Annotated in this window: 64 protein-coding genes (1 of these 64 running past the window's edge); 38 read left to right on the top strand and 26 right to left on the bottom strand. The window is 62.8% G+C overall.

All coding sequences use genetic code 11. The annotated features are described in order from the left end of the window. Positions 1-389 carry the 3' end of an AAA family ATPase gene (locus NKI39_RS27015; protein ID WP_352835662.1) on the top strand. It extends 898 nt beyond the left edge of the window, so the window shows 389 of its 1,287 coding nt (coding positions 899-1,287); the start codon falls outside the window, past its left edge; the stop codon is at positions 387-389. Between the two features lie 10 nt (positions 390-399). Then, positions 400-1,227 (top strand): DUF4435 domain-containing protein, encoded by an 828-nt coding sequence (locus NKI39_RS27010; RefSeq protein ID WP_352835659.1) that lies wholly within the window; start codon positions 400-402, stop codon positions 1,225-1,227. 252 nt (positions 1,228-1,479) lie between these two features. Here the strand turns inward: NKI39_RS27010 and NKI39_RS27005 are convergent, their stop codons facing one another. The 4 genes from NKI39_RS27005 to NKI39_RS26990 all read right to left on the bottom strand — a co-directional run bounded on the left by NKI39_RS27005 (position 1,480) and on the right by NKI39_RS26990 (position 3,878). Beyond that, positions 1,480-1,944, bottom strand: a complete 465-nt coding sequence (locus tag NKI39_RS27005; protein WP_352835656.1) for a DUF6644 family protein — start codon at positions 1,942-1,944, stop codon at positions 1,480-1,482. Further along, the gene (locus NKI39_RS27000; RefSeq protein ID WP_352835654.1) at positions 1,945-2,328 is read right to left on the bottom strand and encodes a DUF6152 family protein; all 384 of its coding nucleotides are present in this window, start codon (positions 2,326-2,328) and stop codon (positions 1,945-1,947) included. It abuts the gene before it with no gap. A gap of 292 nt (positions 2,329-2,620) precedes the next feature. Next, entirely contained in the window at positions 2,621-3,109 is a 489-nt protein-coding gene (locus NKI39_RS26995; RefSeq protein WP_352835652.1) for a GNAT family N-acetyltransferase, read from the bottom strand. Further along, on the bottom strand, positions 3,102-3,878 hold the full coding sequence (locus tag NKI39_RS26990) for a transglycosylase SLT domain-containing protein (RefSeq protein WP_352835649.1): 777 nt from the start codon (positions 3,876-3,878) through the stop codon (positions 3,102-3,104). Before NKI39_RS26990 ends, NKI39_RS26995 begins: the two co-directional genes overlap by 8 nt. Positions 3,879-4,085: 207 nt before the next feature. Here NKI39_RS26990 and NKI39_RS26985 point away from each other — a divergent pair, with 207 nt between their 5' ends. Beyond that, a complete protein-coding gene (locus NKI39_RS26985) occupies positions 4,086-4,655 on the top strand; it encodes a methylated-DNA--[protein]-cysteine S-methyltransferase (RefSeq protein WP_352835646.1) in 570 nt (189 codons plus the stop codon). 52 nt (positions 4,656-4,707) lie between these two features. Here the strand turns inward: NKI39_RS26985 and NKI39_RS26980 are convergent, their stop codons facing one another. Beyond that, positions 4,708-5,034, bottom strand: a complete 327-nt coding sequence (locus NKI39_RS26980) for a hypothetical protein (protein ID WP_023719370.1) — start codon at positions 5,032-5,034, stop codon at positions 4,708-4,710. 295 nt (positions 5,035-5,329) lie between these two features. On the opposite strand from NKI39_RS26980, the gene NKI39_RS26975 reads away from it, so the two are divergent. From NKI39_RS26975 to NKI39_RS26965, 3 genes are all read left to right on the top strand, one after another. After that, positions 5,330-5,542, top strand: coding sequence for a cold-shock protein (locus NKI39_RS26975; RefSeq protein WP_023678332.1), 213 nt, complete (start codon positions 5,330-5,332; stop codon positions 5,540-5,542). Between the two features lie 276 nt (positions 5,543-5,818). Then, positions 5,819-6,019 (top strand): hypothetical protein, encoded by a 201-nt coding sequence (locus NKI39_RS26970; RefSeq protein WP_352475039.1) that lies wholly within the window; start codon positions 5,819-5,821, stop codon positions 6,017-6,019. Continuing rightward, positions 6,016-6,270, top strand: a complete 255-nt coding sequence (locus NKI39_RS26965; protein WP_352616729.1) for a type II toxin-antitoxin system RelE family toxin — start codon at positions 6,016-6,018, stop codon at positions 6,268-6,270. Before NKI39_RS26970 ends, NKI39_RS26965 begins: the two co-directional genes overlap by 4 nt. A gap of 79 nt (positions 6,271-6,349) precedes the next feature. On the opposite strand, the gene NKI39_RS26960 is transcribed toward NKI39_RS26965, so the two are convergent. The 3 genes from NKI39_RS26960 to NKI39_RS26950 form a co-directional block, all read right to left on the bottom strand. Further along, positions 6,350-6,958, bottom strand: a complete 609-nt coding sequence (locus NKI39_RS26960; RefSeq protein WP_352646486.1) for a glutathione S-transferase family protein — start codon at positions 6,956-6,958, stop codon at positions 6,350-6,352. A gap of 262 nt (positions 6,959-7,220) precedes the next feature. Continuing rightward, on the bottom strand, positions 7,221-8,075 hold the full coding sequence (locus NKI39_RS26955) for an EAL domain-containing protein (protein WP_023678335.1): 855 nt from the start codon (positions 8,073-8,075) through the stop codon (positions 7,221-7,223). After that, complete coding sequence (locus tag NKI39_RS26950) at positions 8,072-8,965, bottom strand: EAL domain-containing protein (protein WP_352541073.1); 894 nt, start codon at positions 8,963-8,965, stop codon at positions 8,072-8,074. Before NKI39_RS26950 ends, NKI39_RS26955 begins: the two co-directional genes overlap by 4 nt. 201 nt (positions 8,966-9,166) lie before the next feature. Between NKI39_RS26950 and NKI39_RS26945 the strand changes: the two genes are divergently transcribed. After that, entirely contained in the window at positions 9,167-10,369 is a 1,203-nt protein-coding gene (locus NKI39_RS26945; protein ID WP_352772949.1) for a pyridoxal phosphate-dependent aminotransferase, read from the top strand. Positions 10,370-10,375: 6 nt separating this feature from the next. On the opposite strand, the gene NKI39_RS26940 is transcribed toward NKI39_RS26945, so the two are convergent. Both NKI39_RS26940 and NKI39_RS26935 read right to left on the bottom strand, forming a co-directional pair. Then, positions 10,376-10,771 carry a (R)-mandelonitrile lyase gene (locus NKI39_RS26940; RefSeq protein ID WP_352772946.1) on the bottom strand — a complete coding sequence of 132 codons (396 nt, stop codon included), beginning with the start codon at positions 10,769-10,771 and terminating at the stop codon, positions 10,376-10,378. A 30-nt stretch (positions 10,772-10,801) separates the two neighbouring features. Further along, complete coding sequence (locus NKI39_RS26935) at positions 10,802-11,401, bottom strand: methyltransferase family protein (protein WP_352683827.1); 600 nt, start codon at positions 11,399-11,401, stop codon at positions 10,802-10,804. A gap of 144 nt (positions 11,402-11,545) precedes the next feature. On the opposite strand from NKI39_RS26935, the gene NKI39_RS26930 reads away from it, so the two are divergent. The 3 genes from NKI39_RS26930 (at position 11,546) to NKI39_RS26920 (ending at position 15,940) form a co-directional block, all read left to right on the top strand. After that, positions 11,546-12,412, top strand: coding sequence for an alpha/beta fold hydrolase (locus NKI39_RS26930; protein WP_352835642.1), 867 nt, complete (start codon positions 11,546-11,548; stop codon positions 12,410-12,412). A gap of 162 nt (positions 12,413-12,574) precedes the next feature. Next, positions 12,575-14,626 (top strand): elongation factor G, encoded by a 2,052-nt coding sequence (locus NKI39_RS26925; protein WP_352683561.1) that lies wholly within the window; start codon positions 12,575-12,577, stop codon positions 14,624-14,626. An 816-nt stretch (positions 14,627-15,442) separates the two neighbouring features. Beyond that, positions 15,443-15,940 (top strand): methyltransferase family protein, encoded by a 498-nt coding sequence (locus NKI39_RS26920; protein ID WP_352541068.1) that lies wholly within the window; start codon positions 15,443-15,445, stop codon positions 15,938-15,940. A 19-nt stretch (positions 15,941-15,959) separates the two neighbouring features. On the opposite strand, the gene NKI39_RS26915 is transcribed toward NKI39_RS26920, so the two are convergent. Continuing rightward, positions 15,960-16,712: an SDR family oxidoreductase gene (locus NKI39_RS26915; protein ID WP_352469808.1), complete on the bottom strand. Its 753-nt coding sequence runs from the start codon at positions 16,710-16,712 to the stop codon at positions 15,960-15,962. A 121-nt stretch (positions 16,713-16,833) separates the two neighbouring features. Between NKI39_RS26915 and NKI39_RS26910 the strand changes: the two genes are divergently transcribed. Next, entirely contained in the window at positions 16,834-17,478 is a 645-nt protein-coding gene (locus NKI39_RS26910) for a TetR/AcrR family transcriptional regulator (RefSeq protein WP_352458407.1), read from the top strand. Between the two features lie 104 nt (positions 17,479-17,582). Here NKI39_RS26910 and NKI39_RS26905 read toward each other — a convergent pair whose 3' ends face one another. Both NKI39_RS26905 and trxB read right to left on the bottom strand, forming a co-directional pair. Continuing rightward, entirely contained in the window at positions 17,583-18,479 is an 897-nt protein-coding gene (locus NKI39_RS26905) for a LysR family transcriptional regulator (protein WP_023678345.1), read from the bottom strand. Positions 18,480-18,577: 98 nt separating this feature from the next. Then, positions 18,578-19,552, bottom strand: coding sequence for a thioredoxin-disulfide reductase (gene trxB / locus NKI39_RS26900; RefSeq protein WP_352469805.1), 975 nt, complete (start codon positions 19,550-19,552; stop codon positions 18,578-18,580). A 254-nt stretch (positions 19,553-19,806) separates the two neighbouring features. On the opposite strand from trxB, the gene NKI39_RS26895 reads away from it, so the two are divergent. Further along, entirely contained in the window at positions 19,807-20,283 is a 477-nt protein-coding gene (locus NKI39_RS26895) for an Lrp/AsnC family transcriptional regulator (protein ID WP_352469300.1), read from the top strand. Between the two features lie 325 nt (positions 20,284-20,608). Here the strand turns inward: NKI39_RS26895 and NKI39_RS26890 are convergent, their stop codons facing one another. The 3 genes from NKI39_RS26890 to NKI39_RS26880 form a co-directional block, all read right to left on the bottom strand. Next, on the bottom strand, positions 20,609-21,184 hold the full coding sequence (locus NKI39_RS26890) for a D-sedoheptulose-7-phosphate isomerase (protein WP_352835639.1): 576 nt from the start codon (positions 21,182-21,184) through the stop codon (positions 20,609-20,611). A gap of 7 nt (positions 21,185-21,191) precedes the next feature. Further along, a complete protein-coding gene (gene rfaE1, locus NKI39_RS26885; RefSeq protein ID WP_352835636.1) occupies positions 21,192-22,670 on the bottom strand; it encodes a D-glycero-beta-D-manno-heptose-7-phosphate kinase in 1,479 nt (492 codons plus the stop codon). A gap of 139 nt (positions 22,671-22,809) precedes the next feature. Next, entirely contained in the window at positions 22,810-23,442 is a 633-nt protein-coding gene (locus tag NKI39_RS26880) for a LysE family translocator (protein ID WP_352835633.1), read from the bottom strand. 176 nt (positions 23,443-23,618) lie between these two features. Here NKI39_RS26880 and rfaD point away from each other — a divergent pair, with 176 nt between their 5' ends. Genes rfaD through waaC form a run of 3 tightly spaced genes read left to right on the top strand, consistent with a single transcriptional unit; the run spans position 23,619 to position 26,523 of the window. Then, positions 23,619-24,569 carry an ADP-glyceromanno-heptose 6-epimerase gene (gene rfaD / locus NKI39_RS26875; protein WP_352819955.1) on the top strand — a complete coding sequence of 317 codons (951 nt, stop codon included), beginning with the start codon at positions 23,619-23,621 and terminating at the stop codon, positions 24,567-24,569. Then, on the top strand, positions 24,542-25,543 hold the full coding sequence (gene waaF, locus NKI39_RS26870) for a lipopolysaccharide heptosyltransferase II (RefSeq protein WP_352541062.1): 1,002 nt from the start codon (positions 24,542-24,544) through the stop codon (positions 25,541-25,543). Before rfaD ends, waaF begins: the two co-directional genes overlap by 28 nt. After that, entirely contained in the window at positions 25,540-26,523 is a 984-nt protein-coding gene (gene waaC / locus NKI39_RS26865) for a lipopolysaccharide heptosyltransferase I (protein WP_352835630.1), read from the top strand. The genes waaF and waaC overlap by 4 nt, the downstream gene beginning before the upstream one ends. A gap of 207 nt (positions 26,524-26,730) precedes the next feature. On the opposite strand, the gene greA is transcribed toward waaC, so the two are convergent. Both greA and NKI39_RS26855 read right to left on the bottom strand, forming a co-directional pair. Next, on the bottom strand, positions 26,731-27,204 hold the full coding sequence (gene greA, locus NKI39_RS26860) for a transcription elongation factor GreA (protein ID WP_023719113.1): 474 nt from the start codon (positions 27,202-27,204) through the stop codon (positions 26,731-26,733). Between the two features lie 318 nt (positions 27,205-27,522). Beyond that, entirely contained in the window at positions 27,523-28,080 is a 558-nt protein-coding gene (locus NKI39_RS26855) for a tetratricopeptide repeat protein (RefSeq protein WP_352816115.1), read from the bottom strand. 236 nt (positions 28,081-28,316) lie between these two features. Between NKI39_RS26855 and NKI39_RS26850 the strand changes: the two genes are divergently transcribed. From NKI39_RS26850 to NKI39_RS26835, 4 genes are all read left to right on the top strand, one after another. Beyond that, the gene (locus NKI39_RS26850) at positions 28,317-28,742 is read left to right on the top strand and encodes a DUF3775 domain-containing protein (RefSeq protein WP_023678354.1); all 426 of its coding nucleotides are present in this window, start codon (positions 28,317-28,319) and stop codon (positions 28,740-28,742) included. 112 nt (positions 28,743-28,854) lie between these two features. After that, positions 28,855-29,787 carry an extensin-like domain-containing protein gene (locus NKI39_RS26845; protein ID WP_352835626.1) on the top strand — a complete coding sequence of 311 codons (933 nt, stop codon included), beginning with the start codon at positions 28,855-28,857 and terminating at the stop codon, positions 29,785-29,787. A gap of 116 nt (positions 29,788-29,903) precedes the next feature. Further along, positions 29,904-30,758 (top strand): extensin-like domain-containing protein, encoded by an 855-nt coding sequence (locus NKI39_RS26840; protein ID WP_352835623.1) that lies wholly within the window; start codon positions 29,904-29,906, stop codon positions 30,756-30,758. A gap of 66 nt (positions 30,759-30,824) precedes the next feature. Then, positions 30,825-31,532, top strand: a complete 708-nt coding sequence (locus tag NKI39_RS26835) for an LssY C-terminal domain-containing protein (RefSeq protein ID WP_352835620.1) — start codon at positions 30,825-30,827, stop codon at positions 31,530-31,532. Between the two features lie 47 nt (positions 31,533-31,579). On the opposite strand, the gene NKI39_RS26830 is transcribed toward NKI39_RS26835, so the two are convergent. After that, positions 31,580-32,599, bottom strand: a complete 1,020-nt coding sequence (locus NKI39_RS26830; protein ID WP_352835617.1) for a zinc-dependent alcohol dehydrogenase family protein — start codon at positions 32,597-32,599, stop codon at positions 31,580-31,582. Between the two features lie 127 nt (positions 32,600-32,726). Between NKI39_RS26830 and NKI39_RS26825 the strand changes: the two genes are divergently transcribed. From NKI39_RS26825 to NKI39_RS26810, 4 genes are all read left to right on the top strand, one after another. Further along, positions 32,727-33,668, top strand: coding sequence for a LysR family transcriptional regulator (locus NKI39_RS26825; protein ID WP_352835615.1), 942 nt, complete (start codon positions 32,727-32,729; stop codon positions 33,666-33,668). A 59-nt stretch (positions 33,669-33,727) separates the two neighbouring features. Further along, on the top strand, positions 33,728-35,038 hold the full coding sequence (locus NKI39_RS26820) for a hemolysin family protein (RefSeq protein WP_352835613.1): 1,311 nt from the start codon (positions 33,728-33,730) through the stop codon (positions 35,036-35,038). Between the two features lie 168 nt (positions 35,039-35,206). Next, on the top strand, positions 35,207-35,563 hold the full coding sequence (locus NKI39_RS26815; protein WP_352835610.1) for a VOC family protein: 357 nt from the start codon (positions 35,207-35,209) through the stop codon (positions 35,561-35,563). 219 nt (positions 35,564-35,782) lie between these two features. Further along, positions 35,783-36,076, top strand: coding sequence for a hypothetical protein (locus NKI39_RS26810; protein WP_352835607.1), 294 nt, complete (start codon positions 35,783-35,785; stop codon positions 36,074-36,076). A 52-nt stretch (positions 36,077-36,128) separates the two neighbouring features. On the opposite strand, the gene NKI39_RS26805 is transcribed toward NKI39_RS26810, so the two are convergent. Further along, entirely contained in the window at positions 36,129-36,419 is a 291-nt protein-coding gene (locus NKI39_RS26805; protein ID WP_352450454.1) for a hypothetical protein, read from the bottom strand. Between the two features lie 195 nt (positions 36,420-36,614). Here NKI39_RS26805 and NKI39_RS26800 point away from each other — a divergent pair, with 195 nt between their 5' ends. From NKI39_RS26800 to NKI39_RS26775, 6 genes are all read left to right on the top strand, one after another. Continuing rightward, entirely contained in the window at positions 36,615-36,932 is a 318-nt protein-coding gene (locus NKI39_RS26800) for an ArsR/SmtB family transcription factor (RefSeq protein WP_023678365.1), read from the top strand. Further along, positions 36,929-37,417 carry an SRPBCC family protein gene (locus tag NKI39_RS26795; protein ID WP_352835605.1) on the top strand — a complete coding sequence of 163 codons (489 nt, stop codon included), beginning with the start codon at positions 36,929-36,931 and terminating at the stop codon, positions 37,415-37,417. Before NKI39_RS26800 ends, NKI39_RS26795 begins: the two co-directional genes overlap by 4 nt. 21 nt (positions 37,418-37,438) lie before the next feature. After that, positions 37,439-37,903 (top strand): MAPEG family protein, encoded by a 465-nt coding sequence (locus NKI39_RS26790; RefSeq protein WP_352835602.1) that lies wholly within the window; start codon positions 37,439-37,441, stop codon positions 37,901-37,903. An 87-nt stretch (positions 37,904-37,990) separates the two neighbouring features. Next, the gene (locus tag NKI39_RS26785) at positions 37,991-39,988 is read left to right on the top strand and encodes an ABC transporter ATP-binding protein/permease (protein WP_352835600.1); all 1,998 of its coding nucleotides are present in this window, start codon (positions 37,991-37,993) and stop codon (positions 39,986-39,988) included. A 247-nt stretch (positions 39,989-40,235) separates the two neighbouring features. Then, the gene (locus NKI39_RS26780) at positions 40,236-40,709 is read left to right on the top strand and encodes a VOC family protein (protein WP_352541103.1); all 474 of its coding nucleotides are present in this window, start codon (positions 40,236-40,238) and stop codon (positions 40,707-40,709) included. Positions 40,710-40,794: 85 nt separating this feature from the next. Next, complete coding sequence (locus tag NKI39_RS26775) at positions 40,795-41,574, top strand: class I SAM-dependent methyltransferase (RefSeq protein ID WP_352835597.1); 780 nt, start codon at positions 40,795-40,797, stop codon at positions 41,572-41,574. Between the two features lie 42 nt (positions 41,575-41,616). Here the strand turns inward: NKI39_RS26775 and gcvA are convergent, their stop codons facing one another. Then, the gene (gene gcvA / locus NKI39_RS26770; protein WP_352835666.1) at positions 41,617-42,510 is read right to left on the bottom strand and encodes a transcriptional regulator GcvA; all 894 of its coding nucleotides are present in this window, start codon (positions 42,508-42,510) and stop codon (positions 41,617-41,619) included. A gap of 204 nt (positions 42,511-42,714) precedes the next feature. On the opposite strand from gcvA, the gene NKI39_RS26765 reads away from it, so the two are divergent. From NKI39_RS26765 to NKI39_RS26745, 5 genes are all read left to right on the top strand, one after another. Beyond that, positions 42,715-42,900, top strand: a complete 186-nt coding sequence (locus NKI39_RS26765) for a DUF1127 domain-containing protein (protein WP_352835594.1) — start codon at positions 42,715-42,717, stop codon at positions 42,898-42,900. Positions 42,901-42,972: 72 nt separating this feature from the next. Further along, positions 42,973-43,458: a VOC family protein gene (locus NKI39_RS26760; RefSeq protein ID WP_352683522.1), complete on the top strand. Its 486-nt coding sequence runs from the start codon at positions 42,973-42,975 to the stop codon at positions 43,456-43,458. 34 nt (positions 43,459-43,492) lie between these two features. Beyond that, positions 43,493-44,218: an SDR family oxidoreductase gene (locus NKI39_RS26755; protein WP_352541043.1), complete on the top strand. Its 726-nt coding sequence runs from the start codon at positions 43,493-43,495 to the stop codon at positions 44,216-44,218. Between the two features lie 234 nt (positions 44,219-44,452). Then, positions 44,453-44,887, top strand: coding sequence for an FKBP-type peptidyl-prolyl cis-trans isomerase (locus NKI39_RS26750; RefSeq protein WP_352450461.1), 435 nt, complete (start codon positions 44,453-44,455; stop codon positions 44,885-44,887). A 751-nt stretch (positions 44,888-45,638) separates the two neighbouring features. Then, a complete protein-coding gene (locus NKI39_RS26745; protein ID WP_352835592.1) occupies positions 45,639-46,316 on the top strand; it encodes an HAD family acid phosphatase in 678 nt (225 codons plus the stop codon). 49 nt (positions 46,317-46,365) lie between these two features. Here NKI39_RS26745 and NKI39_RS26740 read toward each other — a convergent pair whose 3' ends face one another. Then, positions 46,366-47,346: a quinone oxidoreductase family protein gene (locus NKI39_RS26740; RefSeq protein ID WP_352835589.1), complete on the bottom strand. Its 981-nt coding sequence runs from the start codon at positions 47,344-47,346 to the stop codon at positions 46,366-46,368. Positions 47,347-47,444: 98 nt separating this feature from the next. On the opposite strand from NKI39_RS26740, the gene NKI39_RS26735 reads away from it, so the two are divergent. Beyond that, positions 47,445-47,837, top strand: a complete 393-nt coding sequence (locus NKI39_RS26735) for a winged helix-turn-helix transcriptional regulator (protein ID WP_352835586.1) — start codon at positions 47,445-47,447, stop codon at positions 47,835-47,837. Positions 47,838-47,911: 74 nt separating this feature from the next. On the opposite strand, the gene NKI39_RS26730 is transcribed toward NKI39_RS26735, so the two are convergent. Next, a complete protein-coding gene (locus NKI39_RS26730; RefSeq protein WP_352835583.1) occupies positions 47,912-48,517 on the bottom strand; it encodes an NADPH-dependent FMN reductase in 606 nt (201 codons plus the stop codon). 91 nt (positions 48,518-48,608) lie between these two features. Between NKI39_RS26730 and NKI39_RS26725 the strand changes: the two genes are divergently transcribed. Beyond that, a complete protein-coding gene (locus NKI39_RS26725; RefSeq protein ID WP_023678378.1) occupies positions 48,609-48,977 on the top strand; it encodes a winged helix-turn-helix transcriptional regulator in 369 nt (122 codons plus the stop codon). Positions 48,978-49,027: 50 nt separating this feature from the next. Here NKI39_RS26725 and NKI39_RS26720 read toward each other — a convergent pair whose 3' ends face one another. The 3 genes from NKI39_RS26720 to NKI39_RS26710 all read right to left on the bottom strand — a co-directional run bounded on the left by NKI39_RS26720 (position 49,028) and on the right by NKI39_RS26710 (position 51,209). Next, the gene (locus NKI39_RS26720; protein WP_352541039.1) at positions 49,028-49,348 is read right to left on the bottom strand and encodes a hypothetical protein; all 321 of its coding nucleotides are present in this window, start codon (positions 49,346-49,348) and stop codon (positions 49,028-49,030) included. A gap of 143 nt (positions 49,349-49,491) precedes the next feature. After that, positions 49,492-49,887 carry an acyl-CoA thioesterase gene (locus NKI39_RS26715; protein ID WP_023678380.1) on the bottom strand — a complete coding sequence of 132 codons (396 nt, stop codon included), beginning with the start codon at positions 49,885-49,887 and terminating at the stop codon, positions 49,492-49,494. A gap of 395 nt (positions 49,888-50,282) precedes the next feature. Next, a complete protein-coding gene (locus tag NKI39_RS26710) occupies positions 50,283-51,209 on the bottom strand; it encodes a LysR family transcriptional regulator (protein ID WP_352835581.1) in 927 nt (308 codons plus the stop codon). Positions 51,210-51,316: 107 nt separating this feature from the next. On the opposite strand from NKI39_RS26710, the gene NKI39_RS26705 reads away from it, so the two are divergent. Together NKI39_RS26705 and NKI39_RS26700 are read left to right on the top strand one after the other, a co-directional pair. Then, the gene (locus NKI39_RS26705) at positions 51,317-52,108 is read left to right on the top strand and encodes an alpha/beta fold hydrolase (protein WP_352835579.1); all 792 of its coding nucleotides are present in this window, start codon (positions 51,317-51,319) and stop codon (positions 52,106-52,108) included. A 47-nt stretch (positions 52,109-52,155) separates the two neighbouring features. Further along, positions 52,156-52,632: a GNAT family N-acetyltransferase gene (locus NKI39_RS26700; protein WP_352835576.1), complete on the top strand. Its 477-nt coding sequence runs from the start codon at positions 52,156-52,158 to the stop codon at positions 52,630-52,632. Positions 52,633-53,495 lie beyond the last annotated feature (863 nt).

Genomic DNA, 53,495 nt, shown 5'->3' with positions numbered 1-53,495 from the left:
CGCGGGCGCAAGAAAGGAAGCTTGTCGCAGACCGGCTCCTCACCTTTGAAAAACTTCTCTCTGAATTCTTTGTTGGAAAAGAGGTCCGAATCGACAGCGTTGAGGGAATGAGAATTTCCACCGCAGGAAAGAAACCACTTAAGGAAAGTGACTTGAGCTCTGGTGAATATCATCTTCTTTATTTGATGGTTTCTGCTCTTGTTACAAAACAAAAGGGCACGATTTTGGCGATCGACGAACCCGAGATGTCAATGCACATAGCATGGCAGAGAAAATTGGTTTCTGCGTTAATCAGGTGTGCGTCTGGCGCCGAGCCGCTCTTCATCTTTGCCACTCACTCCCCCGACTTAGTATCTTCGTATCGTGAAGCCATGATTGACCTGGGGTGAGAATTCCGTGTTGAGACGTCAGATTGACGCATATCTAACTGCGGTGCAGATGGATCCTGAGCGCCGACATCTTTTTGTCGAGGGATACCGGAACCGGAACTTCCTAACGTGGCTTTGTGGAAATGAAATCCACTCTAATGTTAGCGTACTCCCAATAGACGCGATCGATTTCTCGGAGGCTGTGGATGGCGGGAACCGTGGGCGATTGGTCGAAATTGCACGGACGATCGAAGGTCAAACGGATGCGATAATGTTTTTCGCCGATGCGGATTACGATATCCTCCTCAAACGGAAACTCTTGTCTAACGTATTTTATACCGACAGAAGAGACATAGAGGGCTATATTTTTAGTGAGCGCTCTCTTGAGAAAATATTTGTTCTTTCGCTGAACACTGAAAAAAGTTCGACTAATTTTTTCAAACTCATTGTGAGTATATGCAAAAGGATAGCGTCGATCCGAATTTATTCCGAGGAAACCTCTTCCAGAATTGCATTTAAGAGCACCAGTCTAAAGAGATACATTACCAAAGACTCTATGTTTTTATTTAATCTGGAAGGATACACTAGGGCACTCCTTCAGAATTCAAATATCTCTCTGTCAAGGCTAGAATCAGTATTGTTAGGAGCAAAGAGTATTGAGGAAAGACTCGATGACCTCGACCACTACGAATACATTCACGGAAAAGATGTCATTTCTGTATTCGAGAGACTCCTTCATATCTTTGGTGTCAAGGACGGAGAGGCCGAAAGATTGCTTTGGGCTACAGTTGATCGTCCCGAATGCTGCCTTCATCCCCGACTCAAAGAGACTTTGAAATACATGAAGAAGATAATCTGAACGTCTATTGGTACGTCACGGGAACGACAGCTGCACGCCGGCGGGTCGATGCTGAAGTACTTTGCGTTGACCCGGTTGACCGAGTTTTAGAAGCCGGAATCGCGGGGCAGATTCGCTCCATCACCACGTCCTCCAGCGAGATGCCCGCCGCCGCCAGGGAATGCTTCAGCGCCTTCAGCGATTCCTCCGTCCGCGGCTCGACGTCGCAACGCACCATTTTGCACCTTGCCAACGCCAGTGCCGACACTCGGCTTAGCCGAGAAACCCAATAAACCGTCCGGCGAAAAGCACCGAAGTCCACAGCACCAGCGAAAGCACAGCCAGCACGGTCGCGGCCCCACCAGCCGGCTCATCACTGCCTTTTACGCGGCGCATGAAGACGAGGAAGTTGACCCCGGCAAGCAGGATGAGCGTCATCTTGGCGAGGAAGACCGGCATTGCCGCATATTCGCTCGCCCTTACTGAAAAGAGCAGCGACCCAGTGACTAGCGCACCAGCGAACGCGGCAAACGCGGTGCGGCGCAGCAGCGCGACGAACGCCGCTTGCGGCAGCGAGCGGAAGGCGCCCAGGATCCTGAGGTCCATGAGCCAGACGCTGGTCAGCAGCGCGCCGATCGACATGATGTGCAGCGCGTTGACGATGGGGTAGGCGACGAAGGAGGCCTTCAGTCCCCGCGCGAAGGCGAGTTGCTCGATGTCGGCAAAAAACCCGTCCATTCAGGCCGGCGGCACGCGGTCGGGATAGACGTCGTAGGTCTTGCCGCCGACGATGATGCGGGCCGCCTTCATGCGCTTTTCGCTCTCGTCGCGCGAGCGGTTGCCGATCGCGGTCACCTCGTCGCCGATCTTGGCGACCTCCTCGGTGAAGCCGGCGGCGATCGTGCGCGACGGCGTCGCCATCTCCACCCGCCAGGCCTCTCCCTCGGCGTCGACATCCAGCGTGGCATGCGGGTTGCCGATATAGATCGCCGTGATCCTGCCTTTGAGTTCGAAAAACCCGTCCTGCGTCCACGACCAGCCGTGATGGGCATAGGCCGCACTGACGGCGGCAAGGATCACCGCCGCTGCCAGCGTGACGCTCCGGTTGAAAGGTGACAGCATCGCTCGTCTCCTCGGTTCCGGCATTAGAGGGTAGGTCAGCGCGCCGCAGCGTCAAATCACATGAGGTGTGCGCTGCCCCTCATTGCCCTGCCGGGCATTTCTCCCCGTATAGTGACGGGGAGAAAGGTGCCTTCGCCGACGGTTTCGCCAATCTCCGGCGTGGCAGAGGGCGTGCCGGCGTTGCGGCAGCCCCTTCTACCCGTCCTATACGGGGAGAAGGTGGCGGCAGCCGGATGAGGGGCGGCGCCGACTTCGCCAATTGGCGATCAGCCTCGCTGAAGGGAACTTATGCTCACGCCGCCCAATCGACCTCGACCATCCCCAGCCGCTGATAGAGCCTGACCGCAGCCGCGTTCTCGACGGTATTGGTCTTGAGATCGACATGCGCAGCACCCCTTGCCTGAAACACGGCAAACGCGTGCCGCATCAGCGCCTCGGCGATGCCGTTGCCGCGCGCCTCCGGGTGGACGGCAAGATCCTTGACGAAAGCCCGCGTCCAGCAGAGCGCCGCGCCCGCCAGCCGGCCCTTGCCGTCAATGACCAGGAAACACAAAGCTGGGTCGAATTCCGCGTCGGCCGAAATGCGTGGCCACCATTCGTCGAACGGCCCGTCGGCGCCGTCGTCGAACACCGCGGTCAACAGCGTATGCAAAGCGAGTGCATCGGCGGCTTCGAAGCCGCGCATGAAAAAACCTTCGGGCCAGCGCGGCGCCAGAAGTGTGTCGTCGAGGATCTTGCGCAGGCGGATGTCGTTTGGCGCCGGCGGGCGCGGCTCAGGCATCGGGCTGCATGCGGCGGCGCAGGCTGTCGCTGCCGAGCCCGGTTTCGCCGAGCATCCCCTTGCGCTTGGCGTCGTAATAATAGCCGCTCTGGTAGAGCCGGTCGGCGCGCTTGGGGTTGCCGCCTGAGACCAGCCAGGCGCCGCGCAGATATTTCACCGCATATTTCAGATTGGTCTCGGCGTCGAACAGGCCGCTTGCCGGCCCGTCATAGCCCATGCCGCGCGCCGTCGCGTGCTTGATCTGCATCAGCCCCCAATGGCCGTGATTGTAGGCTTTCGGGTTGAAGGTGCTCTCGCGGTTGACGACATGGCGCACCAGATCGACCGGCACCTGGTAAAGCGCGGAATATTTCTCGATCAGCCGCTCGATCTCGCTGCGGCCGCCGGCGTTGGACTGACCCTCGGCGGGGTCGGTCGCGGCCAGAGCGGCCGGGTCCTGCGGCAGCGTGTAGGAAACCGGCTGAACGCCGGGCATGGCCTCGGTCTGTTGGCTGACCGGCATGGCGACGGCCGGCGTCGCGGTAACAGGCTGGGCATTGGCGGTCATGACGGCGGGGGTAGTTGCCGCCAGCGGCGTCGGCCCGGCAAAGGCGGCGGCCGGCTCGATCGGCAGCGCAGCCGTCTGGGCGACGCCGGACGGCTCCGGCAAGACCGAAACCGTGTCGGGCAGCGCGAGCGTAAAGCCGGCATCGGTATTGACCGTATTTTCGGTGAAGGCCGGCGTCGGGGTCGCCGGCGAAGTCGAGGTGCAACCGCTGAGAGCGGCCACGGCCAACACCGCCGCAAGGACGGGAAAGAGGAATTTTGCTGGCAAGCGGCGCTCGGGTCCGGTTCGTCGGGTGTTAAGAAGTCCTTACACCAGCATCTTTCCTCGGGCAATCCGCGGTAGCCGGCGGTTTCCGGGTGGCGAGCCGGGCCGCGAAATGCGATATTGTTCTGGATTTGTACTTCGAAGGATTCCGGAAAGGAGCACGCCATGGACGCCTCTCATGCCACCGCCGGCCACGCGGTCTTCGAAACCGTGCTCGGCTTCATGGGTATCGCCTGGAGCGAAGCCGGGCTGACCCGGCTCTGCCTGCCGCAGCGCAATCGCGACGCGGTCGACCGCCGGCTGCTGCGCCATGCCGCCGCCGACCAAGCAGCGAAGCCCGAGCCGCAATGGGTTGCCGAGCTGATCGCGTCGATCAAGGCCTATGCCGCCGGCGAGGATATCGATTTCTCCGGCGTGCCGGTCGATCTCAGCGGCGTCGACGAGTTCCGCCAGGCGATCTATGACGCGGCGCGAAAACTCGCCTTCGGCGAAACCACCACCTATGGCGAACTGGCCAAGCGCGCCGGCCATGCCGGGCTGGCGCGCGAAACCGGTGCCGCACTCGGCGCCAACCCGGTGCCGCTGGTCATCCCTTGCCATCGCATCCTTGCCGCCGGCGGCAAGATCGGCGGATTTTCCGCGCCCGGCGGCTCGGCCACCAAGGAAAAGATGCTGGCCATGGAAGGCGTGCGCGTCGGCCCGCCGCCGCCGGCGCAGGTGTCGTTCGGGTTTTAGTGGTGCTGATATTCAGGCGAGGCCGGCACCCGGCGCACCATTTCGTCCCACTCTAATCCGGAAGCAGGCGCCGGCGAAAACGCCGGTCGATCTCCACCCGCTTGCATTTGTAGACGGTGCAGGAATTCGTGTCGGCGCTCGGCACCGAGGCCCGCGCCCTGACCTCGCCGATGTCGCAGAATTGCTGGCTGCGCACGTAGCGGTCATAGAGCGCCAGCCCCGGCACGCGCGCCGATCTGTAGCGCAGGATGACCGCGCCCTCGCGCGCGATCGTCGCCTGCACCTTGCCGCAGCTCATGCGGGTCGGGTCGTAGCGCGAGACCGCCTGCGCCTCGGCGGCCACCAGCGTCAGGCAAGCGGCAAGCAGAACGATTTTCATGTCCCTCTCCCCAAAACCCGTGCCCGAAGCTGTCGCGATCCTCCCGCGTCAGGCGCGCAGCGACGACGCTCTCACGCGATTGGGGCGGCCGTTGGGCAGCGTTGCCGCCGCGCCATTTTCCGCCCCGTCTTGTTTTTTGCGCGAAGGCATATTATATGCGGTCCATTGATATTTCGGCCGATCGATCCGGGCCTCGCGATATTCGCGTTTGCTGACGTTCTATCTCCAAAATCTCGATACAAACCGGCTGGGTTTCGGCCCAGTCAAACTAAAGCAAACGTAAAGGACTATCGAAATGGCAACAGGTACGGTCAAGTGGTTTAATTCCACCAAGGGTTTCGGCTTCATTCAGCCTGACAGCGGCGGCGCGGACGTTTTCGTTCACATCTCCGCAGTCGAGCGTGCTGGACTGTCGACCTTGGTCGAAGGCCAGAAGATCAACTTCGAGATCGAGCAGGACCGCCGCACTGGCAAGTCGTCCGCTGGATCTCTGAGCAAGGCAGCCTGATTTTGCGAATGGCGCGCGCCGGGCGACAGCCCGGGGCCCGCGGCAAGTCACGGATGTACTGGCGGTCGCGCGAGAAGCGCGCCGGAGCGAAAGACCCCGACAAGCCGAAGCAGCAGATTGCTGCCGGCCCGGCCAAAACGCTCCCGATCAGGCTACCAAGCATGGGAAGGCGGGATTTTGTCCCGCCTTTTTGCTGTCTGGATTCCAGTGAACCGCTGCCTTGGGCCTATAGTCCCACTTTGTGGTGTTTTTGGCCCAATGTGGTACTATTAATTCATGAGCAAGCTTGAACAGATTGAGAAATCCGTTGCCGAACTAAGCCCCGAAGAGCTGAGAGCGTTTGCCGCATGGTTCGAGGCGCTGCAGGCCGACATGTGGGACCGGCAGATCGAAGCCGACGCCAAGGGCGGCAGGCTGGACAAGCTTGCCGAGCAGGCCTTGGCTGATCATCGCGCCGGCCGGACCCGGCCTCTGTGAATCATTTTGCTACTCCCTCGTTTTGGGAGGCCTACGCAAAACTGCCCTCGTTAATCAGAGCAAAGGCGAACAGACGTTTCGCCAAACTGAATTCTGACCCGTTCCACCCGTCGTTGCATTTCAAACAGGTCGGGCGCTACTGGTCGGCGCGGGTTGATATCAACTACCGCGCCGTGGCTGTTCGCGACCACGATGACGTGGTCTGGTTCTGGATAGGCACCCATTCCGAATATGATCGCCTGCTGAAATAGCCGCGCGACCATTCACGTCATCGGCCGAGGGCCGCAAGCCCGACCTCCGGAGCGAGCCGCGAAGCGCCGAGAAGCGTGACTAAGGCAGCCACTCCAGCGGCACGTGCCCCGGATCGGCCTCGACCCTTTTCAGCCAGGCGGCAACCGCCGGATAGGCGTCGAGCTGAAACCCGCCCGTCTCGGCCGTATGCGTATAGGCATAGAGCGCGATGTCGGCGACGCTGAGCGCATTGCCGGCGAAGAAGCTGCTCCCGGCCAGGTGCTTGTCCATGACGCCGAGCGCCTTGTTGCCGCGCTCCAGCGTCAGGGCCAGCCGCTCCGGCGTCGCATCCTTGGCTCTTTCAGGGAAGGTCAGCAGCGCCCTGCGCACGGCGATATAGGGCTCATGGCTGTATTGCTCGAAGAACAGCCACTGATAGGCCAGCGCGCGTTCGTATCTGTCCGCCGGCAGAAACCGCGTGCCTTCGGCGAGATAGAGCAGGATGGCATTGGATTCGGCCAGCCGGCGGCCGTCGTCGAGTTCGAGCAGCGGCACCATGGCGTTCGGGTTTTTCGCGACATAGTCGGGCTTGCGCGTGTCGCCGGTGTGCGAGCTGACCTCGACATTGGTGAAAGCGATGCCGAGCTTGGCCATCAACAGGCGCGGCTTGTAGCAATTGCCGCTGTCGATCATTCCATAGAGTATCATCGGTGCTCCCCCTTGCTCGCAACCACCCGTCTCAGGGCTTGATCCAGCCTCTATCGCGGCAGCGGCGGCTTCATCCAGTGATTTGTTTTGGCGTAACCATCAGCGCCGCTGATGCATTTCAGGATATATCGAGATTCAAGTCAGGCCGAGCCGAGAAGGGTGGGTTCCGAGAACCGGAGCGGAGCGTACTTTGGGTACGTGAGCACCGGAAGCGCAGGAAACCGCCGTTCGCAGGCCGGCATCACTTGAATCTCGACATATCCTAGCCGAATAGGGGGATGACGTTGTTGTCCCTGCCAAGCAGCCTGTCGATCGACAGCGGCTCCTCGTCGAACAGCGTACCGGCCAGCGCCGGCCGGGCAAGGTAAAAGCCCTGCAGCAGGTCGACGCCGCCATCCAGCGCGACGCGCAGATGCGTGGCGTTCTCGACGCCTTCGACCAGCACCTTGGCGCCACGGTCGTGCAGCGTCGAAACCAGCGGCCGGAAAAACCGCTCGGCGGCGGCATGGCGGCAGAATTCTGCGAACCAGGTGCCGTCGATCTTGACGATGTCGGGCTGCACCAGCGCTACCCTTTCTTCGGTCGAATGCCCGGTGCCGAAATCGTCGATGGCGATGCGGACGCCGTCGCGCCGCATCTCGCGCGCCAGGCTGACAAGCACCTTGTCGCCGGCCGCCTGCTCGGTGATCTCGCAGACCAGCATGCCGGGATGCAGGCCGAAATCCGCCAGATGCCTGGTCATCAGCCTGATTTCGGCCAGCGCCCGTGCGGGGTCATCGTTGATCAGCGGATTGTAATTGAAGAACAGGTCGAGCCCGTCGACGCCGATGTTGCGGAAGTTGCGCAAATGCAGCACCCGGCACATGGTTTCGACAAACAGCCGATCCGCTGCCGGCACACCTTCGAAGAAGATTTGCGGCGCCACCGGCCTGCCTGCGCGGTGCGGCTCGATCAGTCCCTCGACCGCGACGGCGGCGAGAAACCTGCCGCGCGGCGCGAAGACCGGCTGGTAGGCGCTCCTCAGCCGGAATGCGCCGTAGACGCCATATTCGATGCCGACCTCGTCGGCAAAGATCGCTTCGCCGACCTTGCGCCGCATGTCGGCCCGCCCGGTCACGATGCCACCCTGCGCCCGAAAGCCCGCATCGGCCGCCGCGAGGTCGAAACGGCCGTGGGCACTTTGTCCTTATCGGGCGACACCGCTGATGCCTGCCCGGCTTTGTCGAAGACGTGAAAGCTGGTCGGTGCAAGCTCCGGGCGTGCCAGCACGAAGCCTTGCACCATCGAGGCGCCCGACTTTTCGGCAAGCTCGAGCTGCCAGCCCGTCTCGATGCCCTCGAATACCGTACGGATGCCTTGCTCTTCGAAGCTGGTCACCATAGCGGTCAGCAAGGCGAAGCCGGCACCGGATTCCATCAGCGTCATGATCCAGTCGGCGTCGAACTTGACGATGTCTGGCCTGAGTTCCTTGATGCGATTGATGTCGGATTCGTCGGCGCCGTAATCGTCGACGGCAATGCGCAAACCATTGCCCCTGAGCGCCTCGACGAAATTGTAGAGCGTTTCCTGCGACGCCGATTTCTGTTCGGTGACCTCGCAGACGACGCGGTGCGGATCGATGTCGGCCTCGTGCAGCACCAGCCGCATTTCGCGCAGCGCCTTGTCGGCGATGCTGCGGTCGGTGAACACCGATGGATCGAAATTGATGAAGATGGAGGCGTCTCGCGGCAGGCAGGCGCCGGCGTTCAGAAGGTGCAGCGTCCGTGTCAGCGCCTCGATATGCAGGCGGTCGACCGCCGGACAGCTGTTGAAGAAACTCATTGGCGGCTGCGGCTCGCCTTCGCGGAACGGCCGGATCAGCCCCTCGAACGCGACGACGGAAAGCTTGCCCTTGTTGAAGGCGAAGATCGGCTGGAACGCGCTTTGCAGCGTATAGACCCCCCAGACACCGCTGGCGGTGCCGTCATCATGGCGGATGATATGGGCAAGCCCGATGCTGCGTGTCACGGTTCCTCGCTATGCGAGACTGGCGGACCGGCCCGGTCCTGCCGTTCAAGCTTTTACCGATCGTTGATGAATTTATTGTTGCCAGCATTGCGCGCTGGCTCATTCGACAATGCCTGCGCTGGGCTTGCGCTTGACCAGATGATGCGACATGAGAGGCGCCGCGGCGCCTTCGCCCGCCGGTCCTTTCTGGAGATATCTGTCATGGCCTTTCTTGCCGACGTCCTTTCCCGCGTAAAGCCTTCCGCGACCATCGCGGTGACGCAGAAGGCGCGCGAGCTGAAAAACGCCGGCCGCGACGTGATCGGGCTGGGCGCCGGCGAACCGGACTTCGACACCCCCGACAACATCAAGAACGCCGCGATCGAGGCCATCCGCCGAGGCGAGACGAAATATCCGCCGGTATCCGGCATCGTGCCGCTGCGCGATGCGATCGCGAAAAAATTCAAGCGCGAGAACAATCTCGACTACCGGCCGGAGCAGACCATCGTCGGCACCGGCGGCAAGCAGATCCTGTTCAACGCTTTCATGGCGACGCTGAACCCCGGCGACGAGGTGATCATCCCGCGGCCCTACTGGGTGAGCTATCCCGAAATGGTGGCGATCTGCGGCGGCACCTCGGCCTTTGCCGACACCTCCATCGACAACGGCTTCAAGCTGACGGCGACCGTGCTGGAAAAGGCGATCACGCCGCGCACCAAATGGCTGTTGATGAACTCGCCGTCTAACCCCTCGGGCGCCGCCTATACCGAGGCGGAGCTCAAGGGCCTGGCCGACGTGCTGTTGAAGCACCCGCATGTCTGGGTGCTGACCGACGACATGTACGAGCACCTGACTTATGGCGACTTCGTCTTCAAGACCATCGCCGAGGTCGAGCCGAAGCTCTATGAGCGCACGCTGACGATGAACGGCGTGTCAAAGGCCTATGCCATGACCGGCTGGCGCATCGGCTACGCGGCAGGCCCGGTGCCGCTGATCAAGGCGATGGACATGATCCAGGGCCAGCAGACCTCCGGCGCCTGCACCATCGCCCAATGGGCGGCGGTCGAAGCGCTGAACGGCCCGCAGGATTTCATCCCGAAGAACAAGGCGATCTTCCAGGGCCGGCGCGATCTCGTCGTCTCGATGCTCAACCAGGCGCGCGGCATCACCTGCCCGTCGCCGGAGGGTGCGTTCTACGTCTATCCCTCCTGTGCCCAGCTGATCGGCAGGAGGACCAAGAACGGCAAGGTGATCGACAGCGACGAAACCTTCTGCTCCGAACTGCTCGAGGCCGAGGGCGTGGCGGTTGTTTTCGGCTCGGCCTTTGGCCTCGGCCCGAACTTCCGCATCTCCTACGCCACGTCGGAGGCTCTGCTCGAAGAGGCCTGCACGCGCATCCAGCGCTTTACCGCCGCGCTGGTCTGAGACGTTTCAGCCGCCATACTGCTCGTCGTTCACCTTCTCCAGCCAATCGACATGCGCATCCTCGAGCGCCTCCTGCATGGCGATGTGGGTCATCGCCGATTTGGGCGCGGCGCCGTGCCAGTGCTTTTCACCGGCCGCAAAGGAGATGACGTCGCCGGCCCTGATCTCCTGCAGCGGCCCGCCCCAGCTTTGCACGAGACCGGCACCGGATGTGACATATAGCGTCTGGCCGAGCGGATGCGTGTGCCAGTGGGTGCGGGCGCCGGGCTCGAAGCTGACCAGCGTGGCTCTGAGCCGCGCCGGCGCCTCTTTCTCGATGATCGGCGTCTGCAAAACCCGGCCAGTGAAGTATTTTTCCGGCGCAACAATCGTCGGCACGCTGCCGCAGGCAATGATCTTCATCGTCGCAAATCCTCGATTCAATCCAGTGGCTTAGACCCTACCACTTTCGTCCGATGCCGGCTGCATCTCCTGCCGGCTGCGGGCAAAACGCGGCCAGAACAGACCGGTCCGCGTGCGGTAAGCGTCGTAGGCATCGGCCAACCTTGTCCGCGAAAATTTTCGCTCTTCGTCCAAGGCCGCGATCACGTAGATCGTAACGATGCCGGCGACCGGCACCACCGCCCAGACCGACCAGGTCGCGATACCCCATCCGACCCAGAAGATGATGTAGGACGTGTAGAACGGATGCCGGACATGGAGATAAGGGCCTTCGGTCACCAGGCTGTCGGGATTGTCGGGATCGAATGCGAACCGCAGCCCCGCCTTGCGGGAGACCGAGATCGCCCACCAGAACAGCGCCGAGCTTGCCAGTTCGATGGCGAGCCCGCCGATCTTCGCCGCCACCGGCTGCCGCTCGATCCACAGCAGCGCAAGAAAGAACAGCGCCGTGCCGACCACGACGGCCGAAATGATCATCGCGCCTTGAGACATGGTCGGCGACTGGAAATGCGCGCGCATCGACCAGGCATATTGGCCGAGCGTCGCGATGCTGCTGATCGAGACGAGAAGGTCGAGTGTGGATTCCATCATCAGGCTCCGGGGGTTAGCTGTGGTGGATTCGTTCATCATACCCGGCAGAAACCCAGAAATCATTTCTTAACCACCGTTCTAAACAACATGGTGACCTCGGCATGCGATGTTGACCTGGAGACAATCCCAAGGTCCAAATCAGATATGGCCGTTTCCCACCGCACGATCCGCACGCCGCAAGCGGATTTGCGCCTCAGCCAGTCGTCGGGACCCGGCATCCCGCTTGTCCTGATCCACGGCTCGGGCAGTTCGCGCGCCGTATTCGCCCGCCAGTTCGACAGCCCGTTGGCCGCTGCCCATCGGTTGATTGCTTTCGACCTGCCCGGCCATGGCGAATCGTCGGACGCCCGCGATCCGGCGACGGACTACACCATCGCCGGCCTTGCCCAATCGGCGGCCCAGCTCCTCGATGCCTTGGGCATCGGCCGCGCCGTCGTCTTCGGCTGGTCGCTTGGCGGGCACGTGGCAATCGAACTCGCGAGTTTTCACCGCGCCGTCGGCGGGCTGATGCTGACCGGCGCGCCGCCGGTATCGAAGGGTCCTTTCGGCATGCTGCGCGGCTTCCACGCGCATTGGGACATGCTGCTGGCATCCAAAAAGACGTATTCCGAACGCGATGCCGAGCGCTTCGAGACGCTGTGTTTCGGCGACACCGCCGATCCGTCCTTTCGCCAAGCCATCCTGCGCACCGACGGCCGGCTGCGCGCCGCGGTGACGCGCGGCATGCTCACCGGCAAGGGTGCCGACCAGAGACAGGTGGTCGAGCAAGCCGCGTTTCCGGTCGCCGTCGTCAATGGCGAGAACGATCCGTTCGTCCGGCTCGGCTATTTTGAGACGCTCGCCTACGGCTCGCTGTGGGAGCATTGCCACATCGTCTCCGGCGCCGGGCATGCGCCTTTCTGGGAGCGTGCGGACCTGTTCAATCCGTTGCTCGCGCGCTTTGCCGAGACGGTGGCGGTGCAGCGCGTGGACGCACCCCCGCTGGCGTCGCGCCTGACCGGCACCGGCTGAACCGGCCCAACTTCAAATCCCTTCAACTTCAAATCCCTTGCCCTCCCGGCCTGCCCGTGGGACGATGCCCTTTGGGTAGGTGGCAAATTGAAAAAAGCCTCGCCCGCGACGGCCGACAGGCCGGCCGCCGCTCACAGGGAAACGCCTGAGTGGAGGTCAGCCATGGGTACTCGCGCCGGAGGACGACGCACGGGACCGAAATGCATTGCCATAGTCGGTCCCTTCGCAAGCGGTAAGACGACACTTCTCGAAGCCATACTCGCCCGTACAGGCGCCATTCCCCGCCAGAATCCCGTTTCGTCCGGAAATACCGTTTCCGATCATTCGCCCGAGGCGCGCGCTCACGGCATGAGCGTCGAGGCGACCTTCGCCACCACCGATTTCATGGGCGAGCCGTTCACCTTCGTCGATTGTCCCGGCTCGATCGAATTCTCCTTCGAAGCCGAGCCGGTGCTGGCCGCCTGCGACGTCGCCGTGGTCGTTGCCGAGGCCGACGAGAAGAAGATCCCTGCCCTGCAGCTGATCATGCGCAAGCTCGACGAGCTCGGCGTGCCGCGCATGCTGTTCCTGAACAAGGTCGACAAGGCGATAGCAGGTGTGCGCGACACGCTGAAGATGCTGCAGCCGGCAAGCTCGGTGCCATTGCTGCTGCGCCAGATCCCGCTGCGCAAGGACGGCGTCGTCATCGGCTCGATCGACCTCGCTCTGGAGCGTGCCTACATCTACCGCGAATATGCCGAGAGCGAGGTCGCCCAGATCCCGAGCGACGACAAGGCGCGCGAGCTCGAGGCGCGCTTTTCCATGCTGGAGACGCTCGCCGACCATGACGACCGGCTGATGGAGCAATTGCTTGACGAGATCGAACCGCCGAAGGACGCGATCTTCGACGACCTCGCCGCAGATCTGCGCGACGGCACGGTGACGCCGGTGCTGATCGGCACCGCCGAGAAGGGCAACGGCGTGCTGCGCCTGTTGAAGGCGATCCGTCACGACGCACCCGACATCGCGGCGACGCGCCAGCGTCTCGGCGCGCCCGATGGCAATGCCACCGTGGTCCAAGTGATGAAGACCATCCACACCGCGCATGGCGGCAAGCTGTCGGTCTCGCGCATCCTGTCCGGCCAGGTCGCCGACGCCGCCGAGCTGTTCCTTCCCAGCGGCGAGACGGCAAAGGTCTCCGGCATCTACAAGATGCTCGGCAAGGACCAGGTCAAGCTGACTTCGGCCAAGGCCGGCGACACTGTGGCGCTCGGCAAGCTGGACGCCGTCAGGACCGGCCAGACGCTGAGCTCGACCAAGGGCGGCATCAAGCCGCTGGTCACGCTGGCGCCGCCGCAACCGGTCTTCGCCTTCGCGCTGCGGCCGAAAGAGCGCAAGGACGAGGTCAAGATGTCGGCGGCCATCCAGCGCCTGGCCGAGGAAGATCCCTCGCTCAACCTGCATCACAACCAGGATTCCGCCGAAACCGTGCTGTCCGGTCATGGCGAGATGCATCTGCGCGTCGTGCGCGAGCGGCTGGAAGGCAAGAACCAGATCCCGGTCGAAGGCCATGTGCCGGCCGTGCCCTATCGCGAGACGATCCGCAAAGCGACGCAGCAGCGCGGCCGCCACAAGAAACAGTCGGGCGGCCACGGCCAGTTCGGCGATGTGGTGCTGGAGATCAAACCGCTGCCGCGCGGTTCAGGCTTCCAGTTCACCGATACGATCACCGGCGGCGTCGTGCCGAAGACCTACATCCAGTCGGTCGAGACCGGCGTGCGCGATTACCTGAAATCGGGCCCGCTCGGCTTCCCGGTCGTCGATGTTGCCGTCAACCTTTCCGACGGCTCCTACCATGCGGTCGATTCCTCCGACATGGCCTTCCAGATGGCGGCGAAGCTGGCGATGAAGGAAGGCATGGCCGCGTGCTCGCCGGTGCTGCTGGAGCCAGTGATGAAGGTCGAGATCGTCACGCCGTCGGATGCGACGTCGAAGATCATCGCTCTGATCCCGCAGCGGCGCGGCCAGATCCTCGGCTACGACGCGCGGCCCGACTGGCCGGGATGGGACGTGGTCGAGGCGACCATGCCGCAGGCTGAGATCGGCGACCTCATCATCGAGCTGCGCTCGGCCACTGCGGGTGTCGCCAGCTACCGGGCCGTCTTCGACCACATGGCCGAACTCACCGGCCGGTTGGCCGACGAAGCGCTGAACGCCAACGGCAAGGCCGCCTGAGCTGCCCTTGCGGCCCAACAGGAAACGGCGCCCGGATGGCCCGGGCGCCGGTTGTTTCGGCCCGGCGTCGTGGGGGGCCGAACCGCAGGTACGCCGCATGCGTTCCCCCCGGGTTTTTGCGGAGGAAAGTTAGGACGCGGTAGCTGCCTGAGCCCGGGTCGTCCGAGTGATGCCCCCATCCCCCGGACGAGCCACACCGCGTCCTATGCTCTGCTTAATCGATTTGGCGCGCCCGCGGCATGTTACCCGAGGTTACATGTCACTGTTACGCGACCGTTCCGGCCGATTTTCTGGCGATGTGTTGGTTTCGGGCAACAAAAAAGCCGGATCAATGAAGACCCGGCTGAGTTTGATTGGAAGTGCCTGTTAAGGCTAACCTCCAGAGGGGAACACTCGAGAGCGCTAATGGGAGGAGAACGCGCTCAGGAGATGATCTATATATGTGCTCTTCATGCCCAAGAAACAAGCATCTATTTTGCAACACTCACATGCAAAAAGGCGCCGGCTGTGGTCTAATCCGTCCCGAAGCGCAATAGGACCAGTTGAATCGCTGAAATACAGCCTGCGGCAAGGCAAAAATCGATCCGCGGCCGCGAATCAGCAGCGATTCCTGCTCGGAAAGTCGAAAAACGCAGGATGACGTGGAATCGTGCAGCACGCGTTTGTTTTTTCGGCAGCCAGACCTTGCTGGTGCATGCCGCCCAAAAGCCCGCCATCGAGCTTGACCTGAGGTGCGGCGGCTTGGGTTACGTGCCGGACAAGACCTGAAGCGCGTTGCAGGAGACCGTTCAAGGCCGCGCCCGTAAGGAGAGCTATATGCGAGCCACTTCGGCGATCGCCGGCAGCGTCATCTTTCTTGCTGTAGCGCCCGGCGTGGTCGCCGGACTGTTGCCTTGGCTGCTGACCGATCGCTATCGCCTGCCCTGGTCGAGACTGCCCGGTTTCGTTCCTGTGGGCTGGCTGCTGGTTGTCGCCGGCACAGCCATACTGCTGCACGCCTTTGCCCGGTTTGCCCTGGAGGGTCGGGGTACGCCCGCCCCGGTCGCGCCGACCGAGAGGCTGGTCGTCGGCGGCATCTACCGCCATGTCCGCAATCCGATGTACGTCGCCGTGCTGTCGATCGTCCTCGGCCAGGCACTGCTGTTTTCGAGCTGGACGGTCGCCGCCTATCTAGTCATCGCCGCGGCCGCCATGATCTCCTTTGTGAGACTATACGAGGAACCGACGCTTGCCCGCCGCTACGGTGACGAATACGAGGCCTACCGCCGTGCCGTACCAGGCTGGCTGCCCCGCCTGACACCTTGGCGCGGCTGACGCAGGCTCCAACGCTGCGTCACCACGGCAGCGGGCCGTCCTCGTTCGAGAACGTGCCCGTCGGACCGTTCGCGTCGAGAAGCGCGAGGCGCACGGGCTCCCGCGCGGCCTGTTCGACTGTGCGCGGACCTTCGAAGTTGTTGAGCTCCGTCGCGGTGTAGCCCGGGCACGCAGCGTTGACCTTGATGCCGGTCTCCTCGAGCTCGATGGCGAAGGCGAGCGTCATCGCGTTGACGGCCGTCTTCGACGGGTTGTAGACGGCGCCAAACGACGTGCGGTACGGAAAGGCCGGATCCGCGTTCAATGTCAGCGAGCCGGCGCCGCTCGATACGTTGACGATACGCGCCGCCGGCGCCTCACGAAGGAGCCGCAGCATCGCTTGCGTGACGGCGACGATGCCAAACACGTTCGTCTCGAATACGGCGCGTACGTCGTCGAGGGAGGCAATGCTCGGGCGGCCCGAATTGATGATCTCCTCGAGCGGCCTGCCCGGCTTTCCCGCATGGGAGATGCCGGCATTGTTCACCAGCACGTCGAGGCGGCCGAGTTCGATGCGGATGCGCTCTGCCGCGGCGGCGATCGACGCCTGATCGGTGACGTCGAGCTGCAGGGCGTGGGCATCCTCTCCGATGCTATTTGCGGCTGCCTCGGCATGCTCGAGCCTGCGCGATCCTACGAGCACGGTAAGGCCGTTCGCCGCGAGGTCCTTGGCGATCTGAAGACCGATGCCCTTGTTGGCCCCGGTGACCAGGGCGACGGGTTTGTCCTGCATGGTAATCTCCTTTTGTGCACCGATGTGTGGCCAACACCGCTTTGCCGTGCTAGATACAAGTCAAACGGAACCACGTTCCACATATATCCGGAACAAGGTTCCGTTTGCAAGAGGTAATTTGATGGGCGAAAAAACGCCGAACGGCAAAACGGATCAAGGCGATGGTCTGGAACCCCGCGACCGCGCGGATCGCCACGTGCGCGCCGACGCACGGCGCAACATCGACGCGTTGCTCCGGGCGGCCATGGCGGTGTTCGCGACCTCCGGCGTGGAGGCTCCGGTGCGAGAGATCGCGGAAAAGGCTGGCGTCGGCGTCGGCACCGTCTACCGCCATTTTCCACAGCGCTCGGACCTGATCGTGGCCGTCTTCCGCAACGAGGTTGACGCCTGTGCGGACGCCGCGCCGATCCTGGCCGGAAAGCATGAGCCCGGTGAAGCGCTGGCCCTGTGGATGCAGCGCTATGTGGATTTCATCACGGCAAAACGCGGCCTCGCGGCAGCCTTGTACTCAGGCAATCCGGCATTCGACACTTTGCCTGCCTATTTCAACCAACGGCTCCGGCCCGCGCTTCAAACATTGCTGGAGGCGGCGGCCGCGGCCGGCGAGGTGCGCGCCGATATCGAGCCGGGCGACCTGTTGGGCGCGGCCGCCAGCCTTGCCATGCCGGCACATGGCGGCGGCCCTGCCCAGGCGCGGCGCATGGTTGCCCTGCTGGTCGACGGTTTGCGCTACGGCGCCAGCACGCTGGCGGATACGCGTTCCTAAAGCGCGTTGCGTTCGACCGACCTGATGCGACGCGCTTTAGGTTCTTGTTTGATGCATGTCCTTATCGCAAAACCGCTGCACGCTTTTGCGCGACATGCATTAAATCAGAACGACCAGCTGCGCGCCTTGGCGATGATGAAATCGCGGAAGACATGCAGCTTCGCCTGGTTCTTCATCGCATCGGGATAGGCGAAATAGGTATCGAAGGACGGCACTTCGGTCTCGGGCAGCAACTGCACCAGTCCGGAATCCTTGCTGACCACGTAATCCGGCAGCATGGCGATGCCGGCGCCGCCCTGCACCGCCCGCTTGATCGACAATATGTCGTTGATCTGCAGCGTCGGCACCCTTTGCCCGCCTTCGAAATCGCCGACCGTCTCCAGCCAGTTCAGTTCCGACAGATGCGCCGGCACCGGCACGCCGAAGGTGACGATGCGATGGGTTTTCAGCTCGGCGATCGAATTCGGCTTGCCATATTTGTTTACATAGGATGGCGCCGCGTAGAGATGGAAATGCACGGTGAACAGGCGGCGCTGGATGAGGTCCGGCTGCTGCGGCTGGCGCAGCCGGATGGCGCAGTCGGCCTGGCGCATCGTGAGATCGAGCTCCTCATTGGCCAGGATGAGCTGCAGGCTGACCTCGGGATAGAGCTCGATGAATTCCTGCACGCGCTCTGTCAGCCAGCCAGCGCCGAGGCCGACCGTGGTCGTCACCCTGAGCACGCCGGAGGGCCGGTCCTTGGTTTCGGTCAGTCGCGACTTGATGGTTTCGAGCTTCATCAGCACGTCGTGCGCCGTGCGGAACAGCATCTCGCCCTGCTCGGTCAGCACCAGGCCGCGGGCATGGCGATTGAACAGCGGCACGCCGACGTCATGCTCGAGCGCGCTGACCTGCCGCGAGATCGCCGATTGCGACAAATGCAGTGTTTCCGCGGCATGGGTGAACGACCCCGCTTCCGCCGCGGCGTGAAACACGCGTAGCTTGTCCCAATCCAACGCCATGATTTCCCCTCGTCCTGTTTTCTGGCGTCCGCCTGTTTTCGGCGTCTGAATGAAAAATCAGGCTTTTGCGCGGCTTTTCTCAGCCGCTTATCGAACAATCACTCCGCCGCTTCGCGGTGAACCTCGATCCCCGCCAGATATTTTTCCGCCTCGAGCGCGGCCATGCAGCCGAGACCGGCCGCCGTCACCGCCTGGCGGTAGATGTCGTCGGTCACGTCGCCGGCGGCGAACACACCCGGCATATCGGTGCGGGTCGAATCCGGCGCCGTCCACAGATAGCCGTTCGGCTTCTGCTTCAGCTTGCCGGCAAACAGCTCGACCGCCGGCGCGTGGCCGATCGCCACGAACACGCCGTCGACCACCAGATGCATCTCCTGCCCGGTCACCACGTTGCGCAGCTTCAGCCCTTCGACCGACGGCGGCAGCGGCGCCTTGCCGGGCCTGCCGGTGATCTCGTCGACCACCGTGTCCCAGATGATGCGGACATTGTCTTTCCGCAGCAGCCGCTCGCGCAGGATGCGCTCGGCGCGGAAATCGCTGCGCCTGTGGATGACGGTGACGCTCTTGGCCAGGTTGGAGAGATAGAGCGCTTCCTCCACCGCCGAATTGCCGCCGCCGATCACCGCGACATCCTTGCCGCGGTAGAAGAAGCCGTCGCAGGTGGCGCAGGCCGAGACGCCAAAACCCATGAAGGTGTGCTCGCTCGGGATGCCCAGCCATTTCGCCTGGGCTCCGGTGGCGATGATCAGCGCGTCGGCGGTATAGATCGTGCCGGAATCGCCCTTGGCGCGGAACGGCCGCACGTTGAGGTCGACCTCGGTGATGATGTCGTTGACGATGTCGGTGCCGACATGCTCGGCCTGCCTGAGCATCTCGCTCATCAGCCATGGACCCTGGATCGGTTCGGCGAAGCCCGGATAGTTTTCGACATCGGTGGTGATCATCAGTTGCCCGCCCTGCTGCAGGCCGGCGACCAGCATCGGCTTGAGCATGGCGCGGGCGGCATAGATCGCCGCCGTATAGCCGGCGGGGCCGGAGCCGATGATGAGAACAGGCGCGTGCTTGGTGATCATGAAAAACCTCTGCGGGGAGCAGCCATGGATTGTGGCATGAACTCTCGTCGATTGTTGCGCGTAATGTAAGTGTTGCCTGCGATGCCAGCAAGGCAAGTTGCCGTTCGTCCCCGGAAAGCTTCGGCGCCGGCGACGGCGACAAGCAACCCGCAGCAAGATGTGCGAAAATCCTCGATCCAGCGGATGGAATAGACAGCAAAGTCGTTTAATTACAAAGTCGCGAAAGATTCTTTCGCGTCACCACGGAAGCCACCATGCCGATCAAGGCCGATCTCGATGCCATCGACTGGAAGATCCTGCGCGAGCTTCAGCAGGACGGACGCATGACCAATGTCGAACTGTCGGGCCGCGTCGGCATTTCGGCGCCGCCGTGCCTGCGCCGCGTCAGGCGGCTGGAAGAGGCCGGCATCATTCGCGGCTACCGCGCTTTGCTCAACGCTCCGGCGCTCGGCCTCGACGTCGTCGCCTTCTGTCTGATCGGCCTGCATCACCAGGCCGACGCCGAACTCAAGACCTTCGCCGAGCGCACTCGTGGCTGGCCGATCGTGCGCGACGCCTGGATGGTGTCGGGCGAGTCCGATTTCCTGCTGCATTGTGTGGCGAGCGATCTCGGCACCTTCCAGACCTTCGTCATCGAGGAACTGGCCTCGGCCCCCAATGTCGACACGGTGCGAACCGCGCTGACCATCCGCCGGGTCAAGGATGAAGGGCTGGTGGCGTTTTCGGCTTAAGAAAGCAGGCAACGCGGCTGCGAAACAAAAACCCGGAAACAAAAAACCCGCCTCGGCGGGCGGGATCGTCGGTGGAAATCATCACTATACCCAAATTAATAGCATAGCTGCCGGCACAAAGCAAGAACAAAATTGCCTTCAGCGTTGAAGATTGGCTTCATTCCAGCTTGGGTTCCTCGCCCCACGAAAGTGGGGAGAGGTGTCTCGGCGAAGCCGAGACGGCGAGGGGAACCGCGCCCTACGAAGCGCCCTCTCCGGCCGCTTCGCGGCCACCTCTCCCCCGCTTCGCGGAGGGCGAGGAACCCAGGTCCTGAGAGTTCGAGGATCACCCTGCGTCGCAGAGGCGCGTTTCGACCATTTCGCACAAATGGTGGTAGAGGCACAAATGCCCCTGCTGGATGATCGGCGTCGAGGTCGAGGGTACGTTGAGCAGGATGTCCGAGAGCGGCTTCAGCTTGCCGCCGGTGTCGCCGGTCAGGCTGATCACCGTCATGCCCATCATGCGCGCCTGCTCTGCGGCGGCGAGGATGCTTGGCGAATTGCCGCTGGTCGAGATGGCGAGCAGCACGGCGCCCGCCGAACCATGCGCCTCGACCTGGCGCGCAAACACCGTGTCGAAGCCGTAATCATTGCCCCAGGCGGTCAGCACCGCCGCGTTGGCCGGCAGCGCGATGACGTTATAGGCCTTGCGCTCCCTGAGGAAGCGGCCGACCAGCTCGCCGGCGATATGGATGGCGTCGCTGGCCGAACCCCCATTGCCTGCTATCAGCAGCGCCTTGCCCTGCGAAAGCGCGGCGACGACGGCGCTGACCGCCCGCTCCATCTCGCTGGTCAGGTCGCGCTCGACCATCGCCGAAATCGCGGCCGCCGAGCGGGCCAGGTAATCGTTCAGTTCGGACATGAAACCCTCAGTTCCCGGCGCGCAATCTGCCGATAGTGCCGGTCGTGCTCTTGCCGGCGACGAGGTCGACCAGCACGACGCGCCCGCCGGCCTTCTGCACGACATCGGCGCCAACCACCTGATCGACCGTATAGTCGGCGCCCTTGACCAGTATGTCGGGGCTCAGCGCCTCGATCAGCGAAAGCGGCGTATCCTCCTCGAAGATGACGACGGCGTCGACCGAGGCAAGTGCTGCCAGCACGCAGGCCCGGTCATGCTGGTCGTTGACCGGGCGCCCCGGCCCTTTCAGCCGGCGCACCGAGGCATCGCTGTTGAGGCCGAGCACCAGCCGGTCGCACTGGCTGCGCGCCGCATGCAACAGGCTGACATGGCCGGCATGCAGGATATCGAAACAGCCATTGGTGAAGCCGACGCTCAAGCCCTCGTCTTTCCAGCCCGCCACCAGCCGCGCGGCGGCGGTGGCATCGAGGACCGCATCCAGGTGGGCGACCGGACCGTGCGAGCGAAACAGCGCACCGGTGAGTTCCTCGATCGTCAGCCGCGCCGTGCCGCGCTTGCCGACGACAACACCGCCGGCGGCGTTGGCGATCGATCCGGCCATGACACGATCAGCCCCTGCTGCAAGAGCCAGCGCGAAGGTCGCGATTACCGTGTCGCCGGCGCCCGAAACGTCGAACACTTCGCGCGCCTGCGTGGCGATATGGCGGGCGTCGTCCGCACCGATGACGCTCATGCCCTTTTCGCTGCGCGTCGCGACGACAAAATCGAAACCGTGCGCCGAAATCAGCTGGCGTGCCGCCGCCTCGATTTCGTCGTCGGCAAACACTGCGCGGCCGACCGCCTCGCCGAGTTCCTTGCGGTTGGGCGTGATTGCCGTCGCGCCGGCATAACGCGCATAGTCGCGGCCCTTCGGATCGACCAGCACCGGCTTGCCCGCTTGCCGGCAGATCGAGATCAGCTCGCCGGCGGCGCCGTCGAGCAGCACGCCCTTGCCATAGTCGGACAGGATGACGATGTCGGCGCGCGCCAGCGCTTCGCGAAAATGCCCGACCAATGTCGCGCGCTCGGCATCGCCCAGCGGCTTGATTTCCTCTTCGTCGAAACGCAGCACCTGCTGGTTGAGCGCGCTGAAGCGGCTCTTGGACGACGTCATGCGATCGGCATCCTGCGCCAGCCCGCCGGTGTCGACGCCAAATTCGCCGATCATCCGCATGAGGTTCTTGCCGGCCTCGTCAGCGCCGATCACCGAGACCGGTATGACGGCAGCGCCGAGCGAAACGATGTTGGCGACGACATTGCCGGCGCCGCCCATCGCCAGCGTTTCGCCGCGCCCGTGCAGCACGGGGATCGGCGCTTCCGGCGAAATGCGCTCGATCACGCCGTTGACGAAACGGTCGAGGATGAAATCGCCGACCACCAGCACGGTGGCGCCGCCGAAGCGCGAAATGGCGCGGTGAAGGGGTTCGGGAGAGGGCAGCTTGATCATGTCAACGCGTGGGAGAGCCGATTTTCAGTGACGGGGGATTCGATTGGCAGGGCCGGCCGTTCATGGCGATGCCGATATACCGCAATTTCAGCCGACGCAACGGCAGGCCTTCGACCGATCGCGGCGGCGCGATAATGCGTCAGCTTTTCTGCAACGCGACATGCACGCCCAGTCCGACAAGCACCGCACCGCCGGCGCGCCGCATCAGGCGCTGCGCGCGGCTCGACTGCCGCAGCCTGGCGATCACCGCGCCGGCCAGCACCACGCAAACAATGTCGGCCGACGAGAACATCAAATTGACGATTGTTCCAAGCACGACGAACTGCAGCCAGACCGGAAACGCTGCCGAGGCATCGATGAATTGCGGCAGGAACGCCATGAAGAAAATCGCCGTTTTTGGGTTGAGCACCTCGACGGCAACGCTCTCGAAAAAGGCGCGGCGGGCGGATTTCGGCTGAATTCCCGGCAAGACAACCTCGCCTTGCGCCTTGGCGCGAAACAGCGAAACACCGAGCCAGACCAGATACAGCGCACCGACCAGCTTGACCGCCATGTAAAGCACCGGCACGGCATGGAAAAGCACCGACAGGCCGACGGCGGCGGCGAAGACATGAACGTAGCCGCCAAGATGGATGCCGAGCGCCGCCATCAGCCCGGACCAGCGGCCGCGCGCCATGGTTTGCGCGGCGGCATAGAGCATGGCGGGGCCGGGGATATAGGCGAAGATCGCCGTGGTGGCGAAAAAGGCGACAAGCAGTTCGGTTGACGGCATTACCTTGCTCCTGTCGCCGATCGGCCGGCACGCCGACTGAAACGTGACCTTTGCGGCGCCACTATGGCGCTCATCCGGCCGCCCCGCCACCTGCTTTGTCGACAGCCCGGCCCGCCTCCCCTATAAGGCCAGAATCCCACAAGGGCTACAACCGGCACAAGGTACCAGAGGCTTTCATGATCATCGTCACGGGCGGCGCCGGCATGATCGGTTCCAACATCGTCGCCGCGCTCAACGCCGAGGGTTTCAGCGACATCCTCGTCGTCGACGACCTCACCGACGGCCACAAGATCGCAAACCTCGCCGATCTCGAGATCGCCGACTATCTCGACAAGGACGATTTTCTGGCGCGGATGGAGGCCGGTGACCTCGGCCGCATCGAGGCCGTCTTCCACCAGGGCGCCTGCTCGACCACCACCGAATGGAACGGCAAGTTCATGATGGAGGTCAACTACGCCTATTCGAAGCGCCTGCTGCACGCCTGCCTGGCCCTGCGCTTGCCCTTCCTCTATGCCTCGTCCGCTTCGGTCTATGGCAGCGGCGCCGAGTTCCGCGAGGAGCCGCAATGCGAACGGCCGCTGAACGTCTATGCCTATTCGAAAAAACTGTTCGACGACTATGTCCGCCGCACCGTTTTCGATACCGATCACTCGCCGGTCGCGGGCCTGCGTTATTTCAACGTCTATGGACCGCGCGAGGCGCATAAGGGCGCCATGGCCTCTGTCGCCTTCCATCTGTTCAACCAGGTCGAGCAAGGGCAGAATCCCAAGCTGTTCGGCGCCTATGGCGGTTTCGGGCCCGGCGAGCAGAGCCGCGACTTCATCCATGTCGGCGATGTCGCCGACGTCAACCTGTGGCTGTGGAAACGCGGTTCCAGCGGCATCTTCAACTGCGGCACCGGCAAGGCCCAGCCGTTCCGCGCCATTGCCGAAACGGTGATCGATACGCTCGGCAAGGGCCAGATCGAATTCATCGAGTTTCCCGACCACCTCAAGGGCAGCTACCAGAGCTTTACGCAAGCTGATATGTCCCGCCTGCGCGCAGCCGGTTACAATGGCCAGTTCCGCACAGTGGAAACCGGCGTCAGAGACTATGTCGAATGGCTGAAAGCCCAACGATCCTCGTGATCGGCCCACGCTGGGTGGGCGACATGGTGATGGCGCAGTGCCTGTTCCAGGCGCTGAGGGAGCTTCATCCGGATGCCGCCATCGACGTGCTGGCGCCGGCCTGGGCAGCACCGCTGGTCAAGCGCATGCCCGAAATCCGCCAGCAGATCGACCTGCCGCTGCAATCCGGCGCGTTCGAATTCCGCGTCCGAAGGCGCTTCGGCCGCCTGCTGCGCGGCCGCTACGACATGGCCTTTGTCCTGCCGGGAAGCTGGAAATCGGCGCTGATCCCGTTCTTTGCCGGCATTCCGCGCCGCGTCGGCCATCTCAGGGAAATGCGCTACGGGCTGCTGACCGACATCGTGCCCTTGCCCGATCGCCTGAAACGGCGCACCGCGCAGGCCTATTTCAGCCTTGCCCGCGGCGGCGCCTTCCAGACTCCAAAGCTTGCCGTCGATCAAGCCAGCCAGGCGGCGCTGCTCGGCCGTTTCGGGCTGACAGCGGGGAAATTCGTGGCACTCATGCCCGGGGCCGAATTCGGTCCGGCCAAGCGCTGGCCGAGCGAACACTATGCCGGGCTCGCCCGCGAGATGATGGCGAAAGGGTTTGGCGTGGCACTGTTCGGATCGAAGAACGACGCTGGGGTGACGGCGGAAATCGCCGCGCTGGCTCCGGGCGCCGTCGATCTTGCCGGCCAGACGCGGCTCGAGGATGCCATCGACCTGATCGCCGCGGCGAGGCTTGCCGTCTCCAACGACAGCGGGCTGATGCATGTCGCCGCCGCCGTCGGCACGCCGGTCGTCGCCGTCTACGGCTCGACCTCGCCTGAGAACACGCCGCCGCTCGCCGAGCGCCGCGAACTGGTCTGGCTCGGCCTGTCCTGTTCGCCCTGCCACAAGAAGACCTGCCCACTCGGTCATCTCAACTGCCTGAAGACGCTGGAGGTCGAACGCGTCGTGGCGGCGGCGGAGCGGCTGCTGCCGGCCGCCGCATGAAAGTGCTGATCATCAAGACATCGTCCATGGGCGACGTCATCCACACTTTCCCGGCGATCGAGGACGCGCGCCACGCTCGGCCGGATATCTCCTTCGACTGGTGTGTCGAAGAGGCATTTGCCGGCATTGTGGCGCTGCATCCAGCCATCCAAACCATCCACAGCGTGGCGATCCGGCGCTGGCGCAGGAAGCTGCTCGAGCCCGGCACATGGCGGGAAGTGATCGGCTTGCGCCGCGCCTTGCGCGATTGCCGCTACGACCTCGTTCTCGATGCGCAAGGCTTGCTGAAATCGGCGCTGGTGGCGCGGCTGGCGGCAGCCCCGATCGCCGGCTTCGATCGGTCGAGCGCCCGCGAGCCGTCGGCGATCTTGTTCTACGACCACCGGTATCCCGTGCCGCGCGGCCTGCATGCCATCGAGCGCACGAGACGGCTGTTCGGGCTGGCGCTCGGCTACGAGCCGGATTTTTCCCGGCTTGACTCGGGCATCGCGCCGCCGGCCGGAAGATCCATTCTTGTCGGTGAAAAGACCGCCTTCCTGCTGCATGGCACCAGCCGCGAGGACAAGAAATGGCCGGTCGCGGACTGGATCGAAACCGCCCGTCTGCTGGTGGACAAGGGGATGACGCCGGTCACCACCTGGTCGAACGATCGGGAACAGGCGGCTGCCGAAGCGATCGCCGGCGCCGTTTCGCAAACCGTGGTGGTCGCCAGGTCGCCGCTAGCCGAGATCGCCGCTGTCATCGGCGGCTCGACGCTGGTCATCGGCGCCGACACCGGCCTGACCCATCTCGCCAGCGCTTTCGGCCTGCCGACGGTGGCGATATTCCTCGCTACCGAGCCCGGCCTGACCGGCCCGCGCGGACCATTCTCATCGACGCTGCTGGCCAGGCCCGGTCACAGTGTCACGCCGCCGGAGGTGATGGCGGAAGCCGAGAGGCTTGTGGAGCGCCAGACGCTTGGTCAGGCCGGTGACCGCTGATTTGCTCAATCAATTCAATCGGAAAGGTCAGCGCTGCCCCTTCCCTTCTCCCCTTGTGGGAGAAGGTGGATCGGCGCGAAGCGCCGAGACGGATGAGGGGTGTTGGACGGAGTGCGGAGGGAGCCAAGCTGGAACACCCCTCATCCGACCTCGCTTCGCGAGGCCACCTTCTCCCACAGGGGGAGAAGGCAGAGCAGCGCCAATCCCCTAGATAAATTGCACCTGGACGATCTCGTAGCCCCTGGCGCCGCCCGGTGCGTTGACCTCGATGGCGTCGCCGACTTCCTTGCCAATCAGGGCGCGCGCGATCGGCGAGGAGATCGAGATGCGGCCGGATTTCACGTCCGCTTCCTGGTCGCCGACGATCTGGTAGGTCTTTTTCTCCTCGGTATCCTCGTCGACCAGCACCACGGTGGCGCCGAATTTGACCTTGTCGCCGCTGAGCTTGGTGACATCGATCACCTCGGCCCGCGCGATCAGGTCCTCGAGCTCGTTGACCCGGCCCTCATTGAGGCTCTGTGCCTCTTTTGCCGCGTGATATTCGGCATTTTCGGAGAGGTCGCCATGCGAGCGCGCTTCGGAAATCGCCTCGATGATACGCGGCCGCTCCTGTTGCTGGCGCCAGCGCAGTTCTTCCTTCAATGACGCGAACCCCTCGCCTGTCATCGGGACCTTGTTCATAATGCCTGACCTTTCCTGCCGCCGCCCCCGCAATCGGGAGCGACCTTGTCGATGGTACAAAAAGAAAACGGTCCGGCAGCCTCGCTAACGGAACCGTCTCACCACAATCTTGCAAGATATAGCAATCTTCGCGGGTTTTTCACGTCCAAAAAGTCGGTTTTTGAAAAATCATCCACCGATTGCGCGGCTGACCTAACGTCAAGGAGCGCATCACGTGTACCGTGATGCCAAATTCCAGTTCGGAGCAGCATGTGAGCACAGCAAAAAACCGGCTGCGATCGCTCGCAGCCGGTTATGAGCAGCGTTCCGGAAGGCGGATCAGCTCCTCATGAAGTGATCGATCTGCTCCGACAGCATGCCGTATTCGCGAGACCCCTTGCCCGTGCGCTTCTCGATCTCGCGGAGCTGTTCCTGGGCGCCGGCAAGATCGCCGATCTGCAGGTGCGCCTCGCCGAGATATTCGCGCACCAGCGTGTAATTCGGGTCCATGCGCAGCGCTTCCTCGTAATAGCCGAGGCCGACGGTGACGCGGCCGGAATGGCGGTGCGAATAGCCGAGATAGTTGAGGATGCGCGGGTCCTGCTTGTTGGCGGCGAGGCTGAGCACGGCGATCGCCTCGTCGTAGCGTCCATCCATCGCCAGCGCGCGACCGGCATCATAGATGCTGTCGTCATCCAACATGCCTTGCTTCGGCGAGACACATTTCTTCTGCTTCTTGTCCCAGGCCTGCCCCTTCTTGCACTGGCTCTGGCCGCCGCCGCCATTGCCGCCGCCGCCGCCACCACCTCCCCCGCCTTCACCAGCCGAAAACGCCGGAGCCGCAATCAGCGGCAGGGCGGCAATGGCCATGGCGTAAATCAGCAATCGTCTGCGCATTACACTCTCCTTTGAACCTGACAATGCAACACTAACGCCGGGCCGAAGCCGTTTCGTCCCCGGAAAATGCCATCCTATCTCAAAACCGCGATCTCTCCCAGCAAGGCCATCTTATCCCGGGAAGAGAGGGCATCGGAAATCATGCTCACGATCAACGCCGCCGCGCAAGATAACGTGACGAGCGCTGCAAATCCGCTATCATCGGGCCGACCGAGCACGAAGCAGGGAGACGGCCGGTGCAGCAACGCGTTGAACGAGACTGGGAGCTTTCGATCGGTCCCGACACCGTGCGCCTGTTCATCCTGAAGGCGAAGGCGCTCAGCGCCGCCGTCAACGAAGACTATGCCGACGGCGCCGAGCACGAGGTAGAGCTCGACGGCAACGCGCACGACAACCACCATCATGACGGCCTTGCCGAGGAAAGCTCCGAAGATCTCACCGAAGAAGAATTGCGCGAGCTGATCGACGATCTCAATGTCGACGAAGCGGCCGAACTGATTGCGTTGGCCTGGGTCGGCCGCGGCGACTATGACGCGACGGAATGGACGGACGCGCTGTCCGCCGCCCGCGAGCGCGCCAACAAGCGCACGGCAAAATATCTGCTCGGCATGCCGCTGCTGGCGGACTGGCTCGAGGAAGGCCTGGAGGCGATCGGCGCGTGACGGCGCGGTTACCGATTGTGATCGCCTCGAACCTTCGTCCAAGGCAACTTCCCTGCATTCTGGCCGTTGCGAGCTGATGGCGGCGTTTGGTTTTTCCGGATTGTGCAGACTGATGCTCGCCGTTGCGGCGGCGTCGCTGCTGGCGGGACCTGCATTAGCCAAGGCGCCCGAACTACCGCAAACCGCACCGGTTCCCCAGCCCAACCGGGAAGCCACTTCGCCATCGCCAACCGAGATCCCGGTCCCCGAACCACGCCCCGCTCCGGAGGCTGAGCAGCCCAAAAACGGTCAGCCTCAAAACGATCAGCCCCAAAATGGCCAGTCCAAGACCGAGCAGCCGGAGCCACCGGCGATCGCACCGCAGCCGCCTGAAAAGCCGGCGCAGGCCGAGCCGCCGGCAAACCCATCGGTCGCGCCACCAAACCCCGCCGAGGCAGACGAGAAGGCGGAGCAAAAAATCCTTCCAGATCCTCGATCGGTCGCCATTGCCGGGAAAGAAATGCCGCCGGAGGAGTTGGCCTGCCGCAGGCGGCTGAAGTCGATGGGCGTCGATTTCGAGGAGCGCAAGCCCGAGCATGATACGGCGGTCGGTTGCTCGATCCCCTACCCGATCGTGCTGAAGACGCTCGGCAAATCCATCGCCATCGGCCCGGACCCAGAGCTCAATTGCCAGATGGCGGAAGCGGCCGCACGCTTTGCTGCTTCGGTCATCCAGCCTGCGGCAAAGGCCGAGTTCGGCATGGATATCAAATCGATCGGCCAGGCCTCCGCCTTCGTCTGCCGGCCGCGCCACGCCGGCGGCAAACTGTCGGAGCACGCCTTCGGCAACGCGCTCGACATCGCCAGCTTCACGCTTTCCGACGGCAAGGAGATCGATGTCGGGCCAACGCCGCCGGAAAAGGACGCGAAATTCCTGGACACAGTGCGCAAGGCGGCCTGCGGGCCGTTCAAGACCGTGCTTGGTCCCGGCAGCGATGCCGATCATTCGCTGCATCTCCATTTCGATCTCGAGCCGCGCCGCAATGGCGGCACGTTTTGCCAATGACGCCGGCCGCCGGTACTGGGCGCCGCAATTTGGCCGCAGGCGTGAACGGCGCCGCTGATTTTTCCTTTACTCTTCAGGTTTAGAGTCTGTGCCATCTGGGGACAGGAACCCTTCCGATGGCCGGGCTATTTCGCGCTGCGCTTGCCGCTGCGCGGCACACAGAATGCGCGCGCATGGCCGGAAGGCTTGCCGCCCTGCTTGCCGTGGCGGCGGTCTCAGCCTGCAATACCGGCAGCGTGCTGTCGCTGCAGCCGGCCGTCGATGTCGGCAGCCAGACCGCTGCCGTCCCGCCCAATTCCGGCGCGCAATATTCCGGCGCGCAAGATTCCGGGCCGCAATATTCGGGTATGCAGCGCCTCGTCCCGTCCAATCCCTTTATGACGGCCGCCTATCCGCGCCTGGACAACCCGATGTCGCCGGCCGAACAGATGCCGGCCACCGAGATCGATTGCCGCAAGGAACTGAAACGCCTCGGCGTCGTCTACACCGACGTGGCGCCGATCCATGAAGGCCAGTGCGGCATCGACTATCCGGTCAAGGTCTCGGCCATCGGCAGCGTCGAGATGAAGCCGGCCGCGACGCTGACCTGCGACATGGCCGCCACCTTTGCCGGCTGGACCAGGAACGAACTCGTGCCGTCGGCCCGCTGGCGCTATTTCTCAGGCGTCAAGACCATCCACCAGGGCTCGAGCTATTCCTGCCGCAGGATTGCCGGCGAAGGTGTTTTGTCGGAACACGGCAAGGGCAATGCGCTCGACGTGATGAGCATCGAGCTTAACAATGGCGACGACATCGACGTCCGCAAGCCCGGCCTGTTCGCCTTCCGCACCCGCGGCTTCCTCAACAATGTCCGCGCCGACGGCTGCCAGTATTTCACCACCGTGCTCGGCCCCGGCTACAATTACGATCACCGCAACCATTTCCATTTCGACATCAAGAACCGCAAGAACGGCTATCGCGCCTGCCGCTGATTGCAGCCCCTGCCCAAGACTTGCTGCGCCGGTTAAGATGATGCGCAGACGCTTGGGTGGTGCCTCTTGAGCCGACGAAGCCTTCGACGACGTGCAACGACCTGGCTGGTGGCATGCTGTGCCGCTTATCTTTCGCTCGCCTATTTCGCCGCGCCTGAGTTCTGGACGTTGCGGGACCGCAATTTTCGCAATCAGCAATTCGAGATGGTGACGCACACGCCGCAAGGTATTCCGGGCGATCCGATCAATGTCGGCCTTGTCGGCACCAAGAAGGAGCTTGTCCATGCTTTTGCCGTCGCCGGTTGGGATACGGCAGACGCCATCACGCTGAAGACCGCCATCGAGATCGGCGAAAGCGTGCTGTTCAACCGCCCCTATCCCGACGCGCCGGTCAGCCGGCTTTTGTTCGAAGGCCGCGCCCAGGACCTCGCCTTCGAAAAGCCGGTCGGCGACAGTGCCGACCGGCGCCATCACGTCCGCTTCTGGCAGACCGATGCGACCGGAGACGACGGCCGGCCGCTCTGGCTCGGCTCGGCAAGCTTCGACCGGGGCGTCGGCCTCAGCCATGACACCGGCGCGATCACCCATCATATCGGCCCCGACGTCGACGCCGAGCGCGACGGGCTAATGCGCGACCTCTCCGCCGCCGGCATGCTGATCTCGACCAGCGAGATACCAGGCGTCGGCGCCACAAAGACCGGGCGCAACGGCGAAGGCGATCCCTATTTCACCGACGGCAGGGCCATCATCGGGGTCCTGCTGCAACTGCCGTAGGCGCGCAATCGGCCTTCCCGTCTGACAGCCATTTCGTCCCGGCGGGCTCAGGGCACGGTGATCACGATCTTGCCGAACGGTCCTGTCTCCAGACGCTCAAATGCCTGCGGCACCTCGTCGAAGCCAAACACCTTGTCGATCACCGGCTTGATCGCGAGCGTCTCGATCGCCTGGTTCATTCGCTCGAAGGCGCGGCGGTGGCCGATCGATATGCCTTGTACGACGATCCGGTTGCGTATGAACGGCAGGACCGGAAAATTGAGTTCCATGCTGCCGAGAAGGCCGATCACCGACAGCCGGCCGTCGGCGCCCAGCGCGTTGAGCGAGCGTCGCGCATTGTCGCCGCCAACCATTTCCAGCACATGGCTGACGCCGGCCCCGTTTGTCAGTTCGCGCGCCGCCTCGTCCCATGCCGGCTGGCTGCGATAATTGATCCTCTTCCAGGCGCCGAGCGCCTTCGCCCGCTCGAGCTTCTCGTCGCTGCTCGAGGTGATGATGGTGCGCAGGCCGAAGGCGGCGGCAAATTGCAGCGCAAACAGCGACACGCCGCCGGTGCCCTGGATGAGAACGGTTTCGCCCGGGATCGGCTTGGCCTCCTCGACCAGCGCGAACCACGCCGTCAGCGCCGCAATCGGCAGCGTCGATGCCTCGACGTCGCTGAGCTGCGGCGGCGCCGCCACGGCGGCATCCTCATGAAAAAGCACATGCTCGGACAGCATGCCGGGCAGTGACGAACCAAGCGTATGCTTGTGCAGCACCGGCGGGGCGTCGCCGTCCGGCCAGTCGGCGATCACCTGGCCGAGCACGCGCTGCCCGATGCCGAAGCGGCTGACTTCGCTGCCGGTGGCGACTACTTCGCCTACCGCGTCCGATGTCGGCACGAACGGAAAGCTGAGGTCCGGTATCAGCACGCCATCGACGATCATCCTGTCCTTGTAATTCAGCGATACCGCTGTGACGCGTACCAGAAGATCATGCGGCCCGGCTTGGGGCAGCTTTCCATCAGCCGGCTTCAACCTGGACAGGCCGAAACCGTTCATCTGCCAGGATCTGTTTTCGGTGCTCATTTGGTTCTCGCTCCGTGGTTGATGATTGCGCGAGACATTTACGCCGTTTCACTATGGAGAAAAGTGCTTCCATGTGGCATGTTCTGCAACAGATTAAGGAGCAAAACTCTACAATAGGAGCGCTTCATTGGAATCGGCCAATTTGCAAGGCATCGTCGCATTCGTTCACGCGGTGGAGGCCGGAAGCTTCACCGGCGCCGGCGCGCGGCTGCATGTCACCAAATCGGCGGTCGGCAAGTCGATCGCGCAGCTGGAACAGCGATTAGGCGTTCGCCTGCTCAACCGCACCACCCGCAGCCTCAGCCCGACCAGCGAGGGCCTGAGCTATTACGAAGCCTGCGTCAGGGCATTGGCCGAGATCGATGCCGCCCAGTCGCTGCTCGCTTCCCGCAAGCAGGTGCCTTCCGGCCGGCTTCGTGTCGACCTGCCTCTGGCCTTCGGCCGCCGGTGCGTCGCCCCAGTGCTGTTCGAGATTTCCAAAAGATATCCGGATCTGACGATGGAAATCTCCTTCAACGACCGGCGCGTCGACTTGATCGAGGAAGGCATCGACCTGACGGTGCGTATGGGCGACCTCGACGACAGCTTGTCGCTCGCCGCGCGCCGCATCTATGCCCAGCGTTCGGGCGTCTGCGCCGCCCCCGCCTATCTCGACGCCCATGGCAGGCCGCAATCGATCGAGGACCTGGCCAGGCACAGCCTCATCGGCTACGGCCGCGACGGCACGGTCCATCCCTGGACCGTCAGGCATGCCGACGGCCGTCTCGAAAAATTCGCGCCCAAGGCGCGGCTGGTGCTCGGTCACGGCGAACCGATGCTCGATGCGGTACTGGCCGGCTGCGGCATCGTCTATCTGCCGACATGGCTGACGGCCGACAGCATCAGGCGCGGCGAGCTCGAAATGGTTCTGTCGGACTGTCTTGTCGAAAACACCGTGGTGCATGCCATCTGGCCGGTAACACGCAATCTCGCGCCAAAGGTGCGCGTCGTCGTCGACGCCCTGATCGAGCATTTTGCCGCGCCGTCCTGGGATGCGGCAGGAGTGCCGCCTGGTTGCCCGGCTCGCTAAATTTAAAAAGCGCGACCGTCCTATTTTCGAAAACAGCGCGGCAATGCTATGGACCCGGCATGCTTTATGCTGAAATTGCCATCGTGGTCGTCCTCATCTGCATTAACGGCCTTCTGTCGATGTCCGAGCTCGCCATCGTCTCGTCGCGGCCGGCGCGCCTCAAGACGATGATCGACCGCAACGTCAAGGGCGCCGGCCGGGCCCTGGCGCTCGGCGCCAATCCGGGAAAATTCCTGTCCTCGGTGCAGATCGGCATCACTTTGGTCGGCGTCTTGTCCGGCGCCTTTTCCGGCGCCACGCTCGGCGAGCGGCTGGCCACCTCCCTGGCGTCGGCCGGCATCCGCGAAAGCCTCGCCGATCCGCTCGGCGTCGGCATCGTCGTCGCCCTCATCACCTATGGCTCGCTGATCATCGGCGAACTGGTGCCCAAGCAGATCGCATTGCGCGACCCCGAACGGGTAGCCGTCAGGGTCGCCCCGGCAATGACCATCCTCGCCAGCGTCTCGGCGCCGCTGGTCTTCCTGCTCGATTTTTCCGGCCGCGCCCTCCTGTGGCTGCTTGGCCAGCGCGGTCAGAGCGAGGATAAGGTCACCGACGAGGAGATCAAGATGCTGGTCGCCGAAGCCGAGCACCACGGCACCATTGAATCCGACGAACGGCGGATGATCGCCGGCGTCATGCGGCTCGGCGACCGTGCCGTGCGCGCGGTGATGACGCCGCGCACCGAAGTCGACTGGATCAATCTGCAATCCGACGAGGCGGCCATCAGGAAGCTGCTGATGGACACCCAGCATTCGCGCCTGCCGGCCGGCGACGGCGGCGTCGACGCCATGATCGGCGTCGTCCAGACCCGCGACGTGCTGGCCGCGATGCTGGGCGGACGCACCCTCGACCCGCGCCGGCACGTGCGCACCGCGCCGATCGTGCATGACCAGGCCGACGCGCTGGACGTGCTTGCGACGCTGAAGGAATCCGACGTGCCGATGGCGCTGGTGCATGACGAATACGGCCATTTCGAAGGCATCGTCACCCCGGCCGACATTCTGGAAGCGATCACCGGCGTCTTCCGTTCGGATCTCGACGCCGGCGAAGAGGAAAACGCCGTCAAGCGCGAGGACGGCTCATGGCTGCTCGCCGGCTATATGCAGGCCGACGAGATGGCAGAGGTCCTCGGCATCGACCTGCCTGAGAGCCGCGATTACGAAACCGTCGCCGGCTATGTGCTGTCGCATTTGCACCATCTGCCGGCGACCGGCGAATGCGTCGACGCGCAAGGCTGGCGCTTCGAGGTCGTCGACCTCGACGGCCGCCGCATCGACAAGCTCATCGCCACCCGCCTGCCCGGCGGCCACCGCGAGGTCGTGCGGTAAGAAGCGGTGCGGGGTGCTGACTGTTCGGATGCAGCCCTTGACCCCATTGCGGACCTTCTCACAACAGCGCAAGTTGCAGGCGAAATAGCGACGAGTTGGCGCCAGCGTGGGTCGACAAGCGGAAATCACATCGGCGGAAATCACATAGGAAGTGGACTGGAGCTGTATATGGCGGGGTGCGGCGTTGGATTTGTAGGAATTCGCACAGAGCGCCTCGACGACATGGTAGAGCTTTTCCGCGATGTGATCGGGGCGCCTGTTGTCCGGCAGCGTGATGACCTGGTTGGCTTTGCGCTGGCAGATGGCACGGTGTTTGAGCTCTATGGACCGGGCGATAAGTTTCATGCCTTTTTCACGACCGGGCCGGTCGTCGGACTCCGCGTCGATGATTTCGAAGCAACACGCGCGGCGATGATTGCCGCCGGAGTCGATTTTATTGGCGAGATCCAACATGCTGCGGGAGTGAAGTGGCAGCATTTCTATTGCCCAGATGGTACAATCGCAGAGATAATCGGCCCTTCTTGAGATCTGAGAGGTTATCCCCCAGGTGGGCGTCGTGCTCGAACTGGGAATACCGATTCTGCGGATTGTGGAGACCGATCGCGGTACCCTGCACGATGGCTTGCGGCCGCGGCGACTTGTGTTCGGGACAGCGTTCCTGACCCGTTATTTCGCCCGGAGCATGCTACCAGTCGGCTGCCGGTGCGGGTATTATCGGCGCCTGTACGTCACTATGGTGGAAAAATGGATCTGCAAGCCTTCAGGGATTCGATTGCAAAACCACAGCCGCCAGCCGGCTTGAGCCCTGCCCTGCAGGCGCTGTGGTGGGATGCAAAGGGCGATTGGGCTAAGGCGCACGAGTGCGCGCAGCATCGCGACGATACGGCGGGCATGCACGTGCATGCCTATCTCCACCGCAAGGAAGGCGACCAGTCGAATGCGGAATATTGGTATCGCCGCAGCGACGCGGCGCCGTCGACCTTAACGCTTGACGAGGAATGGCAAGAGTTGGCACGTACACTTTTGCAGCAAAGCTGACGCTTGCTCAGTCATCGTAAAATAGCCGGTCCTGCATCCACTCTCCGGGGTTTCAGCTGGCGCCCTGTGGCTTGTCCCTGCCGTTCCATTCCGCATTGCGCGCCTGCGCCTCTTCGGCGATCAGCTTGAACTCCCGCATCTTCGCAGCTTCGATGGCGAATGCGCGGCTTGGCAGGACGCCAGGGTCCTCCTGACTGTTCTGAAACTGAAAACGGGCCTCCAGTTCGGCCCATATTCGCTCGGGTGCCGTATCCTTGCTGGCAAGCAGCGCAACGACCAGCGCCAGAGTCTCGCGCTGGGCGTTCAGCCGCCCTTCGATCTCTTCGTTCGGCAATTCGGACATGCGGGTCGCTTCCAGTTTCTGGCTCAACGGCAAAATCGCACCCTTGTTCCGGAACTCGGGGCTGGCGCGTGAGCAATTCCGAAAACGCGAGCAACAGTTTTCCCGTTAACCGACAGGGTCCGACCGGGGCTGTGGTTCCGCACCGTCGACCCCTCCAGGTTGACAGCGCAGGCCCATCGATTTAAGTTCGCGTTAGTGGCCACTAACGCGAAACATTGGACAGCGCTCGGAGACTCGACGAGGCGCACGATATTCGAATTGTTGGTCGAACAGCCTTGTTCGGTCAGCGGACTTGCTCGTGTGCTGCCTGTAACCAGGCCGGCGGTCTCTCAGCACTTGAAAGTACTCAAGGATGCCGGGCTTGTGGCCGACACGCGCTCAGGCAAGGAACGAATATACCGTATCGATCCGGACGGCCTAGCAAGTCTGCGCGCGGAAATCGATCAGTTCTGGAGCAAGACCCTGGCGAGCTACAAACTGGCCGTCGAGCACCCAAAGAAGGACCAGCCATGAGCAAGCTTCCTGCAACCGCGCCCGTAAGGCATTTCGTCGTTGTCGAGGCACCTATCGCGCGTGCCTTCAAGGTCTTCACCGAGGATTTCGGGAAATTCAAACCTCGCGAGCACAATCTTCTTGCCGTACCGATCGCAGAGACCATCTTCGAACCCTGGGTCGGGGGCCACCTTTACGATCGCGGCGTGGACGGCAGCGAGTGCCACTGGGCTCGTGTGTTGGCTTACGATCCCCCCAGCCGGCTCGTTCTGAGCTGGGACATCAGTCCTCGGTGGCAGATTGAGAGCGACCTGAACAAAACCAGCGAATGGGAAGTCAGGTTCACGCCTGAGACGGAGAACCGGACCCGGGTCGAGATCGAGCACCGGAATCTCGAGCGCCATGGCGAAGGCTGGGAGGGCGTGCGCGTGGGGGTTGATAGCGATCAAGGCTGGCCGCTGTACCTGCGGCGGTTCCAGGGCCTTTTCCCCGGTGCGGCGGCCTGACCCGTCCGCGCCCTTGCGAGCATGACTCGCAAGCACCGTCTGGTCCACTGCGATTCCAGGGAGCGGAGACAACATGGAAAACTATTGGTTAAGTCTTCTCGGCGTGCTCGCGCTCTGCTTGCTATCGGTAGTGTTGGCAGTCTACTCGGGTTCGTCCAGAGGTTTGCAGGAGCGCTGGCAGGACCGGTAGTCCCGGCAGACGACGACAACCGGCGCTATAGGATCGACCGGGTTCACATGAATTCGGTCGAGGCACTGGCGCCCTTGATCGTGCCCGCAGTGCCAGCGATGATGATTGGTGTTGGAGCGCCCACTTTGGCGACATTGGTCTGGGCTCACCTGGCGATACGCCTCCTCCATCTGGGAATCTATCGGCATGGCGGAAACGCCGCCAAGGGAGATAGTCTCGGGACGATTCTGTACGTCTCTGGAGCGTTGGTCACGTTGGCCCTCATCCTTTTGACTGGATGGGCAGCGCTCAATTGACGTTGGCGCCACTTCTTGAGGCTACAGTTCGCGAGACTCGGCGGCTGACGCTATGAAACCTTCTGATTTTTAACCCGTTATCGCCGGATGCCCGAGGCTAAATTTAAGCTGAAATCGGTTGACGGCGCCCAATCGCGCGATGCCGAGAAGTCGCGCCGCGAGAAACAATCGACTGTCGAAGTCGCGTCAGAGGTCGTCGGCCAGCCCGCGCCGCCGCCGGACGTCACCGAACCCGATCCTGAGCTGACACCTGAAGAGGCCGAGCGGGCGCGCAAGAGATACCTGCTTAAGCGCTTCTGGATCAGCGCGCGCGGTTACTGGGGCGGCAGCGGCGACAGGGTCGCCTGGCCGTTGACGATCGGGCTGTTGGTCCTGATCGTCGCCAATGTCGGCTTCCAGTATGGGATCAATGTCTGGAATCGCGCAATTTTCGACGCCATTGAGCAACGCAATGCCCACACCGTATATTGGCTGAGCGCCGTATTCCTGCCACTCGTGATCGGAAGCGCCAGCCTTGTGGTGGCACAGGTCTTCTTTCGCATGAGGATACAGCGCCGCTGGCGGTCCTGGCTCACCACCGCGGTCATCGCGCGCTGGCTCGCAAGCGGCCGCTACTATCAGCTGAACCTCGTCGGCGGCGATCACAGCAACCCCGAAGCCCGCATCGCCGAGGATTTGCGGATTGCCACCGAATCGCCCGTCGATTTCATCGCCGGTGTCATCGTCGCATTTCTGTCGGCCTCGACCTTCATCGTGGTGCTCTGGACGATCGGCGGCGCCCTGACCCTGACGATTGCAGGTTCGACCGTCACCATTCCCGGCTTCCTAGTCATCACCGCAGTGCTCTATTCCGCGATCACGTCCACTTCGATGGCGGTCATTGGCCGCCATTTCGTCCACCTCTCCGAGGAAAAAAATCAGGCGGAAGCCGAGTTCCGCTACACGCTGACGCGCGTGCGGGAAAACGGCGAGAGCATCGCATTGCTCGGCGGCGAGGAGGAGGAGCGCAGCGGCATGGACAAGACATTTGCCCATGTGCTCAGGCAATGGGCGCTCCTTGCAGGCCAGCACATGCGCACGGCACTGGTGTCTCAGGGGTCGAGCCTGTTTGCGCCTGTCGTGCCGGTCTTGCTTTGCGCTCCAAAGTTCCTCGAAGGCAGCATGACACTTGGACAGGTCATGCAGGCTGCCTCGGCCTTTGCCATCGTGCAGGGCGCGTTCGGATGGCTGGTCGACAACTATCCCCGTCTCGCCGATTGGAACGCCTGTGCTCGGCGCATCGCTTCGCTGATGATGTCGCTCGACGGGCTCGAGCGGGCGGAACAGAGCAACACGCTGGGACGCATAAAGCGCGGCGAGACCGGCGGCAATGCGATGCTCAGCCTGAACAATCTCTCCGTGTCGCTCGACGACGGCACCGCCGTGGTCAAGGAAACCGAGGTCGTGATCGAACCAGGCGAGCGGGTGCTCGTCGCCGGCGAATCCGGCTCGGGCAAGAGTACGCTGGTGCGGGCCGTCGCGGGTCTGTGGCCATGGGGTAGCGGCAGCGTCAACATCCGCGCCGACAGACGGTTGTTCATGTTGCCGCAACGGCCCTACATCCCGACCGGGACGCTTCGCCGCGCTGTCGCCTATCCAGGCGCCGCCGACAACTGGACGCTGGATAAGATCAAGGCTGCCCTCGACAAGGTGGGACTCGACTACCTCAACGACCGGATCGAGGAGGACGCGCCATGGGACCAGACCTTGTCGGGTGGCGAAAAGCAGCGCCTCGCCTTTGCGCGTCTTCTACTGCACCGCCCCGATATCATCGTGCTGGACGAGGCAACGTCGGCACTCGATGAGAAGAGCCAGGACAAGATGATGGAGATGATTATTCGCGAATTGCCGAAGGTCACCATCATAAGCGTAGCGCACCGCGCCGAGCTGGAGGCCTTCCACAGCCGCAAGATCACATTGGAGCGGCACAAGGGCGGCGCAAAACTTGTCAGCGATATCGAACTCGTCCCGCGCAAGGACAGACGGAACTTGCTCATGCGCCTTCTGAGACAACGGCGCGCCAACGGAAAGCCAGCGCGACCTTGAGCAAAGCGGCGCTGCCCTTCGCAAAGAGTGAGGCCGCCGGTCGGACCAGGCGGACCATCGCCGGTTCGAGTCACTGCCCGTATCTGGTCCTGAAAGCACCAGCCGTGGTACCTTGATTCCGGGCAGCTGCTGCTGTCGGAACGTCGATGGCACGAGCGCATTTCCATGTCCGGTGCAACGCCGATGCAACCCGGGTTGATTTCAAAAGCCCAGATTGATTTCGAAAGCAAAGGGACCAGCAATGACAATCGCCAAGAACACGATCTGCCTTTGGTACGACAAGGACGCCGAGGCTGCGGCCCGCTTCTATTCCGAGATTTTTCCCGACAGTTCGGTGAAATCCGTCCACCGCGCTCCCAGCGACTACCCGTCCGGCAAGGCAGGCGACGTGCTGACGGTCGAGTTCACGGTCGTCGGCATCCCCTGTCTCGGCCTCAATGGCGGGCCCGCGTTTAAACACAACGAAGCCTTCTCCTTCCAGATCGCCACCGACGATCAGCAGGAGACCGACCGCTATTGGAACGCCATCGTCGGCAATGGCGGCCAGGAAAGTGCCTGCGGCTGGTGCAAGGACAAATGGGGCATCTCCTGGCAAATCACGCCGCGCGTGCTGACCGAAGCGATGGCCGCCGGCGGCGATGAAGCAAAGCGCGCATTCGAGGCGATGATGGAGATGAAGAAAATCGACGTTGCAGCGATCGAGGCGGCGCGGCGCGGCTGACAGTTTCGGGGGTGGCCCGACGCGAAAAGGTCAGGGCAGAGCGGCCGGAAATGCTGCCGGCCCATCATCTCCAGGCAGGCGTGCGATGGTGCTGAACTGCGCTGCGTTTTATGACGCCGAACTGCGACGGCACAACGAGGTCTTCAGGGCTGCGGTCAAGGTGGGAACGCGCGATCGCGTGCTCGATATCGGATGCGGTTCGGGACAATCCTCTCGTGATGCTGCCCGTGTCGCGGTGGAAGGCAGCGTGCTCGGCGTGGACGTATCGGCGCAGATGCTCGAGATCGCCCGGAAGTGTAGCGCGAAAGAGGGATTGCGAAACGTCGCCTTTGAGCGTGGCGATGCGCAATTGCTGGTATTTCCGCCTGCCGGTTTCGATCTGTGCATTAGTCGGTTTGGAGTGATGTTCTTTGCCGACCCGGCGGCGGCGTTCGCCAACATCGGCCGGGCGTTGCGACCAGGGGCACGTCTTGTATGGATGGTATGGCAGTGCGAGGGCCGCAACGAGTGGGCGACTGCCATTCAGCGGGCGATTGCGCCGGGGACCGCCATATCGAGGGGCGCCGCCACCCCGTTTTCGCTTGGCGACCCCGCCATCACCGCGGAGATCTTGCGTGCATCCGGTTTCGTTTCGGTCGACTTTGCCGAAGTGCATGAGCCGGTCTTCTACGGCCAGGACATCGATGCGGCCTATGACGCTTTGCTTGGCCTGCAACTGGTCAAGGATCCGCTCGCCCGCGCGGATGTGGATGTCGACGCGGCGCTGCGGCGGTTGCGCGATCTGCTCGACGCGCATTTGACCGCAGACGGTGTGCTTTTCGACTCGCGTGCCTGGATCGTCACCGCGTTTCGGGCGAGCCGATAGTAACCACTCGATGTAGACGATCCTGTTCTCTCGGCCTTCCCGTCAGTCCATTTGCGGCGTGACTTCTGAAAGCAGCCAATCCCTGAAAGCCTTGACTTTGCGCTGACGGATCGCCTCCGGCGGGTAGACGAAATAGAAGCTGGAGGGGGATTTCAGGGCGTGGCCGAAGGGGCGGACAAGTCGCCCGGCGGCAAGGTCGGCCGCAACGAGCATGGTCCGGCCGAGCACCACGCCCTCGCCTTGTGCGGCCGACTCCATGGCAAAGGTGGCAGAGTCAAAGGTAATCCCGCTCTGCGGGTCCACGCCCTCGACCCCGGCGCTTGCCAGCCAGGTCGCCCAGTCGATCGGAAAGCTGTCACGGATCAGCGTGTGGTGTTTGAGGTCCTGAGGCGTGCGGAGCGGATGTGCACCCTCAAGAAGCTTTGGGCTGCACACTGGAAACACCTCCTCGCCGGTGAGGAACTCTGACGTGAGCCCCGGATAGTTTCCATTGCCATAACGGACGGCGACATCGATGCCGTCGCCGAGGAAGTTGGTCAGCTTCCCGCTCGTCGAAACCCGCACATCGATGTCGCCATGCGCACGGTGAAAGCGGTAGAGGCGTGGCACCAGCCATCTTCCCGCGAAGCCATCGGAGGTGCTGACGTTCAATGTCGAGCTCGAATAGCGGGCTGTTGCTGCAGCGGTGGCGGTGGCCAACTGGGCGAGCGCCTCGCGCACCGCCCGCGCATAGGGCTCGCCGACGGCTGTCAGACTCACCGAACGCGTACCGCGCTCGAACAGCTGCACACCGAGCTGATCCTCAAGATTCTTGATCGCCCGGCTGATCGCACCGTGGGTGACATGAAGTTCCTCTGCCGCCTTGGAGAAACTCAACAGGCGCGCCGCCGCTTCGAAGCTCGGCAAGGTGGTGAGGGGAGGCAGCTTCCGGGGAATGGACCGAGACCTATGTGTGAGCAATGCTCACACATTGTCGCCGATAAGTCGTTTGTCGTCCAGGCCGGAACACTGCATGTTTGCTCGCGTAGTCAGTCATTCACCGCCGCTTCAAAAGGCGATTTGATGTGACTGATACTCTCGCTGACAAAAGTCGCGGGGCAACTGCTGAAACCAAAACTGCCGCCACTCTGGGAGAGCACCATGAACGCCAAACGAGTTGAAGCCATCGTCGACGTCCTGACCGGCATGGCCGGCCGCGTCCTCGCCTCGAGCAGCCGGCGCCGGACCGGGCGGCAGATTGCACGCTTCTCTACCCGCCGGCTCGAAGACCTCGGATTTGCCCGCGACTGGGACGGCTCGGTCTATCGGCCGTCGGACCACCGCTAGCCTGAACGAAAGCAACAGCGGACAGGCTCTTCGCAAAAGATCGCTGTCGCAAGGAATTAATGGAGAACGGACATGGCCACCATCCACCCATTCCTCTGGTTCAACACCGACGCGGAGCAAGCCCGCGATTTCTATCTCTCGGTCTTCAAGAACAGCAAAGCGCTCCAGACCATCGAATACACCGACTGGGTGTCCGGAACCAACAAGACGGTCCCGCATGCCACCTTCGATTTCGAGCTCGAAGGACTGCACCTTACAGCGCTCAACGCCGGGCCGCAGCCGCCTTTCAACGAGCGGCTCTCGCTCTACATCGAGACCAGGGACCAAGCCGAGACCGACTACTACTATGAGGCGCTCACCGCCGGCGGCGGCAGGGCACAACCCTGCGGCTGGCTCACCGACAGATACGGCGTCTACTGGCAGGTCATCCCGGAAATCCTGCCGCGGCTCGGTGCCGATCCGGACCGCGAAAAGGCCAACCGCGTCCGGCAGGCGATGTACGGGATGCGCAAGATCATCATCGCCGACCTCGAAGCCGCCTATGCCGGCAAGGCCTGACCCTCACCGCAATCGCAACGAACGGAGAACCCTCATGACATCGCTCGTGGACAGGAAAGTCATCGTCGTCGGCGGTAGTTCCGGCATCGGTCTCGGCGTCGCGGAAGCTGCTCTCAACGGCGGAGCGAAGGTCGTGATCGTCGGACGCTCGCCCGAGAAACTGCTGGCTGCCGAACGGACGCTCAATGCGGGCCGCGTGACCAGCGTGGTCGCCGACATGACCGACGAAGCGGACGTCGCTCGCCTGTTCAACGAGGTCGGTCCCTTCGATCACCTCGTATCGACCGCCGGAACACTGCCGCCCGGCGATCCCATCGGCAGTACCGACATGGAGGCTGTGCGAGGCTTCGTCGATAACAAGCTGATTGGCGCCGTCATGCTCTCCAAGCATGCTGTGCGCACCCTGAAAGCCGGCGGCTCGATGACCTTCACCTCGGGAATAAATAAGGATCGGCCGCCGGTGCCGGGAGGCTCGGTCGTCTCCGCGATTGCCGGTTCATTCAGCTACTTCGCCCGCGCCCTGGCGCTCGAACTGGCCCCGACGCGCGTCAATGTCGTGTCGCCCGGATGGGTCGACACACCGATGTGGGACATTGTTGGAGAAGCCAAATCCAGCTTCTTTGCCGACATGGCTGCCCGGTTGCCATCGAGAAAAATTCCGACCGCTGCGGATGTCGCCGCCGCCTACCTCTACCTCATGGAAAGCGACTTCACGACCGGCGAGACGATCCGCATCGATGGCGGCCATAACCTGATCTAGCCGCCATTTGCACGTCGCCTGAATGGGTTGAGCCGGCATGACCGCTAGTCCGGTGCACTGCTGCCGAAGGCGACGAACGCCGGCGGGTCATGCCGGCGTCGCTCAATCGGGGTTTACATCGGCAGCCAGGTCCCTAGTTTTAGCGTTTCGCGCCGCGCACCTAAGTGCGTGGATGATCGAGGACGGGACCGTGAGCTTTGGCCGGCCCCTCGAAACTTTCAAAGGATGGCTATCATGACACAGGCCAAGAATGGCGACACCGTGCGCATCAATTACAATGGCCGCCTGGCTGACGGCACTCAGTTCGATTCTTCCGGCAACGAACCGCTGCAATTCACGTTGGGTGAAGGACAAGTGATCGCCGGGCTCGAAACCCATGTCGAGGGTATGGAGGTGGGCGCGAAAAGCACCGTCACCATTCCCGCCGACGCCGCCTATGGCCCCCACCGCCCCGAAGCGGTCATGACCGTCGATCGCGCCCGCGTACCAGACAATATCAATGTCGATATCGGCGCTCGACTGCAGGTCAGAACCCCGGAAGGGCGCCCGATGCCGGTAACAGTCGTCGGCGTGGACGACACCAGCGTCAAGCTCGACGGCAATCATCCGTTGGCCGGACGCGATCTCGTGTTCGACGTTGAACTGGTCGAGATCGTTCAGGCGGCGTAGGGCACGGCAAAGCGCGTAACGGCCATGATTTTCGGGTGACGCATTTCGACCGGCGGTTCCGGCGGTGCGTCACCTGTTTGGAGGCAAAGACCGCGACGGCAGAAATCGTGTAGCGTGCAGCAACCCATAGAGACATTCGGCATCTGGAATGTCCAATTCAGCGTCGCAGGTTCGCGGACCTGTGGAAGGTAGTGTCTCAGTTTGAAATTAAGACGACGGTCCATCGTAGTCAGGCGGTGGCGGCGTGCCTGGCCACCGAAGCTCGACTTCCTCGCAGGAGTCTTGCATGCGCATGACGCGGACGGCGTTGCCGATCACATCGGCGGGGCGCTTCTGGCCTCTAGGTCCGGTGGGCAATTGCTGCCTCCTGAATTGGCCAGCGCTTATACGCGACGACCCAGAGAATGATTATCATTCCCAACGGGACCACAGAGAGAAGCACCCACGCCCGAGACATTCTTAGTCGCCCAAACAGCACCCACGCGGGGATTGCTGTGAGGACTGTCAACAAGGCGAATGGTAGCAACTGAATCGGATCTGACATTGGGTGCCTTCCATGCTTTCCGCTGAGCACATAGGCGGTTTCGCCTAGGCGAGCAAACCGGGATAGGCGCTTTCGCATATTTCAAATTTCAAACTGAGACACTACCGTGGAAGACCTCGCTTGACAGCCGACTTCTCGTGACCGCAAAGTCCCGTGATGCGGGCGATTGGCTGGAATAGAATTGCGCGTGCCGGGGCAATCGTGCTGATGATTGGCACAAATGTTCCTGCGCCGGCACGTTCCGACTCGCTCCTTCTCACAAGCCCGTCCCAGCCGGCCAATGTCGGCGATGCGATGCTGGCGGCTGCCAATTATCATGATTCCGGCGACTATGATCGCGACCTTGCCGCTGTGGCGAAGCAGGCAGGCGACTGGGTCGTCAAGCGCGCAATGGAGGTGCCTCGCCCCGCACTGGTGCTCGATATCGACGAGACGGCTTTGGCCAACTGGGAAGTGATCACACGTGACAATTTCGGCCGCCCGATCGGCGGCGCCTGCGACATTGCAATCGACGGTCCCTGTGGCTGGGCCGCCTGGGATCAGCTTGCGAAGGATTCGGCGATCGACCCGGTGCTGGAGGTTTTCCGGCAGGCACGAACGGCGAAAGTCGCGGTGTTCTTCATCACCGGACGTCCGGAGGACCAGCGTCAGGCAACCGAACAAAACCTGCAGTCGGCCGGCTATGCCGGCTACGAGCACCTTTACATGGTCCAGCCTGGGGCCAAATACGGCTCCGCCGCAGATTTCAAGGCACCCATAAGGGCCGAAATCGAAAAGGCCGGCTACACAATAATTGCCAATGTCGGTGACCAGCCATCCGACCTGTTCGGTGGGCATGCCGAGAAGCTGTTCCTGCTGCCTAATCCGTTCTACCGGGTTCGCTGACGGCCGGAACGGCACAAGCCCGGATCCTCGGCTCCTTGCCGAGCACCTACTAAGGTATCAAGACAACTTTGCCGGTCGCGCCGCGCTCCTCCAGCAGGCGATGTGCGTGGCTGGCCTGGTCGAGCGGGAAGCGGCCACCTTTGGTCACCACAAGCTGACCACCAGCGGCCAGATCGAAAAGCTCCAAAAGGCCGTCACGGAGCCCGTCCGTAGACAGCAACGGCAGCAGGGCAAAACCCCTCAGCGACTGGTTGCGGCCGATCATCGCCTCCATCTCCGGGGCGCCGAGCGCGTATCTGCCGAGTGCTGCAAACACCAACTCTCCGCGAGGTGCCAGAGCCTCCAGCGCAACCGCCGTCAGCGGGCCGCCGACAATGTCGTAGATGATGTCGACGCCGGCGCCGTCTGTGGCTGCCCGGACGTGCACCGGCCAATCCGTGTTGCTGTAGTCGACGGCAGCATCGGCTCCCAGCGACAAAGCAAGGTCGAGCTTGGCCTTGCTGCCCGCTGCCGCGATGACACGGCCTGCGCCGGCGCGCTTGGCAAGCTGGACGAGCAACGAACCGACGCCGCCCGCGGCAGCGGCGACCAGCACCGATCTGCGGGCGGGCGGGCTTTGCCGCGATAGATACAATGCCGTCAGTCCTTGCACCATCAATGCCGTCGCGTTTTCGAACGAGAGCGAATCCGGCAAGGGCACGGCCAGGCTTGCGTCGATCGTCACATACTCGGCATAGCCGCCAAACGGGCGGCTCGAGGCGAACAACGGCGCGGCGACGCGCGTGCCGAGCAAGGAAGCGTCCACCCCCTGCCCAAGCGCCTCCACGATCCCGGCGGCCTCGACGCCAGGGATCATCGGCAGTTGCGGCGTCACCGCATAGCGATCCGCGCGCATCAGCACTTCGAAGAAATTCACCCCGGCAGCCTGAACGCGGACCAGGACCTCGCCGGCTTGCGGCTCCGGCTTCGGCACCGTGACTATGTCGAGAACGTCGGGCCCGCCGAAGCGGCTCAGTTGAATGGCTCTCATCGCATGCACCGATCGCTGTTGGCATCGGCCGCTGTTTGCCACTATCTGCCTGGCTTCGACTACACACCAATTTGTCCGCTGCTGACCGGGAGGTGACCATGGCCAAGCCGATCAAGAGACTGCCGATGCTGCCGGCGGAGCGCGCGCTGAAAGTGATTTCGGGGCGCTGGAAGGCGGTCATCCTGTACCATCTCTTCGACGCGCCCCGGCGGCTGTCGGCGCTGCAGGCGCTGATGCCCGATATCACCCAGAAAGTGCTGATCCAGCAGCTTCGCGAAATGGAAGAGCACGGCCTCGTCCGCCGCGAAATCTTTGCCGAGATGCCTTCGCGCGTCGAATATTCGGCGACGCGGCTCGGCCTCAGCCTCGAGCCGATCCTGCTGGCACTTTGCCAGTGGGGCCAGCATCACGCCGACGAGCTGAATGAGATGGACCGCCTTGCCGATTGCATCATCAGACCACGGCAAGCGCAGGACGCCCATGCCGTGTAAACAAAAGGGGCGGCGCATGCGCCGCCCCAATGCTTGGGACAATTGATCCTTGGGAGGACTGTTCGAACCTGTGCTCAGGCCGCCTTGACTTCCTCGGCGACGGCATCGGCCTGACGCGCCGTCTTCAGCACCCTGGCCCACCATGCAATGTCGTTGACCAGCGCGGCTGCCGCCTGGTTGAGGTGCTCGAACTCGTCGAGCTTCTTGTCGCCTTGCTTGACCGCAAGGAAATCGGCCCAGGAGATGTGTACGGCGGACTTCACCGGCGCCATCTGCAACTCGACCGCATGCAGCCTCAGCTGCTCGACCGCGCGCGCGCCACCGACGCTGCCATAGCCGACGAAGCCGGCCGGCTTCTTGTTCCACTCGTTGGCGGCGTAGTCGATGGCGTTCTTCAGCACGGCCGTCGGGCCATGATTGTATTCGGCGGCGGTGAAGATGAAGCCGTCGAATCCGGCGACCTTCTTTTGCCAGCGCTGCGCCACTTCGTTCTGCGACGGCGCCCAGGCGGAGGATGCGACCTCATCGAAGAACGGCAGCGGGAAATCGCGCAGGTCGACGACTTCAACGTCGATGTCGGCGTGCGACTTGGCTATCTTGGCAATCCATTGGGTCGGGACGTCGGCAAAGCGGGCCACGCGGGTTGAACCAATGATGATGGCGATTTTGGGTTTTGACATAGAGGGGGCTCTCCTTACGGGAATACTGGTATCGTTTAGATACCTGAGCTATATGAGTAACTGGCCGCTCAATGTGCAAGGAGGCACTTTTTTGTTACCAAGGCACCCGCACCGCACCGAGGACTGCCGCGCCATCTCGGAAATCCTGCAGCGCGTCGGCGACAAATGGACGGTGCTCGTGGTCGGCAAGCTTGGCAACGGGCCGCTGCGTTTCAACGAGTTGCGCAGCGCGGTCGGCGGGATTTCGCAAAAGATGCTGACCACGACCTTGCGCGGGCTCGAGCGCGACGGCTTCGTTACACGCACCGTGTTCCCGACCATCCCGCCGCGGGTCGACTACGAATTGACCGATCTTGGCTACGAACTGCTGGTGCCGGTCGATGCGCTCGGCGAATGGGCACGCAAGAACACCGAGCGCGTCAAGGCGGCGCGGGAGAAGTTCGACGCCATGCACAGCTGAACCCTTGTGCTGCAAAGGTTTGAACCTGCCCGGGAGCCTCCGGATGAGCGCTACTGCTGTAACTGCATCTTGGTCTTCGGCAGCTTCTCGATCCGGTTCCATTTCGGGTTGGGACTGACCACCCTGCCGCCAATCGTGCAGGTCGTGGTCGTCTCCTTGCGGCAATTGCTCACCGTCGTGCCGCTGGTGTCGCATTTCGTCGCCGAGCAGATCTCGCACTTGGCCGCCTGCCCGTTGATGGTGCGGTTTTCCGACGTGCAGGTGGCGCCTGGATCGCCTTTTTTGACCTCGGCAAAAGCGCTTGCGGACGACAGGCAGAGCAAGGCTGCAAAGGCACCCGCCAGGGCAGCGTTCAGCATGTGTTGACGCATTGTCTTTCCTCCCAATATCCCGTCGGTCGCGCTGCAGGCGCGCATGCGGGAACCCGTTAGCCAAAGACCACGCGGGATCGCTGTCCGCATCCCCCGCGCGGGAGAGACGGCTGTTTAAATCCGTCTTCTGGAATCAGGCCGGGTCAGCCTTCGGCCGGAACCGCCTTCGGCTTGCCTTCGCCGTCCAGCGCCACCATGACGAAGTCGGCATGGGTGACCTTCTCCATCAGGTCGGAGAGATAGCGCTGCGCCCAGGCCTCGACCTTGAGCGTCATCGAGGTGCGGCCGACGCGTTCGACATGCGTATAGATGCACAGCGTGTCGCCGATCTTCATCGGCTTGGCGAAGGACATTTCCTTAACCGCCGCCGTCACCACGCGGCCCTTGGCGCGCTCGGCGGCGCGGATGCCGCAGGCGAGATCCATCTGCGCCATCACCCAGCCGCCAAAAATGTCGCCTGCCGCATTGGCGTCGGAAGGCATGGCCAGCGTCCTGAGCGTCAGATCGCCGATCGGCCGCCCGTCCGCGTAATGCACCATTTGGCCAATCCTCTCGAAGCCGATTGGCCCGATCCCGTATCGTCATGGCACGGACAGGTCAACGCGCCACTGGACAGGTCGCGGCCTGAAGTTCGGCTATCGGTCGACAGTGTTGAAAAGATGCTGTGCGGAGCGGGACGTAGGCATAGGCGTTGCCCTCGCGGATAACATGACCATGCCTGGAAAGCGCAGGTGCATGCCTGCGACGAGCAGGCCATCCGCCGACACCATGTCGAGCACCTTGTTGCGTGTGGCGATTGCGGCCTCCTGGTCCACGTCGAAGGCGATTGCCCATTCCGGATGCGCAAATTGCAGCGCGGAGGCGTGAATTACGTCAGTGAAGAGCAGCAGGTGGTTGGCCCTCCGAACGGCCTCGCTGAGCCCCGGCTGGCCGCCTACTGGACAGGTTGCCGGGGTTCGAGCGCTCGGCGCAACGTCGGCGCCTCTTGCTCGATATGATCCCACAGACGGTTCGAGATCGGCCCGTGCGGCCGGTCGCGGCGGCGCGCCACCACCAACTCCTCGGTGCGGCCTGGCAGATGACGGCCGGCGACGGATTGCAGGCGTCCGTCGCGCAGTTCCTCCTCAATCAGGAAGCGGGGCATGTGGCCCCATCCGAGGCCTTGCAGGATGATTTCCTTCTTCATGCCCTGATCGGCCACCATGCATTGAGGCGCACCCTCGATCATGAAGTAGTCTTGTTGCGGTGAATGGCGGGCCGTGTCGCGCATGACACATTGGGTGAACGCGTGCATCTGATCCGGCGTGATGGGGTGCTTGATCCGCTCCGGCAGAAAGCCCGAAGCCACCACGGGAACGAATGGCACCTTGCACAGATCGATCCATTCCACCCGCGGATCGCTCTTGTCGATCCAGTGCAGGATCAAATCGGCTTCGTCATCGAAGAGGCGCTCCCACGGGCCGCCCACCGCCTCGAAATGCAGGTGCAGACGTGTGCCCGGACACTGGGCGAAGAACCGTCCGAGCATGCCCAGTGCCTGCGGGCGCGGGCACAGGTCGCCGATCACCACATGGATCTCGCTTTCTTCGCCCATTGACAGCTGAGCAGCATGAAGCCGCAAGCCCCCGAGCTCGCGCAGCAGCGATTGTGCCCTGCGATGGAACGACAGCCCTGCCTCGGTGGGGCGCACGCGATAGCCGCTGCGATCCAAGAGAACGAGGTCGAGTTGCCGCTCCAGCTTTGCAACGGCTGCGAACACCGCCGGGTGCGAGCGATGCAGCATGGCCGCCGCAGGCTGAAAGCCGCCGCAGCGGACCACGGCATCGAAGCATTGCAGGTCGTGCAGGGTGAATTCGGCCATGTCAGCTTCTATTACAGAGATAGTCCGATCTTTGTAATATCATCAAAAGGCGCGCCGCAGCTAGGCTTTGCCACATTCAACGCTCCAAGAAGGAAGGTGTATTCACCATGAATGAGCTGGATTTCGTGACCGTCGGCGATGGTACCCGCATCGCCTACCGCATCGACGGCGACGCCGGGAAGCCCGTGCTGATGCTGTCGAATTCCATCGCCACCACACTGCGGATGTGGGACATGCAGGTCGACGAGCTGTCGAAGCATTTCCGTGTTCTGCGCTATGACTTTCGTGGCCACGGAGGGTCGAGCGTTCCGGCCGGCGCTTATTCGCTCGACCGGCTTGGCCGCGACGTGATCGAGCTGCTCGATGCCCTGGCCATTGAACGCGTACACTTCCTTGGTTTGTCGTTGGGCGGCTTCGTCGGGCAGTGGCTCGGCATCCACGCGCCCGAGCGGATCGAGCGCTTGATCCTGAGCAACACCTCATCCTACCTCGGACCGGCAAAGCAGTTTGACGAGCGGATCGCCGCCGTGCTGCAGGCGCCGGATATGTCCGAAACCGCCGAGATGTTCCTGGGCAACTGGTTTCCTGCGCGTATGCTGGCGGCCAACGAGCCCGTCATTGAAGAATTTCGCGCCATGCTGCTGGCTATCGACCGGCAAGGCTTGGCTGGCTTGTTCGCGGCGGTTCGCGATGCGGACCTTCGCCGAACCATAGCGCTGATTTCCAGGCCAACGCTGGTGATCGCCGGCCGGCACGACACTGTGACAGCCGCCAGCCATAGCGAGCTGATCGCGGCGACGGTGCCCGGCGCGAAACTGGTTGTCCTGCCCGCGGTCCACTTGTCGAATGTCGAGTATCCTGCCGAGTTCATGCAGGCCGTGCTCGGTTTTCTGCGCTGAGCCGGAGCACGACGGGTGAGAGCGCCGTCTGCAGTCGCTGTTGGTGTATGTACGGGCGGATCGGCCGTTCTTATCGAAAGCGGCCCGGCGAGGAAAACAACGCAGTGTTCCGGCAAGCCGTCCAGCATGGTCCGCCTCCGGGTTTGCTCGCTTTCGACGGCGATACGGCTGTCGGCTGGTGCCGGGTGACGCTGCGAGATGCCCTGCCCTGGCTCGATCGGCTATGGCAGCTCAAGCGCGTGGACGACAGGCCGGTCTGGTCCCTGTCCTGCCTCTACGTGCGAAAACGATACCGCAGGCGGGGCGTAACATTCCAGCTGATTGCGGAAGCACTGGAAGTCGCAAGGCGTGCAAATGCTCCGGCACTCGAAGCCTATCCTTTCGAGGCCGACGTATCGCCGAGTGCTTCCGGCAGCGGATATGCCTCCACCTTCGCGCGCGCCGGGTTCAGGGTCGTCGCTCGCAGAACGCCGGCCCGCCCGATCATGCGCTATGATTTCAAGATTGCCGATCTTCGTCTGTGATCGCAGCTTGAAGTTTCGGCTATGGGTGGAAAGTTGCCATCCAGCCGCTATTGCGCCCGCTTCGCTGTCACCGGCGAACATTACTGAACGCAAACAGATTAATCAAAGCCGTAGCGAGGCTCACCGACATTGCAACAGCAAGACTAGACTTCCGCAGCGGATCGCAGCTTGGCAACTCTCACGTCTCCGGCCGAACGAACTGGCTGGCGACCTTAGGTTGTAGGCGCGAATGTCACCGTCGGGCGTGATTACCAACTCTGTGATGTTCGCCCGTTGTTTTCGATGTGATAGATCAGGTTGACAAGGTAGACCCTAGAACCCGTCAAAAGTGGGTAAATGGAGCTATTAGGGACAATGCGTTCGCAGGAAGAATGGTCAAGCGAAGAAGACGCTCGTGCCTACCGAGAGCTCCGAACCTTGGTCGATAAATGGAAACGCCTCGGATACAAGACCTATCCGGATGGAACCGAGTGGATTGGCCATACCCCGCATCGAGCGCCTCAAGCGTATTTGCATCAGCTGTACGCACCACTTGGCGCCATCGGAATTGGGCAGATGGAGTCTGAAATTTCGCGTCGACTCCCAGATAATTTCCGTTGCTTTCTCATGCTCCACAACGGGATAGGTCTGTTTGCGAATTATATAAGCGTCTATGGGCTGCGACGTAGCTGGTCACGCACAAATTTAGTGGAGGCGGGTCAACAACCCTTCTCCATACTGGAACCAAATATAAAGAGACGACCAGGCAATGCACCAGACGATGTTCTCTTTATTGGTGCGCTAGGTCGTGTGGACACTTATCTGATCCAGAGGACGGTTGCGGCGATGGTGACGATGGCGAGGTAGTTTCGGGCTGTCTTCTC

Origin of the sequence: Mesorhizobium sp. M0664, assembly GCF_040320565.1 — a bacterium.
Lineage (GTDB): Bacteria > Pseudomonadota > Alphaproteobacteria > Rhizobiales > Rhizobiaceae > Mesorhizobium.
This window is presented reverse-complemented; position numbering and strand designations above follow the sequence as displayed.

What these genes read in the sequence shown, in the direction of transcription:
- NKI39_RS27005 (WP_352835656.1), bottom strand. Translation starts at nt 1,944, where the DNA reads ATGGACGGGTTTTTTGCCGACATCGAGCAACTCGCCTTCGCGCGGGGA.
- NKI39_RS27000 (WP_352835654.1), bottom strand. Translation starts at nt 2,328, where the DNA reads ATGCTGTCACCTTTCAACCGGAGCGTCACGCTGGCAGCGGCGGTGATC.
- NKI39_RS26995 (WP_352835652.1), bottom strand. Translation starts at nt 3,109, where the DNA reads ATGCCTGAGCCGCGCCCGCCGGCGCCAAACGACATCCGCCTGCGCAAG.
- NKI39_RS26985 (WP_352835646.1), top strand. Translation starts at nt 4,086, where the DNA reads ATGGACGCCTCTCATGCCACCGCCGGCCACGCGGTCTTCGAAACCGTG.
- NKI39_RS26980 (WP_023719370.1), bottom strand. Translation starts at nt 5,034, where the DNA reads ATGAAAATCGTTCTGCTTGCCGCTTGCCTGACGCTGGTGGCCGCCGAG.
- NKI39_RS26975 (WP_023678332.1), top strand. Translation starts at nt 5,330, where the DNA reads ATGGCAACAGGTACGGTCAAGTGGTTTAATTCCACCAAGGGTTTCGGC.
- NKI39_RS26970 (WP_352475039.1), top strand. Translation starts at nt 5,819, where the DNA reads ATGAGCAAGCTTGAACAGATTGAGAAATCCGTTGCCGAACTAAGCCCC.
- NKI39_RS26960 (WP_352646486.1), bottom strand. Translation starts at nt 6,958, where the DNA reads ATGATACTCTATGGAATGATCGACAGCGGCAATTGCTACAAGCCGCGC.
- NKI39_RS26945 (WP_352772949.1), top strand. Translation starts at nt 9,167, where the DNA reads ATGGCCTTTCTTGCCGACGTCCTTTCCCGCGTAAAGCCTTCCGCGACC.
- NKI39_RS26940 (WP_352772946.1), bottom strand. Translation starts at nt 10,771, where the DNA reads ATGAAGATCATTGCCTGCGGCAGCGTGCCGACGATTGTTGCGCCGGAA.
- NKI39_RS26935 (WP_352683827.1), bottom strand. Translation starts at nt 11,401, where the DNA reads ATGATGGAATCCACACTCGACCTTCTCGTCTCGATCAGCAGCATCGCG.
- NKI39_RS26930 (WP_352835642.1), top strand. Translation starts at nt 11,546, where the DNA reads ATGGCCGTTTCCCACCGCACGATCCGCACGCCGCAAGCGGATTTGCGC.
- NKI39_RS26925 (WP_352683561.1), top strand. Translation starts at nt 12,575, where the DNA reads ATGGGTACTCGCGCCGGAGGACGACGCACGGGACCGAAATGCATTGCC.
- NKI39_RS26920 (WP_352541068.1), top strand. Translation starts at nt 15,443, where the DNA reads ATGCGAGCCACTTCGGCGATCGCCGGCAGCGTCATCTTTCTTGCTGTA.
- NKI39_RS26915 (WP_352469808.1), bottom strand. Translation starts at nt 16,712, where the DNA reads ATGCAGGACAAACCCGTCGCCCTGGTCACCGGGGCCAACAAGGGCATC.
- NKI39_RS26910 (WP_352458407.1), top strand. Translation starts at nt 16,834, where the DNA reads ATGGGCGAAAAAACGCCGAACGGCAAAACGGATCAAGGCGATGGTCTG.
- NKI39_RS26905 (WP_023678345.1), bottom strand. Translation starts at nt 18,479, where the DNA reads ATGGCGTTGGATTGGGACAAGCTACGCGTGTTTCACGCCGCGGCGGAA.
- trxB (WP_352469805.1), bottom strand. Translation starts at nt 19,552, where the DNA reads ATGATCACCAAGCACGCGCCTGTTCTCATCATCGGCTCCGGCCCCGCC.
- NKI39_RS26895 (WP_352469300.1), top strand. Translation starts at nt 19,807, where the DNA reads ATGCCGATCAAGGCCGATCTCGATGCCATCGACTGGAAGATCCTGCGC.
- NKI39_RS26890 (WP_352835639.1), bottom strand. Translation starts at nt 21,184, where the DNA reads ATGTCCGAACTGAACGATTACCTGGCCCGCTCGGCGGCCGCGATTTCG.
- rfaE1 (WP_352835636.1), bottom strand. Translation starts at nt 22,670, where the DNA reads ATGATCAAGCTGCCCTCTCCCGAACCCCTTCACCGCGCCATTTCGCGC.
- NKI39_RS26880 (WP_352835633.1), bottom strand. Translation starts at nt 23,442, where the DNA reads ATGCCGTCAACCGAACTGCTTGTCGCCTTTTTCGCCACCACGGCGATC.
- rfaD (WP_352819955.1), top strand. Translation starts at nt 23,619, where the DNA reads ATGATCATCGTCACGGGCGGCGCCGGCATGATCGGTTCCAACATCGTC.
- waaF (WP_352541062.1), top strand. Translation starts at nt 24,542, where the DNA reads ATGGCTGAAAGCCCAACGATCCTCGTGATCGGCCCACGCTGGGTGGGC.
- waaC (WP_352835630.1), top strand. Translation starts at nt 25,540, where the DNA reads ATGAAAGTGCTGATCATCAAGACATCGTCCATGGGCGACGTCATCCAC.
- greA (WP_023719113.1), bottom strand. Translation starts at nt 27,204, where the DNA reads ATGAACAAGGTCCCGATGACAGGCGAGGGGTTCGCGTCATTGAAGGAA.
- NKI39_RS26855 (WP_352816115.1), bottom strand. Translation starts at nt 28,080, where the DNA reads ATGCGCAGACGATTGCTGATTTACGCCATGGCCATTGCCGCCCTGCCG.
- NKI39_RS26845 (WP_352835626.1), top strand. Translation starts at nt 28,855, where the DNA reads ATGCTCGCCGTTGCGGCGGCGTCGCTGCTGGCGGGACCTGCATTAGCC.
- NKI39_RS26840 (WP_352835623.1), top strand. Translation starts at nt 29,904, where the DNA reads ATGGCCGGGCTATTTCGCGCTGCGCTTGCCGCTGCGCGGCACACAGAA.
- NKI39_RS26830 (WP_352835617.1), bottom strand. Translation starts at nt 32,599, where the DNA reads ATGAGCACCGAAAACAGATCCTGGCAGATGAACGGTTTCGGCCTGTCC.
- NKI39_RS26820 (WP_352835613.1), top strand. Translation starts at nt 33,728, where the DNA reads ATGCTTTATGCTGAAATTGCCATCGTGGTCGTCCTCATCTGCATTAAC.
- NKI39_RS26815 (WP_352835610.1), top strand. Translation starts at nt 35,207, where the DNA reads ATGGCGGGGTGCGGCGTTGGATTTGTAGGAATTCGCACAGAGCGCCTC.
- NKI39_RS26810 (WP_352835607.1), top strand. Translation starts at nt 35,783, where the DNA reads ATGGATCTGCAAGCCTTCAGGGATTCGATTGCAAAACCACAGCCGCCA.
- NKI39_RS26805 (WP_352450454.1), bottom strand. Translation starts at nt 36,419, where the DNA reads ATGTCCGAATTGCCGAACGAAGAGATCGAAGGGCGGCTGAACGCCCAG.
- NKI39_RS26795 (WP_352835605.1), top strand. Translation starts at nt 36,929, where the DNA reads ATGAGCAAGCTTCCTGCAACCGCGCCCGTAAGGCATTTCGTCGTTGTC.
- NKI39_RS26790 (WP_352835602.1), top strand. Translation starts at nt 37,439, where the DNA reads ATGACTCGCAAGCACCGTCTGGTCCACTGCGATTCCAGGGAGCGGAGA.
- NKI39_RS26785 (WP_352835600.1), top strand. Translation starts at nt 37,991, where the DNA reads ATGCCCGAGGCTAAATTTAAGCTGAAATCGGTTGACGGCGCCCAATCG.
- NKI39_RS26775 (WP_352835597.1), top strand. Translation starts at nt 40,795, where the DNA reads ATGGTGCTGAACTGCGCTGCGTTTTATGACGCCGAACTGCGACGGCAC.
- NKI39_RS26765 (WP_352835594.1), top strand. Translation starts at nt 42,715, where the DNA reads ATGAACGCCAAACGAGTTGAAGCCATCGTCGACGTCCTGACCGGCATG.
- NKI39_RS26760 (WP_352683522.1), top strand. Translation starts at nt 42,973, where the DNA reads ATGGCCACCATCCACCCATTCCTCTGGTTCAACACCGACGCGGAGCAA.
- NKI39_RS26755 (WP_352541043.1), top strand. Translation starts at nt 43,493, where the DNA reads ATGACATCGCTCGTGGACAGGAAAGTCATCGTCGTCGGCGGTAGTTCC.
- NKI39_RS26750 (WP_352450461.1), top strand. Translation starts at nt 44,453, where the DNA reads ATGACACAGGCCAAGAATGGCGACACCGTGCGCATCAATTACAATGGC.
- NKI39_RS26745 (WP_352835592.1), top strand. Translation starts at nt 45,639, where the DNA reads ATGATTGGCACAAATGTTCCTGCGCCGGCACGTTCCGACTCGCTCCTT.
- NKI39_RS26740 (WP_352835589.1), bottom strand. Translation starts at nt 47,346, where the DNA reads ATGAGAGCCATTCAACTGAGCCGCTTCGGCGGGCCCGACGTTCTCGAC.
- NKI39_RS26735 (WP_352835586.1), top strand. Translation starts at nt 47,445, where the DNA reads ATGGCCAAGCCGATCAAGAGACTGCCGATGCTGCCGGCGGAGCGCGCG.
- NKI39_RS26730 (WP_352835583.1), bottom strand. Translation starts at nt 48,517, where the DNA reads ATGTCAAAACCCAAAATCGCCATCATCATTGGTTCAACCCGCGTGGCC.
- NKI39_RS26720 (WP_352541039.1), bottom strand. Translation starts at nt 49,348, where the DNA reads ATGCGTCAACACATGCTGAACGCTGCCCTGGCGGGTGCCTTTGCAGCC.
- NKI39_RS26715 (WP_023678380.1), bottom strand. Translation starts at nt 49,887, where the DNA reads ATGGTGCATTACGCGGACGGGCGGCCGATCGGCGATCTGACGCTCAGG.
- NKI39_RS26710 (WP_352835581.1), bottom strand. Translation starts at nt 51,209, where the DNA reads ATGGCCGAATTCACCCTGCACGACCTGCAATGCTTCGATGCCGTGGTC.
- NKI39_RS26705 (WP_352835579.1), top strand. Translation starts at nt 51,317, where the DNA reads ATGAATGAGCTGGATTTCGTGACCGTCGGCGATGGTACCCGCATCGCC.
- NKI39_RS26700 (WP_352835576.1), top strand. Translation starts at nt 52,156, where the DNA reads ATGTACGGGCGGATCGGCCGTTCTTATCGAAAGCGGCCCGGCGAGGAA.